This window comes from Mesorhizobium sp. LjRoot246, from assembly GCF_964254115.1.
Classification (GTDB): Bacteria; Pseudomonadota; Alphaproteobacteria; order Rhizobiales; family Rhizobiaceae; genus Mesorhizobium.
The window spans coordinates 2949619-3007289 of record NZ_CAXUSN020000001.1 but is presented as its reverse complement, the minus strand read 5'-3'; the positions used below and the strand labels follow the sequence as shown (position 1 = coordinate 3007289).

Sequence of the window (57671 nt, the reverse complement as noted above, 5' to 3'; positions counted from 1 at the left end):
CGGGCAAGGGTAGCGGTCAGTTCCCGATGCCCAGCTTCTTGCAGCCTTCCGCGTAACGATCGACGCAGAGTTCAGCCGCGGTGTTGATCTTCTTGTCGATGATCTCGGCCTTCAGGTTTTCCTGCGTCACCACCGCCGGCGTGAACAGCTGCGAGGGCGTATCGTACAGCGTCATCTCGGCCTTCGGAGTCTCGCCCGAAAGCAGCTTAATGGCGACGTTGGCAGCGGCCGCCGCCACGATCTCGCTCGGCTTGGAGATGGTGTTGTACTGGTCGCCGGCGATGATCAGCTGCAGTGCCGCGATCGTCGCGTCATTGCCGGTTACCGGCGGCACCGGATCGACGCCGGCCGCCTTGAACGCCGCGACGGCGCCGCCGCCGGTGCCGTCATTGGCGGCGACCACGCCGAGGATTTTCGGCCCGAAGCGGGTGATCTGGCCGCCGGCCCATTGCTGCGCCTTCGGCGGCGCCCATTCCGGCGTGTCGTATTCGGCCAGTATCTGGTAGCCGCTGTTGTCGAGGCCTGCATGGATGCCCTTCTTGATCAAGCCGGCCGCCGCATCGGTCGGCGAGCCGTTGATCTGCAAGACGCCGCCGGTGGCCGGATCGACTTTCAGCGCCTTCAGGTGCTCGACCAGCGAGTCCGCGATGGCCTTGCCGATGCCTTCATTGTTGAACGAGACATAGAAGTCGGCCGGTGAGGTCGGGATCGGCCGGTCGTAGGCGATCACCTTGATGCCCTGGCTCTGCGCCAGCTTGACCAGCGAGGCGGCGGCGGTCGAGTCGACGGGATCGAGCACGATCGCCTTGGCGCCCTGCGAGATCACCGAGTTGAACTGCTGCTGCTGGCGCGAGGCGTCGGCATCGGCGTTCTGGTAGAGCACCTTGCAGCCCGGGCACAGCTTCTTCATCTCGGCGGCGAAGCCGGGATAATCGTGCTGTTCGTAGCGGGTCGAGGCCTGGTCGGGCATCAGGAAAGCGACGGTCGCGTCTGTGACTTCGGCGGCCCGTGCGATCGCGGCGGTGCCGGCCAGCAGCGACAGCGCAAGCGCTGCCATGCCGGCGGACTTGATTGAAAGTTTGGTCATTCGGTCTTCTCCGTTTCTGGATATGGTTGTAAGAAGGTCGTTGACTGCTTTGGTGCGGAGACACGCGTCCGCCCTCGCCCCCAACTGCAATTGGGAACCAGGACCCGGCGCCGGCCTTTTCGAGCCGCGCCGACATCCTCCGCTAAGCGGAGGAAATTTGAGACAAGCGCTCTCCATCGCGAACCGCTCCATGGTTCACGTCGTCATGCAAAAGAAAAAATCCTCCCTTGGTTCCTCCCTGGCTCCTCCGTTAAGCGGCTTTGCCCGCGTTGATGTTGTCGGCCAGCAGGCGCCTGAAACGCGAGGGCGGCATGCCCTTCTCCGCCAGGAACTGCCGGTTGAAATTGGACAGATTGTTGAAGCCGACCTCGTAGCAGATGTCGGTGATCGAGGCCTGCTCGTCGCTCATCAGGATCTGGCAGGCGAGGTTGATGCGCAGCCGCTTGACATACTGCACCAGCGACATGCCGGTGTGGCGGCGAAACGAGCGCGAGAAGGCGCCGGTCGACTGGCCGGCGATGGCAGCCAGATCCGCCTCATCGAACAGCTGCGTCAGGTTTTCCCTGATATAGGCGAGCGCCTTGTTCATGCCGGCGGTCATGTAGCCGGATGGGTCGGGCCGGTAGCTGGCGCTCGCCAGCAGCTGGAATTCCTGGGCGCGGCTGAGCAGGCCAGCGATCATCATGAACAGCTCGATACGGCGCACACCCTGAGCCTGCATCATCTCTTCCATCAATGGCGCCAGCGCCTTGCTGGTGCGGCTGGAAAACAGCACGCCGCGCCGCGATGCCTCGAGCAGAGGCCCAAGCCCCGCCAGTTCGGGCAGCACATGCATGGCGTCGCCGATGAAGCTTTCGGAGAACTGGATGATGCGGCCGCGCAGCGGGATCGAACTGTCCCTGGGGATGTCGCTGACCCAATTGTGCGGCAGGTTCGGCCCCGTCAGCACCAGATTGCCCGGCTCGAACTCGCCGATGAAGTCGCCGACGAAATAGCGGCCGTTGGTGAAGATCACCTGATGCAGTTCATATTCGGGATGGAAGTGCCAGCGCACCGTGTGGAAGGGGTAGCCATGCGACCACGCCTTGAAGGACTCACCGCGTCGTATCTGGACAACTTCCAGGTCCGGTTCCATGTCCGCTTCCTCCCGGGCCGGTACGGATCGTTGCCGCATTCGGCCCAAATTCCCTAAACCGGCCGAATTGGTTTCGGCTCTGCATTTCGAGACCACGGTACCGGCTCATGACAACAGGCGCCACCACGATTCGGGGCAACGGATGATACTTTTTTAACCGGGAGAGCATGCTCAGAGGCGATATTCGGGCAGGATGGGGCAGCATTGCTGACGCGCCGGAGACGGTGCGGGGCGAACGAACCGCCCTGCCCATCGCCTCTCATCCAAACCTTGCAGCCGTCCACGCCCCGCCGGCCGCATTCGAATCCACTGCGGCGGCAACAAACTTCACGCCGCGCGCGCCGTCAACGACATCGGGCACCTGTGCCGCGCGTGCGGGATCGACGGTGCCGCCCGAGCGATGGGCGCGGATGATGTCGGCGGCGTCGCGGTAGAAATTGGCGAAGGCCTCGATATAGCCTTCGGGGTGCGCCGCCGGCATGCGCGACACGCGCTGGCTTTCCGCGGTCGAGCCATGGCCGCCGCGCACCAGCGTGCGGCTTTCCTCGCCATAGATGGAGAAGCGCAATTCCTCCGGCCGCGCGCCCGACCATTCGAGCCCGGCCTTGTCGCCATAGATGCGCACGGACAGATCATTGTAGTGGCCGGGCGATGTCTGGCTGGCCAGGATGGTGCCGCGCGCGCCGCCGGTCCAGCGCACCAGCACATGCGCATTGTCGTCGAGCCGGCGTCCCGGCACGGCGGTGAACAGGTCTGCCGACACAGCCTCGGCCTCGCAGCCCGATATGTAGCTCGCCAAATTGAAGGCATGCACGCCGATGTCGGCCAGAACAGCCGACTGCCCAGCGCGCGCCGGATCGGTGCGCCACTCCGCCTGCTTCTGGCCCTCGGCGTCTATCGGCTTGGTCAGCCAGTCCTGGATATACGAACCATGCACGGACACGATCCGCCCAAGCTCGCCCGCCGCCACCATCTCGCGCGCCTGGCGGACCATGGCGTAGCCGGTGTTGTTCAGCGTAACGACGAAGCGGCGCTTTTTCGCCTTCGCCAGCGTCACCAGCGCTTCGGCGTCGGCCAGCGTGGTCGACAGCGGCTTGTCGCAGATCACGTCGATGCCGGCTTCGAGGAAGGTCGTGGCGATCGGCGCGTGCAGATGGTTGGGCGTGACGATGACCACCGCCTCGATGCCGTCCGGCCGCGCGGCCTCAGCTCGCGCCATCTCACGATAGTCGGCATAGCTGCGCTCCGGCGCGATGCCGATCTCGGCGGCCGAGGCGGCGGCGTTCTCCGCATCGGAGGACAGCGCGCCGGCGACCAGCGCAATCTGGTCGTCGAGCCGCATGGCGAGGCGATGCACGGCGCCGATGAACGCATTGCGGCCGCCGCCGACCATGCCGACCCGCAAACGCTGGCGCGCCGATCCGTCCGATGTTGCATAGACCATGCGTTTTCCTCGCGCTGATTTAAGGGCTGAGGCCCGATATCAGGCCAGCACCCACCGTCGAGTTCTGTGGCGCCCCCCTCTGTCCTGCCGGACATCTCCCCCACTTGGGGGGAGATCGGCAGTGTCGACTGCGGCGCCTTTCTTGCAACGCTGGCGATTGGCGAAAGCAGAGGTGACGTCCGATCTCCCTCCTTGTGGGGGAGATGTCCGGCAGGACAGAGGGGGGCGCCGTAGAGCGCCACCTTGACCGTTAGCATCACTCTTCAAGACCGCAACTCACCATCGAACACAATTTCCAATTTCCATATTGTAAAACGATCGTGCCGCGCTAGCCTGAAATCATGAAGGGGGCAGACAAAACACCGGGACGGTCCAGCGTCGACGAGGCGGCTACCCGCAAGCGCGGTCGCTCGCTGGCCGCACTCGGCTACATCCAGCCGCAGACCTATGAGGAGCTGCGCGCTGTGCTGTCGTCCGGCACGGTGCATTTCCCCAAGCGGCTGCGCCAGGTGGCGATCTTCCTATGGCAGCATCCGAGCGACGTCGCGCTTGGCACCATCGCCCAGGTGGCGGCACAGGCCGGCGTCCAGCCGTCGACGCTGGTGCGCTTTGCCCAGATATTCGGCTATGCCGGCTTTTCCGATTTCCAGGGCCTGTTCAAGGACCACGTCAAGGGATCCTGGCCGGAAGGGCGCGGCGAGCAGCGGACCGAGACCGAGCCCAATCTGCATTTTCTGCATGGCATGGTCGGCGCCTCGCAGGCCTCGCTTGGCCGCATCGAGAGCGGCTTCGACGTCGAAAGCTTCGAAAAGATGGTGGCGCTGCTGGCGGCCGCCGACCTGATCTATGTCATCGGCTCCAAGCGCGCCTTTCCCGTCACCACCTATCTGTCGCTGACGCTCTCGCAGCAAGGCGTGCGCAACGTGCTGGTCGACAATGTCGGCTCGTCCGCGCTCGACCAGGTCGGCTGCATCGGCAGAGGAGATGCCGTGCTGGCGGTCTCCTTCAGCCCCTACAATTCGATCACGCCCGACCTCGTCGCCGTGGCGCATGAGCGCGAGGCGCGCATCGTCACCATCACCGACAGCACCTTCAGCCCGCTGATCGCGCTGTCGGACAGCTGGCTGGAAGTGGTGGAATCCGACTTCGCCGGCTTCCGCTCGCTGGCCGCGTCGCTGGCGGTCGGCATGGCGCTGGTCCAAGGCGTCGCGGCAAAGCGCGGCATATGAGACGCCGCTGGCACAATTGACTACCGGGAATTGCTGTTCCATATTTCAAAAAATAGAAACTTTGTTCCGGGAGGAGGAATGGAGCTTCAGCTCAACGGTAAGGTGGCGCTGGTCACCGGTTCGACGCAAGGCATCGGCCGCGCGATCGCCGAGACGCTGGCGCGTTCGGGCGCCGGCGGCCTGCTGGTCACCGGGCGCGAGAAGGTGCGTGGCCAGGCGGTCGCGGCGGAGCTTTCGCAATTGGGCACGCCGACACTCTTCGTCGCCGCCGACCTCGCCGACCCGGCAACCCCTGCCCTTCTGGCGCAAGCCTGCGTCGACCGTTTCGGCCGCATCGACGCGCTGGTCAACGCCGCAGGGCTGACCGACCGAGCGTCATTCCTCGATGCCGATCTCGACGACTGGGCGGCGCTGTTCGCCGTCAACGCGCGCGCCCCGTTCTTCCTCATGCAGGCGGCCATCGCCGACATGAAGCAGCGCGGCCAGGGCGGCGCTATTCTCAACATCCTGTCGATCAACGCCCATTGCGGCTCGCCGGAGCTCGCCGTCTATTCCGCCACCAAGGGCGCGCTGGCGACGCTGACCAAGAACGCCGCCAACGCCCACCGCTTCGACCGCATCCGCGTCAACGGCATCAATGTCGGCTGGACCGATACGCCGGCCGAGCGCGTCATGCAGGCCGACACGCTGGGCAACGGCCCGGGCTGGCTCGATGCCGCCAACGCGTCGCAGCCTTTCGGCCGCCTGTTCTCGACGAACGATATCGCCAACCTCGCGGTCTTCCTGCTTTCCGATGCTGCCGGGCCGATGACCGGGACGTTGATCGACCAGGAACAATGGGTGATCGGGGCGAACCGGTGAGCGCCATCGAAACGCTTGGCCCGGCCCTGCTGGAGAGGCTTCCCGCCGCTGTCCAGACACCGGCCTATGACCGCGCGGCGCTTGCCGTGGGGATGGCGCATCTCGGCGTCGGCGCTTTCCACCGCTGCCACCAGGCCGAATACACCGACGATCTCCTGTCGCTCCAGTTCGACCGCTGGGGCGTGGTCGGCATCAACATCCGTCCGCCCCAGCTTGCCGACACCCTCGGCCGGCAAAGCGGGCTCTACACAAGGCTGATCCGTGAGAACAGCCACATCGAGGCGCGCGTCATCGGCAGCATCCTGGAAGTGGTCGACAGCCAGGCAAGTGCCGCACCGGCACTCAAGGTGCTGTCGTCACCTGATATCGAGCTGGTGACGATGACGGTGACCGAGAAAGGCTATTGCCACATCCCGTCGAGCGGACAACTCGACCTTAGCCATCCCGACATCCTCCATGACCTCGCCAACCCCGAGGCGCCGCGCAGCGTGCCCGGTCTATTGGCGCGGGCGCTGGAGCGGCGCCGGGCTACGCATGGCCAGCCGCTGACGCTACTCTCCTGCGACAACGTTCCGACCAATGGCGTGATCCTCGAGACCGTCGTGCGGACTTTTGCCGAACGGCGCGGCAATGGTCTGGCCAGCTGGATCGCGGGCAATACCACCTTCCCTTCGGCCATGGTCGACCGCATCGCGCCCGCGGTGACGCAGGATGACCTCGACAGCGTCGAGCAGTGGTTCGGCTACCGCGATGCCGCAATTGCCGTCGGCGAGCCGTTCCAGCAGTGGGTGATCGAACATAAATTCGCCGGCCGCATGCCGCGCTGGGATCTGGTCGGCGCCAGTTTCGTCGATGATGTCACCCCGTACGAGCATCTCAAGATGCGGGTGCTCAACGGCGCCCAGACGACGCTTGCCACGCTCGGCGTGCTGGCCGGCCTCGAACACACATCGGATGCCATCGCCGACCCGCTGCTGGCGGCCTTCATCAAGCGCATGCTTGTCGAGGAAACGCTGCCGACACTGACGTCGGTGCCGGGCATCGAGCCGCTGGCCTATGTCGAGCAAAGCCTCGGCCGCTTGCGCAACACCGCGATCCGCCACCGCAACCACCAGATCGCCACCGACGGCTCGCAGAAGATCGTGCAGCGCCTGCTCAACCCTATCCGCGACCGCTTGCGGCAGAGCCAAGGCATCGCGCTGCTGTCGGTGCCGGTCGCCGGCTGGATGGCCTATCTGATCCAGGCTTCGGAAAAATTCGGCAAACGCTGGCCGGTGTCGGACCCCTATGCCGGCAAGGTCGCCGCGATTGCCAACGCAACCGGCCGCGACCCGCGGGCGCTGGCTTCCGGCATCCTTGCCATCGACACGATTTTCGACCCCGGCCTTGCCGCGAACGACACGTTCCGCGCGGCCGTCACATCGGCGCTCGATGGGCTGCTTTCGGACGATCCGATGGCAACCGTCAGGCGCAGTCTGAAACAAGCCGACACCACACGGTTGAAGCGGCCGGCTCGATCTGCATAGTACAAGTCGGTCGTGAAGCCACGACCAGGGGAGGCAGCATGAAACTTGGAGTGCTCACCGCACCGTTCGCGGAGACGCCACTTGGCGAGGTCGCCAATTGGGTAAGCGCGGCCGGCTTCGAGGCATTGGAAATCGCCTGCTGGCCGAAATCATCCGGCGCCAGCCGCCGCTATGCCGGCACCAGCCATATCGACGCGGCTTCGACCTCGCCCGGACAGGCGAAAGAAATTGTCGCCTCGCTGGCGGAGAAGAATCTCACCGTCTCCGGCCTCGGCTACTATCCAAATCCGCTGCACCCCGATGCCTCTCACCGCGCCGAAGTGATCGGCCATCTGAAGAAGGTGATCGTGCTGGCCGCCAATATGGGCGTGCCTGTCGTCAACACCTTCTGCGGCGGCGATGCGTCGAAGACCGTCGACGTCAACTGGCAGGCGGCGCTCAAGGTCTGGCCCGAAATCGTCGCCCATGCGCGCGGCCAGGGCGTCAAGCTCGCCTTCGAGAACTGCCCGATGATCTTCAGCTATGACGAGTGGCCGGGCGGGCACAACATCGCCTATTCGCCGCAGGTCTGGCGCCGCATCCTCGAAGCCTGGGGCGGCGAGGTCGGCATGAATTTCGACCCCTCGCACCTGGTCTGGCAGATGATCGACCAAGCCCGCTTCATCAGGGAATTCGGCCCCTACATGCTGCATGTCCACGCCAAGGACCTGATGATTGATCATGATGGTTTGTATGAGCGCGGAATTCTGTCTTCCGGCATAGGCTGGCAGGTGCCGCGCATGCCGGGACTGGGCGATGTCGACTGGAGCGGTTTCTTCTCCGGCCTCTACCGCGCCGGTTATGACGGATCGGTCATCATCGAACACGAGGACAGGCGATTTGAAGGCAGCGACGACCAGGTAAAGCGAGGTTTTCTGCTCGCCCGCGACGTGCTGCGTCCTTTCGTGAAATGAAATTAGAGCGCGCCGCATGACTCATTTTGTCAGAGGCGTGCTTTAACGACTTGAACTGGAACTGAAAAACAATGTGGAGGAAGTCTGAAATGAAGAAAATCCTGACCATGGTCCCGCTGCTTGCGGGTGCAGCCTTGCTGGCTTCGATGGGCGTCTCGTCCGCCGCCGGCAAATACACGATCGGCATCTCCAACACCGTGCAGGGCAATGGCTGGCGCGAGGAGATGGTCTGCGCCATGAAGGCGCAGGCGCTGGCCTCCGGCGAGGTCGCCAAGCTCAACATCGCCCACCGCAACACCGATGCCGCAGGCCAGCTGGAAGACATCCGCAATTTGATCAGCGCCAAGGTCGACGCTATCGTCGTCAACCCGGCCGATCCGGCCGGCATCAAGGCGGGCCTGGAAGAAGCCACCAAGGCCGGCATCGTGGTCGTCGCCGTCGACCAGGCAGTCACCGAACCGTCGGCCTACATCATCTCCAACAACCAGGAGCAGTACGCCTATCTCGGTGCTAAATGGCTGTTCCGGCAGATGGGCGGCAAGGGCGACGTGTTCTACATGCGCGGCGCGGCCGGTGCTTCGGCCGACAGCGATCGCGACAAAGGCTTCAAGAAGGCGCTGGCCGAATTCCCCGACGTGAAGGTCGCGCAGGAAGTCTTCACCGGCTGGCAGCAGGACCAGGCCAAGCAGCAGATGCTGTCCTTCCTCGCCACCGGCACGCCGATCAACGGTGTGTGGACGTCGGGCATCGACAACGTCATCGTCGACGCGCTGGTCGAGTCGCAGGCTCCGCTGGTGCCGGTGGTCGGCGCCGACAATGCCGGCTTCGTCGGCCAGTTGAGCTCGGTCAAGGACCTCGTCGGTGCCGCAGTCACCAACCCCGGCTCGATCGGCGGCGCGGGTGTGACGCTCGCGCTACAGATCCTCGACGGCAAGAAGCCTGCCCAGCAGACCGTGCTGGTCGAGCCGCAGCTGTGGGAGAACGCCACCGAGGAAGGCAAGGCCAAGCTGAAGGCCGCCGCCGACCCGTCGCTGAGCCCCGAATGGCCGGTCTCGATCTCCATCCCGGACTGGACGACGTATACGAAGGAACAGATCGTGGCCTGCAAGGGTCCGGGGGAGTAAGTCTCCGGTATCCCTGCCTAACAAGGCGGGGAAGTCACATATGGGCAAAGGCCCCCTCACCCGGATTGCCAACCGAATTGCAAAGGGCAATTCGGGGCAATCCGACCTCTCCCCGAGGGGAGAGGAGCCAGCGCTAGCGCCAGCCTCTTCTCCCCCACGGGGAAGGTGGACGCGAAGCGGCCGGATGAGGGGGCCTCTCCACATGCGATAGCCATCTAAACCGAGAACAACCCAATTTGATCACCAACCCCCTCCTCGACGCTACCGGCGTCGCCAAGAACTACGGCGCGGTTGCAGCGCTGCGCAACGCGTCGCTGTCGGTGCTGCCGGGCGAGGTGCACGCCTTGATGGGCGCCAATGGCGCCGGCAAATCGACGCTGGTGAAGATCCTGACCGGAGCTATCTCTGCCAATGCCGGCCGCATCCTGATCCGTGGCGAGGCCCGCGACATACGCTCGCCCGCCGCCGCCCGCCGCGCCGGCCTGCTGCCCGTCTATCAGGAGCCGTCGCTGATCCCCGATCTCGACGTGCTGTCCAATCTGCGGCTGACCGGCACGCCGGTCGAGCCGTTCCGCGCTTGGGTGCGTGAACTCGGCATTCCCGACCTCGATATCCGTGACACCGCGCGCGACATTCCGCTGGCCGTGCTGCGCGTGCTCGACCTGGCGCGCGCGCTGGCCGTCGAGCCCGACGTGCTGCTGCTCGACGAGATGACCGCCGCGCTCCCCGCCAACCTCGCCGAAAAGGTGCTGGAGGTGGTGCGCCGCCAGGGCGACAGCGGCCGCGCGGTGATCTTCATCTCGCACCGCTTCGTCGAAATCTCGGCACTCTGCGACCGCGCCACCGTGCTGCGCGACGGCGAGACCGTCGGCGTCGTCGACATCGTGCCTGGCATCGAGGAAAAGATCGTCGAGCTGATGCTCGGCACCCGCATCGTCAAGACCCATGTCGCCGCCCGGAGCGCTGCCCAGAAGGCAGCGCCCGCCCCTGCCCGGCCGCGGCTCTCCGTGCGCAATTTGCGCGTCGGCACCAAGCTCAACGACGTCTCCTTCGATCTCAGAGATGGCGAGGTCGCCGGCGTTGTGGCGCTCGAAGGCCAGGGCCAGGACGAGCTGTTTTCAGCCCTTGCCGGCTCGATCCGCCCCTCCGGCGGCACAATCGAAGTCGACGGGCAGCCAGCAAAGTTCTCGCATCCGATCGACGCCATCCGCACCGGCATCGCCTATGTGCCGGGCGACCGTGCCGAGGCGCTCGCGATGCAGCGCTCGGTGCGCGAGAACATCGCGCTGCCCTTCAGCGCCGCACTGCGCAACTGGGGGCCGATCAACATGCGCCGGGAGCGCGCCAAGGTGGTCAGCGCCATCGAGCGGCTGCAGATCGACACCCGCGCGCAAGGCGAGGTGCAGCGCCTGTCCGGCGGCAACCAGCAGAAGGTGACGATCGCCCGCTGGATCGCGGCGGACGCCCGCACCATCCTGTGCTTCGACCCGACGCGCGGCATCGATGTCGGCACCAAGCAGGAGATCTATCATCTGGTGCGCGAGCTTGCCGGCAACGGCAAGTCGGTGCTGTTCTACACCTCGGAACTCGAAGAGGTGCAGCGTGTCTGCGACCGCGTCATCGTCATCTTCGGCGGCCGCGTCGTCGATATCTTCCCGGTCGAGGAGGCCGACGAGCCGGCGCTGATGCGCGCCGCCTACGGCCTGCCGCGCGGTGCCAAGGCCGATGTCGGCATTTTGGCCGACCCTCACTCTTCTCCAGAAACCGCGCATGCTTCGGAGCCGGGAGCGACGCCATGACCTATTTCCTGCGCCGCCAGGGCTGGGTCGCTGGCCTGTTCGCTCTCTTCGTCGCCCTGTTCATCATCACGAAACTGATCCAGCCGGCCTATGGCAGCGGCGATTTCGGCTCGCTGGTGCGCGCCGTCCTGCCCTATGCCTTTGCCGTGGCCGCCCAGACGGTCGTTGTCATCGCCGGCGGCATCGACCTGTCGGTCGCCGCCATGATGGCACTAACCAGCGTCACGGCCGCCTCGATGATGGCCGGCGCCTCCGAAGAATACGCGCTGTTCGTGGTGCCCTTCGTGCTCGCCATGGGTTTCGTGCTCGGCGCCGTCAACGGCATGCTGATCGTCGTCACCCGCGTGCCCGACATCGTCGTCACGCTGGCCACTCTGTTCGTGCTGCAGGGTGCTGCCCTGCTGGTGCTCGACGCGCCGGGCGGTGCGGCCGCCGAATGGCTGAAGGCGCTGATCTCCGGCACCGTGCCGATACCAGGCCTGCCTGACAGCATCGATGCCTGGCTGCCCAAGGCGCTGCTGGTGCTGATCGTCTGCCTCTGCGTCATCTGGATCCCGCTCCGGCGTTCGCGCCTCGGCCTCTCCATCTACGCCATCGGCTCAAGCGAACTGGCGGCGTTCCGCAGCGGCGTGCCGGTCAAGCGCACCCGCATCATCGCCTATGCGCTGTCGGGCCTGTTTGCCGCCATGGGCGGGCTGGCGCTGACCATGAGCACCGGCATCGGCGCCCCCATCCCCGGCCCCTATCTGCTCGCCAGCGTCGCCGCGGTGGTGCTGGGCGGCGTGGCGCTCGGCGGCGGCAAGGGCGGCCTGCTCGGCCCCATCGTCGCCGTCTTCGTGCTGCGGCTGGTGCGCACAGATTTGACGCTGCTTGCCATCGACCCCAACGTCACCGCCATCATCGAAGGCGCCATCATGGTCGCCGTGGTGATGTTCGGCGCGTTTATCACGATGCGGGGGCGGCAGTGATGAGTAGGCAAAAAATGGAGCTTGGCGCTCTACGGCGCCCCCCTCTGGCCTGCCGGCCATCTCCCCCACTTGTGGGGAGATCGGCTGTCATCGCGGCCTTCGCCAATCTCCAACATTGCAGAAAAGAGAGGGGCGCCGAAGCTGCCAATCTCCCCACCCGTGGGGGAGATGGCCGGCAGGCCAGAGGGGGGCGCCGTAGAGCGCTGTCCTCCCAGAACATCGGGCAAACCCCATCGCCACCACGAGCCGCCCCATGAGCACCACCGCGATTACCCCCGTCCCCTTCGGCCGCCGGATAAAGCGCTTCATGGCCGACCGGCCACTGATCCCGCTGATCATCCTGCTCGTCATCCTGGTGGTGATCCTGCAGATCCTGCGCCCCGGCATCGTCAACGAGCGCTGGATCGCCAACACCATCAAATTCGCCATCCCGCTGGCGATCCTGGCCGGCTGCCAGACCATGACCATGCTGACTGGCGGCATCGACCTGTCTGTCGGCACGGTCGCGACGATGAGCGCCTTCATCATGGCCACGCAAGTCGTCAACCAGGACCCCGCCGTGGCCTTCATCATGGCGATGATGCCGGCGGTGCTGATCGGCCTCGTCAACGGCATCGGCGTCGGTGTCTTCCGCGTCCACCCGCTGATCATGACGCTGGGCACCAGCCTGATCGGCACCGGCTGCCTGCAGGTCTACCAGCGCACGGTGATCGCGTCCGGCGCAAAGATCCCCGACTTCCTCGCCTGGCTCGGCACCGGCCTGAGCTGGGGCATCCCCAACGCGCTGCTTTTGTTCGTGCCGCTGGCGGCGCTGATCGTCTTCACGCTCGCCCGCACCGGCTTCGGCCGCCTGCTCTACGCCGTCGGCGACAATGAGCGCGCTACGCGCCTGTCCGGCGTGCAATACTGGCAGGTCATATCAGCGCTCTATGTGATCTCCAGCCTGCTCGCAGGTATTACCGGCCTGCTCTATATCGGCCTGATCAAGGCCCCGTCGCTGTCGCTGGCCGAACCCCTGGTGCTGCCCTCTGTGGCGGCAGCCGTGATCGGCGGCACCTCGATCTTCGGCGGCCGCGGCGGCTACACCGGCACCATCATCGGCGCGCTGATCCTGACCGTGCTGACGACGCTGTTGACCATCCTGCAGATGCCGGAGGGCGCGCGGCGGATCTTGTTCGGGCTGATCGTGCTGTTCGTGACGGCGGCTTATCTAAGGATTGTCGAGGAAAGGTAAGGGCTTGTGCAGTGAACCGGAACCGTCCGCCCTCTCCGCGCATTTCAGTGGATCGTGAACAGGCGCACTCTCAACAACGCTTCGAACGGGTCATCGGCAGGCTGGACAATCAAGCTCGGTGAATCGCCTGTCATTGGCACGGCGATCCACAGCGGGTGCGATGTCGGGCGCGTTTGCCAATCGCTCCTGTCCATCTCCAGCGCCGACCGGCTGCGGGAGGAGGACCCCTTCACCGAACACTTTATCGCCGATTTCCCGACCCAGATCATCGTTCATCAATCGCGCTTTCAAGTTGATCTGAACCGCGCGCGCGAGGCTGCGATCTATCTGTCGCCGGACCAGTCCTGGGGCTTGAATGTCTGGCGAGAGCCACCGGCCGAGCGGATTATAGACGAGTCCCTCGCGTTTCATGACGCGTTCTATGCCGAGCTCAAGCGTGTCCTCGTCGATGTCGAAAAACGCTATGGCAGGTTCGTCCTTGTCGACGTCCACAGCTACAACCACCGGCGTGAAGGGCCGCAAGGAGTGCCCGCGTCTCAAGATGGCGCGCCCGATATCAATATCGGCACATTCTCGATGGACCGCGAACGCTGGGCGCCAGTCGTCGACGCTTTCATCGAGGCGCTTCGCGGCCAACGTCTCAACGGCGAACCTATCGATGTGCGCGAGAACGTATCCTTCCAGGGCAAGGGCGAACAGACCCGCTTCGTCCATGCCAATTTCCCAGAAACCGGGTGTGCCATCGCGGTCGAGTTCAAGAAGATCTTCATGGACGAATGGAGCGGCGAACCCGATTGGGGCACAATCGAGCGGCTGCGCGCCATGCTGGCATCGACCGTGCCCGTCCTGGAGTCGGCGCTGCGGGCCATGTGATGAAGCCGAAGCTCGTCGAACCCACGTCTCCGTCGGCGCTAATCGAAGCCGATTTGGACGCGCTTTTCCGGGACGGCAAGCCGATCCGCCGCGAATTCGGCAATGGCAACCGTTTGCACATGGATCGGCCGCTGCCCTTTCTGTGTGTCCATGTTGGGTCGCCCCAGGATGCGGCCTTCCACATTGTTTCTGCCAACGCCTCCTATCTCATCGCGGTCGACATCGACCTCGCCGGCGAGGTCGCACGGCTGGTGGCGCGAAGGACGCGCGATCACTGCGGCGCATTCCTCCTGCTGGACATCGGCGAGTTGGCCGAAGACCGGTTCCTGACTGAGGATGTTCCATTCCTGCCGCCTTTCGAGATTGCGCTGGCCTGCGGCAACACGGCGGCGGAGAAGGCGGCGCTCAAGCGCTTCGCCACCGCTGCGTCCGCGCGCGAGGCAAAATACCGCACGCCGCGTGTGGACGAACTCAGCCCCACGACATCAGCCGAAGCACGGCTCTGGGATGATCCCGGTGATGCGGCGTGCCTGACGGTACGCTTCGCACCGATCTACAGGGTGCCGGGCACCAGGCGCGTCTACCCCGAACTCCACGACCTCGTCGTCGCCAACATGGTCGATTCCTCGCTGCAGGCCGTCAGCGCCTTCCTGAAGGCATCAAGCCTGGAACAGCCGGCGACCCATCGTGCCCTGGGGCGCCGCGCCTATATCGACGCGGTCGTGCGCGCCGACCGGGCGATCGACAATGTCGCGTCGACCTTCGATTTTCTGCTTGCCGTCACACCGATCAACGCCGAACCAGCCTGGCGGGAATTCCAGGCAGGCGCCTTCGAACGCGTTCCCGCACTGCTTTACCGGCCGCTCGAATTCGAGGTCGCCGCCCAGAAGCGCAAGCTCTATGCGGTCTCGCTCGATCATCTGGAAGATCCGCTCCTGACCCGGCTGCTCTCCGAAAAGCAGCAGGAACTCGATCTCCAGTTGTCGATGCTCGCGGCACGCGAAACGCCGCGTTTCGTTGAACTCGGACGAGCCCTCTATGGCAGCGTCGAGCCGAGCCTGGCGGCCAGGGCACGCACCATTCTCGAAAGGGCACCGCGAGTTGCCCCAGTGGCCCGGCAAAAGCTGGATGCTGACGCTGTTGCCGCCGCCGCGCGCGACATGATCGCCGGATACCGGTCCGCCCACCCCGATTTCGATGCTTCCGTGGAGATCCGCGGCGACCTTCCGGCCGGCCTCCTGGTCACGCGAAACCAATTGCTGGTTTCGCGCGATACCAGCCTTCCACCGGAGCGTCTGACCGCGCTGCTCAGTCACGAGATCGGTGTTCACCTGCTGACCTATTTCAACGGTGATGCGCAGGGGCTGGCCATCTTCCGCAACGGGCTCGCCGGCTACGAGGGCATGCAGGAGGGACTGGCCGTGCTGGCGGAATATCTGGTCGGCGGCATGACCGCGGCGCGTTTGCGGCTGATCGCGGCCAGGGTCATCGCGTGTCAGGCGATGCTCGACGCCGCAACGTTCGAGGAGGCCTTCCACCTTCTCCGCAGGGATTTCGGTCTCGACGATCACGGCGCCTTCAACGTCGTTCTGCGCGTTTATCGAGGCGGTGGCCTCGCCAAAGACGCCATCTACCTGCGCGGCCTGCTGCAGATTCTCGATCATCTCAGGAATGGCGGCAGCCTCACTCCGTTCTGGATCGGCAAGATTTCCGCCGCGCATTTCGGTGCGATCCAGGAACTCAACGCGCGCGGCCTGCTGCGGGCGCCGCGCCTCGAACCTGCGTTCCTCTCTTCCGACGCGGCCCGTCCGCGCCTCAAGAAAGCGATGGCGGGAATCGATCCGATCGATATGGTTGAAACCTGAGCGGGGGGCTCCTGAATGCGCATTGCCTTCTTCGTCAATTCCATTGAGAGCGAGACGCCCGGCTACACGACGACAGCGTTGGCGCTCGCTGCAGTCCAGCGCGGTCATTCCGTTGTCTACGTTGAGCCGGGCGACTTCATACTTCGCGCCGATGACAGTCTGGCTATCAGCGTAGCGGTTCTGCCGGGTGCTCCCTACAAAACGTCCGACAGATTGCATGCTGCCCTGAGGCAGGCCGCAATGCAGAAGAAGACCTTGGCGATCAGCGATGTCGACATTTTGTTTCTGCGCAACGACCCGTCGCTCGACGCCACCGATCGACCATGGGCCGCCAATGCAGGTATCATGTTCGGGCGGCTGGCGGCAGAACGCGGCGTGATTGTCGTCAACGATCCGGACGGCCTGGGGCAGGCACAGAGCAAGCTCTACCTTCAGTCTTTCCCCGAGGCGGTCAGGCCAGCGACCCTGATATCGCGCAGCATTGCCGAGATCCGCGCATTCATCGACAAACACCCGAAGGGCTGCATCGTCAAACCCCTGCAAGGGTCGGGTGGCAAGAACGTCTTTCATATCGCGACGCCTGCCGATTCCAACGTCAACCAGATTTTCGAGGCCGCCAGCGGTGCCGGCTACCTCATCGCGCAGGCCTACATTCCGGAGGCCAAGGCCGGCGACGTGCGTCTCTTCCTGATGAACGGCCTGCCGCTGATGCGCGACGGCAGTTATGCCGCCTTCCGCCGCGTGCCAGCCAAGGGCGACGTCCGCTCCAACATCCACGCCGCCGGAACCGCCCGCAAGGTCAAGGTGACGGACACGATGTTGGCCATTGCCGAGATGGTGCGCCCCAAATTGATCAGCGACGGCATGTTTCTGGTTGGGCTCGACATCGTCGGCGACAAACTTCTGGAGATCAACGTCTTCACGCCAGGCGGGCTGACCCGGCTCGCCGCTATGTACACGACGGATTTTGCCGCAAGTGTCGTCGTTGCGCTGGAGGAGAAGCTGAAGCTGCGCCAAGCCTATGGAAAGACCATACCGAATTCGCAGTTGGCGACGCTTTGATCACCTTCACTGAAAAGGCGCCGCAAAGGCGGCTTCTGACCTCAAAAGCGCCCTATCCGCCCTCAGCCTCACAGCGCCAGGCTCCCCTGCTCCAACTCCGCGGCGTTGGGGTCGCCCGGGGCCGTGGCCCAGGCGAGTTCGACCAGCGTCACGGTGCGCCGGCCTGTTCCGTCGAGCTGGCAGACGATGAGGCCCTGCTCCTCGATATAGGTCAACAGGCGCCGGGCACGGCGCAGTGAATGGGAGCCATAGGCGCGGGCGATCGCGGCATCGCTTGGGCACGGCCAGCCCTCCTTCGCCGCACGCGCGATCATCATGAACACGCCCTGCATGTCGTCGGGCAGCAGCGACGCGCGGACGGAAACGTCCCGCCACGCGTCATCTTGCGTCGTCTCGGAGCCGAGGCCGGCGCGGGCGCGCGTCAGCATGCGGCGAAACTCCGGCAGGTCGGGCACCACCGAGGCCAGGCCCTCGATTCGGCAGCGGACCACGAACTCCTGGTAGAGCACGCCGATCACGCGAAAACCGGCATCGGGTTGCGCCAGGATGGCGCGCAGCACACGGTCGACGCGCTCGCGGCGCTCCGCCAGATCCTCGGCGCTGATTTGCGGCTCCGCCGGTTCGGGGCGCATTTCCAGCGCCGCGGACTTGGCCGCCATCAGCTGGTCGAGCAGGTCCGGCGACGTCGGGCGGCGCGGCGTGCGCACGGTCTCCGGTGGCGGAGCGGCCAGGATCATCGCGCGTGCATCCTCGAGTGCGGATTCCGGCATTGCCATCAGCCGCGGCGTGCCATTGCGCGGGCTTGTGTCGGTCGGCCCGATGCGCAGACCGAGCGGACGGCGCGACAACGCCGGCCCCAGCGCCATGAACTGGCCGCGCTCCAGGTCGCGAAAAGCCTCCGCCTGGCGCCGCTCCATGCCCAAGAGATCGGCGGCGCGCGCCATGTCGATATCGAGGAAAGTGCGGCCCATCAGGAAGTTGGAGGCCTCGGCGGCGACATTCTTGGCGAGCTTGGCCAGCCGCTGGGTAGCGATGATGCCGGCCAGCCCACGCTTGCGGCCACGGCACATCAGATTGGTCATGGCGCCGAGCGAAAGTTTGCGCGCCTCGTCAGACACCTCGCCGGCCACTGCCGGCGCAAACAGCTGCGCCTCGTCCACCACCACCAGCATCGGATACCAGTGGTCGCGGGCGACCTCGAACAACCCGCCGAGGAAAGCGGCAGCGCGCCGCATCTGGTTCTCGGCGTCGAGCCCTTCGAGATTGAGCACGGTGGAGACGCGATGGATGCGCGCTCGCTCGCCGGCCGCCTGCAGGCCGCGCTCGGTATGCTGCTCGGCGTCGATCACCAGATGGCCGTAGCGGTCGCCCAGTGAGACGAAGTCGCCCTCGGGGTCGATGATGGTCTGCTGCACCCAGGGCGCGCTCTGCTCCAGCAGGCGCCGCAGCAGATGCGACTTGCCGGAGCCCGAATTACCCTGCACCAGAAGCCGCGTCGCCAGCAATTCCTCGAGGTCCAGCTTCGCCGGAGCGCCTGCGGTCGTGTGTCCCATCTCGATCGCAACGGTCATCTCGACTCAGGCGCTCCTTTCGCAGACGGGCTTATCAACCGGATCACAGCCCGTCGAGCACGCATGGCCGCCGGTTCCGCGTTGCACACAGCTGTCCTGACGGTGTCTGTCGGGTGAGCCCTGTGGATAGTAACCGGTTGTTCACCATGGGCCGGTGTTCCGATTGCAGACGCCCCGCATCCACCTAGCCTGACCTTGCATCACATCCCCAATGTGGTGCGTCCCAACCCCGCCCCTGGCGACCGACGTTTCAAGTTCCCTCTCCGAGTATATGTCGGTCGCCAACTTCGCCTGATCCCGCCAAGTTCTGACATCCAACAGAGCTGCTCGGCGGTGCAAACTTTGGGTTGACCCCTTCGGACCGCGAGGCGACACTCCACCCAACGCTACAGGTGCGAGGAGGAATTGCGATGGACGAGCCCGAACGGTGGCGCCACATGTCGACGGCGCCGAGGGATGGCAGCCGCATCCTGGTCACGGTGCGCCCGTCCGAACAGGGACCGGCGGAAGTCGACCTCGCCTATTGGTCGCGCGCCGACCAGTTCGCCTCGGAAGGCTGGCGTGCATCGGACTCTTCGCCGGGACGCGTCATCGAATACGCCGAACCGGAACTGAAATGCTGGATGCCGCTGCCGACCGCCAACCTCAGCCGCGCCTCCATGCCGGCACCATGGGAAGGCGAAGACGCCCAGCAGCTCGACGGCTCGGGGATTTAGGGGCGCGCCGAGGCCCGGAGATTGGCAGCTTTGCGGTCTCTGCCTTCAAGCGAAGTCTTGCAAATTGGCTTCCTGAAGCTTGGCGCCCGTAAGCAGGGCTTCGAGCACCTGCTTCTTGAGCGTGAGGCACTGCGAGCGGGCGAGTTTGACGATGCCGGAAACTTCGCTCATCTCGCAGGCCTGAATGAGGTCCTTTTGCTGGCCGATGATCAGCTGCGTGAAATCGCGCGATCTGAAGCCGAGGTGGAGAACCCTCTCCGACTGGTCGAGTATCTGACCCAGCAGCTGCGCCAGGCGGGGATTTCCGGACAGCTCCGCCAAAGCAAGACGAAAGGCCCGATCAGCCGCCAGGAATGCAACATGGCTGTGCAGCGTCTCAGGCTTCAGCACTTTCTTCGCCGCCTGCCTGACATCTTCGAGCCCCCGTTCTGTGAGGCCCAACGCGGCAACCCGGAACACTTCCGGCTCGATCAGAGTGCGGACATCGAAGATCTCGGCGACATCGCGCAGCGTCAGGGGCGTGATGACATAGCCACGGCGCGGCTCGCTCCTGACCAGCCCTTCCTGCATCAGCCGGGTCAGCGCCGCGCGGATGGTCGCTTTCCGTATCTGGTAGCGGTCGCCGATCTGTTTTTCCGTCAGCGTTTCACCCGGGCGCAGCACGCAGGCGACAATGTCGCTCTTCATCTGCTCATAGGCCTGCTCGCTGCGCAGCAGGTCGGCGGTCGACGGCGCCGCGGCCGTGCCGGCGGACGGGACCGGTTTCGGCGATGGGGCTATGAAATCGCGAGGGCTCATGCTTGTCCCGTTCTGGCGATCCGGTTGACGGCGCCATCGACATTGATTAGCCTGAGCATCTCAGATTAATCAATTGATCATCTCAAAAGGGAGAACTGGCAATGGCTATCCCCGTTGGCTCACCTCTCTACGCGGTTGTCGATGATATCGTCAACGCCGCCGGAAGCCCCGATCCCCTCGCTCGGACAAGGGCTGTTCTGGGCGAACATACCAACCGTCTTCACACATTGGGGGTGCTCGCCCATGAGGAAGAAGATGACGAGGTGCTGCTCCATGCAAGCCGGAATTTGACGATCTACCACATAACGCTGTCGCCGGGCCTGCAGTACCCGCCCCACAACCACCTGATGGATGCGCTGATCGGCATCTACAAGGGCGGCGAGACAAATTTCATCTACCCCGACGCGGCCAGCAAGCTCGACGCTCCGCAACGGCGGGACTCCACCGCACCCACCGTGCTGCACCTGTCCCCGCACACCGTGCATTCGGTCGCCAACACCGGCAATGCGCGGTCGGGCGCGCTTCACGTCTATCTGGGCAATCTGCCAGCGACCCACCGTCAGCTCTGGGATCTGCAAAGCAATCAAGCCGAGCCCTTCGACAACGATCGCTATCTGGCCGGCGCCCAGCCTATCGAGCAGTCCTGAGGGGCGGGCGGGCCTTGCCTTCTCCCCCTTGTGGGAGAAGGTGGATCGGCGCGCAGCGCCGAGACGGATGAGGGGTGTTCCAGCGAAGTGAAACGTTGGCGTTCCCTGGAACACCCTCATCCGTCGCCTTCGGCGACACCTTCTCCCACAACAAGGGGAGAAGGGGGAACGTGCCTCTCAGAACAGAAACGCGGCCGTAGCCGGGTTCGGTCCGTTGCGGCCATCGGCCGAATCCATACCCCGGATCGCCTGCAGATCCTGCGCATCGAGTTCAAAATCGAAGACATCGAAATTGGCGGCGATGCGGTCCTGGCGGATCGATTTTGGAATGACGATCAGCCCTTCCCCGAGATGCCAGCGGATGATTATCTGGGCCACTGACTTGCCGTGCTTCCTGGCAATGCTTGCCAAGATCGGATCGCTCAGCAGCCGGCCGCTGCCCAGCGGGCTCCAGCTTTCAATGCGGATGTCATGCTTGGCGTGAAAATCCCTGAGGCCGCGCTGCTGGAGCTGGGGATGCAGCTCGATCTGGTTGACGACGGGCGTCACGCCGGTTTCGGCGATGATCCGCTCCAGATGGTCCTGGTTGAAATTCGAAACGCCGATGGACTTGATGCGGCCGGCTTGACTGAGTTCGACCAGCGTCTTCCAGGCCTCGACATATTTGTCCTGGCTGGGCACCGGCCAGTGGATCAGAAACAGGTCGATCTGTTCGACGCCGAGCTTGCCCATCGTCTCGTCGAAGGCGCGCAAAGCCGCGTCGCGCTGGTGCGCACCGTTGCGCAGTTTTGAGGTGATGAACAGCTCGCCGCGCGGCACGCCGGCGCCGCTGATCGCCTCTCCGACCCCCTCCTCGTTCTGGTAGCCTTCGGCGGTGTCGATCAGGCGATAGCCGGCCTCGATCCCCCAGCCCACCACCTCGGCGGTGATATCCTGGTCGACCTGCCACACGCCGAGGCCGAGCTGGGGAATGGCGGAGCCGTCGTTCAACACAATCTTTTCAGGCATGGTGAGCTGTTCAGACATGGTGGGGATTCCTTGCAAAGATGGTCCAGGCGGTTCGCCCGGTGCATGCCCTATCTAGGTCCGACAGGGGCGACGGCCAGTCGGCAGCGGACAAATTTGCCGCGTGCGATCTGCGGTTCGGATCTTTGGGCTTAGAGCAATTCCAGGAAAAGTGTGAGACGGTTTTCCCGGGAAAAGCGCGTAGCGCTTTCCCTTGGGAATTGCGTCAAAACAAAGAGTTAGAGCGGGTCGTCGGGCTAACGGGTTTCTTCGGAGCCTTCGCCGGCGCGTTGGCTGATGGAGTATTAGACGAAAATACCCGCCTGTGCGGCGGGTCACTGGCGCAAATCAGCACCATGGACGAATATGTACCTTAGCTGAGGTCACGGAGTCAAGAAAAAATTCCTATCGTGAAAAGCTACCGGCGCAAAAGCTACCGGCACAAAAGCTGCCGACACCGCCGAACTGGCTGCCGCCAGGTCCTTTGTTGACCTGAGTTCGGAGCCCTGCCGCTCTAACGCGGCCGGCGTACCGCCCGAACCACCCCGGTGGATGTGCTGCCGCAATAGAGGCGGTCGCCGCCATCGGATTCCAATCCCGACACGCCGATACCGGCCGGCATGTCGAGCTTCTCCAAAACCTTGCCTGACTTCGGATCGACGCGGCGCAGATCGCTCTGGTCGCCTTCCCAGGTGGCGTGCCACAACTCGCCGTCGACCCATGTCACCCCGGTAACGAAACGGTTGGATTCGATGGTGCGCAGGATTGCTCCTGTCTCCGGGTCGACCTGGTGGATCTTGCGCTCGCGGTATTGCCCCACCCAGAGCGTCCCTTCGGCCCAGGTCAGTCCGGAATCGCCGCCACCGCCGGGCGCCGGAATGGTCGCCAGCACCTGGCCGGTACCAGGGTCGATCTTTTGGATGCGGTCGTTGGCAAGCTGGAAGAAATGCTGGCCGTCATAGGCCGTGCCGGCATGCGCGGCGACATCGATCGAGCGCAGCGCCTGCCCGCTTTCCGGATCGAAGGCGTTCAGCTTCTCACCCGAGGCAAACCAGACGTTGTTGCCGTCAAAGCTCACCCCATGCACCCTCTCCACGTCCGGAAAAGGTCCGTATTCGCGCAGGATTTCGGCCGCTGAATGTTTCATATCTTGATCCTCAATCATGTGGTCCCGCCTTTCCTAGCTGTTCGGCAGCGATGACGGGAGTAACAAGGTCGTCGTGAATCCGGCCACCGGCGGCGTCATCCAGCGGCGCGCCCGGCCATGTCCGAAAAACTGCACCTTGCCGGCCACGCCAAGCTGCTCAAGCGCCCGCTGCACGCTGCGCTGGCCGGTGCCGAGCGCCAGCGCCAGCGCCGAACTCGCCCAGGATTCACCATCGGCGAGGAAGGCCAGCACCGCCGCGTGCCGCTCCTCGATCGGCCGCGCCAGCACCACCACTTCGCCGGCCTGGCGCGGTACCAGCGCGAAACCTTGGCTGGTCGCGCCGATGTCGGCCAACCCCCGCAGTTCGGCGCGCAGCCGGCCGATCTCGACCCGCAGCCGCGCCCGATGCGATTCATCGGCGTGCCTGCCGCCGAAGGCTTCAGCGATAAGCTTCGCCCTCGATACATCGCCCGGCCATGCTTCGGCGAGCGTTCGTGCCAGCGCAAACAGCACCGGGCGTGTTGCCAGTGAGATCATGGTTTCCTGCTTGCGCGCGGCATAACGGAAGCTGTCGATCACCAGCGCCGGCGACGCCAGCAATGCCTCGACCTCCTCGAGCAGCAAGGGGCGCTGCTCACCACCCGCGATCAGCCGCGCCGCCGGCGTGTCCAGCGCCAGGAATGCGCTGTCGACCTCTGCGATCAGGCCCGCAATGCCGGCCCGGCGGGCGGCGTGGCGTGCCCACTCCAACGCCCTGCGCGCTGGCCTCGTCTTGAGACGTCGCATCGCGATGCCGGCGACGGCGAGCTCGTGCGCGGCGCGCGAGGCCGGCGGAAGCGGCATCGGATCGAGCCCGGCCAGCACGTCTTCAGCCTCGTCGAGGCGGCCGATCAAAAGCAGGCGCCGCACCTTGAGGTGGCCGGCATGCGCGGCGTTCAGCCGGTCGCCATGCTTTTCCAGCGTCGTCCGTGCCGCGTCCAGAGCCTTGGCGGGCCAGCCCAGATCCCGCGAAACCAGCGCGATCTCCGCCTCGGCGACGACGCATCTGGCGCGCGCCACCGCCTCTTTCGGGCCGAAGCCACGCGCCGCGCGCCGCAGCAGCGCCTTGGCGCGATCGAGGTCGCCGAGTTGCGCCATGGCGATGCCGCGCAGCGCCAGTGCCGGCGGGTCTTCACGCAAGGCGACGCGATCCAGTGCGCCGAGCGGATCGCCCCCGGCCAGCGCCAGTGCAGCCGCCGTGATCAGCGAGTCCATTCAAATCCCGTCACACTTGTAACTCCCACCCCAGCGCTGCCCGCCCTAACTTAAGTCATGGCGGTCAACCAGCAAGCCGGTATCGACACTGGCAGCCACCGTTGACGCCAATATTCGCATTCGCCAGCCTGAGCATCTCAGATATCAATATTAAGCATCTCATAAGGAATCACCGACATGCCTGACTCCGACGACATGCCTCTCTTCGCGATGAACGACACGGCCGAGCGCAGTGACCGGATGCGCCATCCCTGCTGCGGCGGACCGGGTCCTGCAAATCCCGTCACAGTTGTAACTCCCACCCCCGCGCTTCACCGCCCTATTCTACCTCAGGGCAATCAACAACAGACAGGAAAAGGAGACGAACAATGACCAAGCAAATCGCAATGAAGACGCCACCGATCGTTTCAAGGCAGGACTGGGAAGCCGCCCGCGAACAAATGCTGGTGAAGGAGAAGGCAACGCTGCGTGCCAAGGACGCCTTGGCTGCCGAGCGCCGGCGTATGCCCTGGATGGAAGTCGACAAGGCCTATATGTTCGAAGGGCCGAATGGCAAGGCAAGCCTGCTCGATCTGTTCGAAGGCCGCCGCCAGCTGATCGTCTACCGCGCCTTCTTCGAGCCAGGCGTGTTCGGCTGGCCCGAGCATGCGTGCCGCGGCTGCTCGCTCGGCGCCGATCAGGTCGGCCACCTCGCCCACCTCAACGCCCGCAACACCACGCTTGCCTACGCTTCGCGTGCCCCGCAGCCCGATATTGTCCGGCTGAAGCAGCGGATGGGCTGGGAGATGCCGTGGTACACCATCACGGACAGCTTCGACAAAGACTTCGGCGTCGACGAATGGCACGGCCACAACGTCTTCATCCGCGATGGCGACAAGATCTTCCGCACCTATTTCATCAACAGCCGCGGCGACGAGGCGATGGGCACCGTCTGGAGCTATCTCGACGCGACGCCGCTCGGCCGCCAGGAGATCTGGGAGGACTCGCCCGAAGGCTATCCGCAGACCCCGCTCTACTCCTGGTGGAACTGGCACGACAATTACGACGCCGGGGCCGACAAGACATGGGAACAAGTGTCTGCTGCCGGCGAGGCTGCGTTCAGGGATAAGGGCGAGCAGTAACGGTTGTCCAGCTTGGGGTTCCTCTCCCCACTCTGTGGAGAGAGGAACCAGTCCTGGCTGGCATAATCATCAAGGATTAAGACCATGAGCGATACCCACACAGGTGCCAGCAGCACGATCCCTGAAGACGCCACCCTCGGCATCGCCGACTGGCTGTGCCTGGCCGCAGCCCCGACCTTTGCCGTGATGGCACTGCTCTCCTGCCTTCAGGCTGGTGATGCGGCCATGCTGTGCATGGGTCCCTCGCCGCTCACTGGCCCGTCTTTGACCGGAATGCCGGCGATGTATCTCCTGATGAGCGCCTTCCATCTGGCGCCCTGGCTGCGGGTGATCTCCGGCCGGCAGGTCCGATAGGTCCAGCGCGCCGCCCCAATTTTAGACACCTCAGACATCGGAGACAGACAATGAGACTGGTCAGGCTGAGAGCGCCGGGCGGCTTGGGCAATCTCGACCTGGTCGAGGAAGATCCGCCCCGGCCAGGACCGGGCGATGTGCTGGTCAGGGTCCGCGCCTGCGCGTTGAACATGCGCGACGACTTCGCAGTGCAAGGCAAGATGCCGCTCGCCGACGGCCGCGTTCCACTGTCCGATGGGGCCGGCGAGGTAATTGCCGTCGGTGACAGTGTCGATGCATTCAAGCCCGGAGACAGCGTCGTCAGCGTTTTCTATCCCTGGTGGCTGGACGGTGACATGACGCCTTCCACCCGGCGCGACATTCCGGGGGACAATTTCGACGGCTTCGCCAGCGAGTATGTCTGCATGCCGGCGCACGCTTTCACCAGGGCACCGGCAGGCTATACGCATGTCGAGGCGGCGTCGCTCACCTGCACGGGCGTCACCGCCTGGCGAGGCCTGGTTGTGTGCGGCAGGGTCAAGCCGGGCGACACCGTGCTGGTCCTCGGCACCGGCAGTGTGTCGCTGTTCGCACTGCAGTTCGCCAAAGCCGCCGGCGCCCGGGTCATCGCCACCTCATCCGACGAGCGCAAGCTGGAGAGGCTTAAGCGCCTCGGCGCAGACGCCGTCATCAACTACAAGTCCGTGCCGGACTGGGGCCAAAGGGCCAGGGATTTGACGGACGGACGCGGCGTCGATCATGTCATCGAGGTCGGCGGACCCGCCACGCTGGCGCAGTCGATAACGGCCTGCAGGACGGGCGGTCACATCGCCCTGATCGGCGTGCTGACCGGCTTTGCGGCCGAGGTCTCGATCCCGGCCCTGTTTTCGAACCAGATCCGCATCAGCGGCATTTCTATTGGCAGCCGGGCCGACCAGGAGGACATGATCCGCGCGATGGAGATCAACCGCCTGAAGCCCGTTGTCGATCGCCATTTCCCGCTGCAGGACATCGCCACCGCCTTCGCGCACTACGAATCCCAGAAGCATTTTGGCAAGATATGCCTCGAAGTTTGAGCACTCCCTGGCGCCGTGCGTGTCGCCAGCGCGGCTGACACCTGGCGGAATCGTCGAGCCGCTCTAACTATGGCTGCTCAACCTATGCTTGACTGACAAGCGCAACACCCACGGAAAACGCCGAGCGTGGCCCGGCGGCTCCAACGTCGGGGAGGCAGGAATGTCGGAAACCACGGTCAATGTGCGCTACATGGTCGACGATGTCGAAGCGGCCGTTGAATGGTATGGCAAACATCTCGGCTTTTCACTTCTCTCCAAGCATGCGCCCGCCTTCGCCGACGTCAAGCGCGGATCGTTGCGGCTCTTGCTCAGCGGGCCGACCAGCTCGGCGGGGCGACCGATGCCCGACGGCGAACAACCGCGGCCTGGGGGCTGGAATCGTATTCACCTTATCGTCGACGACATATCGGCCGAGTTGTCTCGCCTGCGCGCCGCCGGAGTGTCGTTCCGCAACGATATCGTGACGGGTCCCGGCGGATCGCAAATCCTGTTGGTGGACCCTTCCGGAAATCTCGTCGAGCTGTTCCAGCCAGCTGGCAGTTGAGATTCCGGTCCGATCGGGCCTGCACCTTCCTTGCGATCGTGCCTAGGTCGCGATGTCGTTGACCGGCAGCAATGGCTTGGGCAGGTCGGTCTCGCCAAGCCCGCTGCGCAGTTCGATCTCGATGTCGCGGCAGATTTGTGAGATCGGAACGTCGTTGGCATTGCCTTCGAACGGGTTGGCGCTGCTTTCACCAACCTGGTCGAGGGACATGTAGGCCCAACCCAGGAGCGTGCTGAACGGGATCGTCAGCCAGATCGCGATCGAGCCGAGCGCGCCACCCAGTTTGCCCATGTCGGCAAAGACGGGAACCACGCCGAACGGCAACAGCGTGCAGAAGATCATCACGAACATCGAACTGACGATGGCGTATTGCCGGGGATAGGGATTGTTCTTGATGCGATCGCAGCGCGCCTGCTGGTCATGGAAGTCGCGGATCAGCTTGGTCAGTTCAACATAAATCTGCGGAGCGATTTTTGCGTCCTTGAACAAGGCATTGACCTGGACCGATTGCATTTCGAGCAGGGTTTTCGCCGGCTGAAGCGATTTCAGCACGTCCTCGGCCTGTTCGCCCAGCAGCGGACGCAGCTCGACGGCGACCGAACTCGCATCCTCATGGATGCGGTAGCGCCGCCGGTATTCGACATTGGCGGCCTTCGCCATGGATTCCCACGGCATCGGCCGCCGCAGCGCGAACCGCAGCGCGGTCATCCAGGCGATGTGACGGTAGATGAGTTGCTTCGCCGTCGGCGCATCGATGAAGTCCCTGCAGAAATTGGACCACAACCGGCTGCTCGCCGTAATTTGCGTAAAAGCCTGCAGCGCGTCGCTGCTGCGGGTGAACACCTGCGAATTCTTGAATCCGGCAACCAGTGACACCGTGGTGCCGAGCACCAGCACCACCGACCATGGCACCGAAAACCCGGCGATGCCCGGAAGACGATAGGCCGCCACAGCCAGTCCGCTCACCACCACCATGTAGATGACGCTGCGCCGCGACCAGAGCGCGAAATCGATCACCTTGTAGGAACGGCCTACATACATCGGATGCCCCTCAAATCATGGACCGGTCTGGTTTACATGACCGCGATCCGGTCGCTCTCACCGTGTCTTTACAGCTCCGAATCGCAACCCGTCCATCAACAGCTTGACCAGCCGGCCCGAACGGTCGCGCCATTCCGGGGTATCGGGTGCGGAGTAGATCCCCGACAGTGCGTGCAGCACGTCCGAAGCATCGACGTCGCCGCGGATGGTGCCGTCGGCCACCGCCGCCTCGACCAATTGCCGCAAGGCTTGCGACACCCGGCCCGACGTGTCGGAAAACAGCGTCGAATTGGTGGTGAGCAGGATGCGCAGGCTGGTCGCCAGGCCGCGCTTGGTGGCGATGTAATCGACGAAGCGCTGCATCCACTGTTCCAGCGCGACATCGGACGAGTGTTTTTGGGCAAGCTCGCCGGCGGCCGCGCACAGCGCCTCCGCCTCGCGCCGGTAGACGACCTCGACCAGATGCTCGCGCGTGGGAAAATGCCGGTAGAGCGTGCCGATGCCGACCCCGGCCTGGCGGGCGATCTCCTCCAGCGAGGCATCGATGCCGCGCTCTGCAAAGACCGATGCCGCCACCTCGACCAGCCGGTCGCGGTTGCGCTGCGCATCCACGCGAAGCGGCTTTGCCCCTGCGGACTGTTCAGCGATAGCGGACGGCTCTGCGGCCAATTTTTTCTCCACTGACGAAATGTGGGGCTTGAACCCGGCCGGGTCAGCCCCCACGTAATAAACGGAGGCGCCTCCGCTTTAGTGGAGCACCTTTATCATATAATCAAGGGAACCGGTATGTCACGTGCTGAGAGCTTGCAAGCCGTATCCTCCCCCGCTCGCCGGACGGCGAAACTGCCGATCTCCCCCCTCGTGGGGGAGATGGCCGGCAGGCCAGAGGGGGGCGCTGTCCTGCCGACCTATCGGATAGCAGCAATCGCTTCCTCGAAGCGATCTCCATTCAGGGAGGGCAAAGGTCGCAAAGCTAGCGATCCTTCGCGTCCCCCTCTGCCCTGCCGGGCATCTCCCCCACGAGGGGGGAGATTGGCTGTCACCCCTGCCTTCGCCCTTCAAACCTGACTGTCGCCAACCCTTGCCCTCGCCTCTCCCAACCCCAATTCAATCCCATCCGCGTCAAGCAACTGGAGCCAGACGCCCATGACCAAGACAACAATCCCCGTCCATCTCGACATCAACCGCCAACATCACACGCTTGAACTCGAGCCGCGCGTCACGCTGCTCGATGCCTTGCGCGACCGGCTCGGCCTGACCGGCACCAAGAAGGGCTGCGACCACGGCCAGTGCGGCGCCTGCACCGTGCATGTCGACGGCGAGCGTGTGCTGGCTTGCCTGACGCTGGCAGCCCAGGCCGAAGGCCGCACCGTCACCACCATAGAGGGGCTTGCACGGGAGGGCGAACTGCATCCCGTGCAGGCTGCCTTCCTCGAACAGGACGCTTTCCAGTGCGGCTATTGCACAACAGGCCAGATCATGTCGGCGGTCGCCTGCATCCGCGAAGGCCATGCCGGCTCCGATGAAGAAATCCGAGAATACATGGCCGGCAATCTCTGCCGCTGCGGCGCCTATCCGCACATTGTCGCCGCTGTCCGCCAGGCGGCCCTGGAGGTCCAGTCATGAGGGATTTTTCCTATCTTCGCGCCAATTCACTCGATGCGGCACGCCAGGCAGCCGCCCTGCCCGGCGCCATGCTGCTCGCCGGCGGCACGACGCTGATCGATCTCGCCAAATGCGGCGTCGCCGAGCCAGAATCGCTGGTCGACATCACCCATCTCAAGGGACTGGACGGCATCGAGGTGAGCGAGCGCGGCGCCATCATCGGCGCGCTGGCCAGGATGGGCCATGTCGCCGATCATGCAGGGATCAAGAGCCGCTTCCCCGCCGTCTCGGAAGCTCTGTGGCAGGCGGCTTCCGCACAGATCCGCAACATGGCGACTATCGGCGGCAATCTGATGCAGCGCACGCGCTGCCCCTATTTTCGCGACCCCGCGAATTTCTCCGCTTGCAACAAGCGGGAACCCGGCAGCGGCTGCTCGGCCATCGGCGGTGTCGCCAGAGGCCACGCGGTGCTCGGCACCAGCGACGCCTGCATCGCCATGTATCCGGGCGACCTCGCGGTGGCGCTGGTCGCCTTCGACGCAACAGTCCATCTCGGCGAGCGCCAGGTTTCCGTCGATGACTTTTTCCTACTGCCCGGCACCACGCCGAACAGGGAACACGCGATCGAACCGGGCGAGATGATCACCGCCATCGAAATCCCAGGCAGTGCTGCTGCCCAGCGCTCGACCTATCTGAAGATCCGCGACCGGCAATCCTATGAGTTTGCCGCGGCAAGTGCCGCCGTCGGCATCGAGTTCGAGGCCGATGGGCGCACCATCCGCGACCTGCGCGTGGCGCTTGGCGGCGTCGCGACAAAGCCGTGGCGGGCGCGAGCCGTCGAGGCAGCCTTGATAGGCAAGGTGCTGGAGCCGGACGCTGTCCGCGCCGCCAGCCTGCTCGCCGTCGAAGGCGCCGTCGACCATGGCGCCAATCACTACAAGATCGAACTGGCGCCGCGCGTCGTCGCCCGCGCCATCCTCAACATGGGAGAGACGGCATGACCGTTCACATCGCAAGCACTGTTCACGTCGGAAGACATGGCGACGCCTCCGACGGCGCGCTGGCGCAAACCGTCGGCGGCCGGCTGTCGCGCGTCGACGGCCCGGCCAAGATCACCGGCGCCGCAAAGTATGCCGTCGAGCAGCAGCTCGAAGGCCTCGCCTATGCCGTACTGGTCGAAAGCACGATCGCATCGGGCAAGGTGCGCGCGATCGACACCACTGCTGCGCGGGCAGCACCCGGCGTGCTGCAAGTGCTGACGCCGGACACGATCATCAGCCTGAAAACAGCATCGGACTGGTTCGGAACGCCGCCACCGGACAAGCCGTATTGCCCGCTGGCGCGCGACATCACTTTTTCGGGCCAGCATGTCGCCGCCGTCGTCGCCGAGACCTTTGAGCAGGCGGTTGCCGCCGCGGCACTGGTCAAGGTCAGCTATGACGAGACACCTTCCATCGTCGATCTCAGCGACGGCAAGGCCGGCGACGGCATTCCGATCGACGCCATGACCAAGGAATGGGGCGATGCGCAGGCTGCCTTCGCCTCGGCCCCGGTGCGGATTTGTGCTGCCTACAACACGCCGCGCGAATACCAGGCGCCGATGGAGCCGCATGGCCTGATAGCGCGCTGGGAGGGCGACCAACTCACCGTTTGGGAGCCGAGCCAGTGGCTGGACGGCATGGCGCGCACCTATGCCGAATGGTTCGGCGTGCCGTTCGAAAATGTGCGGCTGGTCTCGCCCTATATTGGCGGCGGTTTCGGTTCCAAGGCACTGGCGCTCAGCCACGGCGCGGTAGCGGCAAGTGCCGCCAAAATGCTCGGCCGGCCGGTGCGGCTGGTGATGACGCGGCCGCAGACCTTCACCGGTTACGGAGGCCGCGCGGCGACGCGTCAGACGGTGACCATCGGCGCCGACAGGCAAGGAAAAATCCAGTCGATTGTGCATCGCGGCGTCAATGAAACGTCCATCGACGGCATGTGGGTCGAGCCGCTCGGATCGGTCACCTCGATCATGTACGCGACGCCAAACTTCTCCTCGAAGCAGAATGTCGTGCGGGTCAATTCGGTGGTGCCGGGCGCCATGCGCGCGCCGGGCGAAAACCCCTCGGCCTTCGGCATCGAAAGCGCCATCGACGAACTCGCTTACGAGGTCGGCATCGATCCGCTGGAGATCCGGCTGAGAAACTATGCCGAGCAGGATCCGCATGCCAAAAAAGCCTGGTCGACCAGGCAGTTGCGCGAGGCTTTTGCCGCAGGCGCGGAACGCTTCGGTTGGTCGAAACGGAGCCCCGAACCGCGCTCGATGCGCGACGGCAACCAGCTGATCGGCTGGGGCGTCGCCGCCGGCACCTATCCGGTGCGGCGCGCCTATGGCGAAGCGATCGTGCGCATCATGGCCGACGGTTCGGTCGAGGTCGAAAGCTCGTCGATCGACATGGGCCAGGGCACCTACACCATCCTGGCGCAGACCGCCGCCGAAACGGTCGGCGTGCCGGCCGAGAATGTCGTGGTGAAGCTCGGCGACTCGCGCTTTCCCCGCGCCGGCGTCGCCGGCGGCTCGCGGCTGGCCGGCGTCATGACCGGTGCCGTCTACAAGGCGGCAACCTCGGCGCTTGACCAATTGGTAGGCCTCGCCATCAGCGATCCGCGCTCGCCTTTCCATGCACTGCAGGCCAACACGCTGGTCGTCGCCAATGGCCGTATCGCCTCGCCGCGCGGCGACGGTCCCGATGTCTCGATCGCCGAACTGCTCAAAAGCGTCGACCGCGACCACATCGAGGCCACCGGCGACACCATGCCCGCCAACTCGACATCAGAGGATCGCTACAAGAACTACACCACCATCGCCATGGCGCTGCCGCACACCGAGGGTGACTACTCCCGCCACTCCTGGTGCGCGCATTTCATCGAAGTGCGCGTCGACGAAGATTTCGGCACGGTGCGGGTGTCACGCGTGGTGTCGGCGCTGGATTCCGGCCGGCTCTACAACCCGAAACTCGCAGAAAGCCAGTGGAAGGGCGGCATCATCATGGGCATCGGCCAGGCGCTGCTGGAAGAAGGCATCGTCGACCGCCGTCACGGCCGCATCGTCAACAACAACCTCGCCGACTATCTCGTGCCGACCAATGCCGACATCCCGGATATCGAGGTGATCTCGGTCGGCATTCCCGACCTGCACTCGTCGGTGCTCGGCGGCAAGGGTGTAGGCGAGCTGGCCATCGTCGGCGTGGCGCCAGCGATTGCCAATGCGGTGTTTCACGCCACGGGAAAGAGGATCAGGGATCTGCCGATCACGCTGGAGAAGCTGATTTAGGCAGAGGCATGGTGCCAGGCGCCCCCCCTCTGCCCTGCCGGGCATCTCCCCCTCAAGGGGGGAGATTGGCAGCTTCGGCGCTCTGCCAGCTCTCCAGCCTTGATCATTGGCGAGGACGATGAGGCGAATAATCTCCCCCCTTGAGGGCAGGGGAATCGCATTTGAGTAAGAGTGCGTCTTGCGGCGAGTTAAAAGATTGATTCTTTAGCGGCCTTCTCCTTGAAGATGAGGCCGTATGTCGTTTCTGTTTTCGATTTTGCGTGAAGTCCGGGACCCGCGTGACGTCAACGCGCGTCATGATCTGGCGGAGCTTCTGTTCTTGGCTCTGGTTGCCACGCTTTGTGGTGCCAAGAGCTGTGTTGATATTGCCGATTTCGTCGAGGGGCGGGAAGACGAGCTGAAAGAAATCGTGACGCTGGAGCATGGCTGTCCAAGCCACGATACGTTCAGCCGGGTGTTTCGACTTCTTGACGCCGAGGAGCTTTCGCGCAGCTTTGCCGCCTTCATGGCAGCGTTGCGACAAACGCTTGGGCCTTCGCCGCGCGGCGTGGTGGCGGTCGACGGCAAATCGCTGCGGCGCGGCTACACCAAGGGTCGGGTCTTTATGCCGCCTTTGATGGTGAGCGTGTGGGACGCCGAGACAAGGTTGTCGATTGCCGCTGCCCGCGCGCCCGAAGGCGACGAGGTCACAACCACACTGGATCTTCTGAAGAGCTTGGATTTGAAGGGCTGCACGGTGACGGCGGATGCGCTGCACTGTCGTCCCGACACGGCCAAGGCGCTGATCGGCAAGAAGGCGCACTATGCGCTGGGGCTGAAGGGCAATCGCCCCAAGCTGTTCGCCGCAGCAGAGCGAAGCTTCGCCGCAGCCGGCGAGATCGCCTTCTTCGAGACCAGCGAAAGCAGCCATGGCCGTACCGAAACGCGAAGAGCCTCGGTGCTGCCGCTCAAGCGGCTGCTCGACGCGCCGGACTTTCCCGGCCTCAAGGCGATCGGCCGCATCGAAGCCACCCGCAGCGTGGCAGGCGGCAAACCCACCACCTCGGTCCGCTATGTCGCACTTTCCAAAGTGCTCATGCCCAAAAGACTGGCCGAGACCGTCAGAGCACATTGGACCATCGAGAACCAGTTGCATTGGAGCCTCGATGTCGTCTTCCACGAGGACGATGCCCGAACCCGCAAGGATAACGGGCCGCAAAACCTGGCCATCATCCGACGTCTCGCTCAAAACATCTTGCAAGCCCATCCGATCGACAAATCCATCGCAGGCAAGATGCGAAGAGCCAGATGGAACAAAGACTTCCTCTTCCAGCTCTTTACTCATATGCGATAGCCCTGCCCTTGAGGGGGAGATGGCCGGCAGGCCAGAGGGGGGCGCCTCGCGCAAGCCTCACCACTCCAACCCGAACACCAATTTCCCGAAGTGCAGGCCGCCGGCGGCCATGTGGGCGTAAGCTTCGGCCGCTTCATCAGGCGAAAACGCCTTGTCGACGACCGGCTCGATCCTGGCAGCACCGATGGCGCGAGCGGCGTCGCGAAGGTCAGACACCGATCCGGTGTTGTTGCCGACCACCTTCAGCGCCTTGATGATGATCGGCAGCAGATTGACAGTGGCCTCGGCGCCAGTGACGAACCCGATGGTGAACAGCGTGCCGCCGGGTGCGGTGGCGTTGACGGCGCGGGCGAAGGTGGCGGCGCCGCCGGTCTCGACGACAAGATCGGCGCCGAGGCCGCCGGTCAGCTCCAGCACCTTGCCGTCCCAGTCTGATGTCGCGCGGTAGTTGACGAGATGATCGGCGCCGAGTGCCTTCGCCCGCTCCAGCTTCTCGTCCGACGACGAGGTGATGATGACGGTGGCGCCGGCGGCTTTCGCAAGCTGCAGGGTGAAGATCGAGACACCGCCGGTGCCGAGCAGCACCACGACCGAGCCCGGACCGACATTGGCGGCGCGGATGGCGTTCCAGGCCGTGGTGCCGGCGATCGGCAGCGTCGACGCCGCCTCGAAGGAGAGATGCACCGGCACTGGCACGACCGAATTGGCGGGCAGCGCGACATATTCGGCCAGCGACCCCGGCAGCGAGATACCGCGCATCTGCCTCATCTCGCAAGGCCGTGGCGGACCGCCGATCCAGTGCGGCTTGGCATGGGCGACGACGCGATCACCGACGGCGTATCCCGTAACGCCCTCGCCCACCGCGACGATCTCGCCGGCGCCGTCGGCGACCGGGATGAGCGGAAAGGTCGGTCCGGGATAATTGCCGCTTGCCACCGCGACATCGACGAAATTGAGGCTCGCCGCACGCTGGCGGATCAGCACCTCGCCGCGCTGCGGTTCGGGGGTGGCGACGGTGACGGCGCGGAAGGCGTCCAGCCTGGCTTGGCTCAGTTCGATGGCTTTCATGGTTTCACTCCGGTTGGGACGATTGATGGTTGAGTGAACCTATCTGCTGCGCTATTCCTAGATAATCCTTGCCATCTGCATTTGAGTACTGCGAATCATGCAGCAATCCCACGAACCAGCGGCCCTTGCGGAAATGGCCGCCTTCGCGGCCATCGCCGAGACGCGCTCCTTCACCAGGGCGGCGGCGCGTGTCGGGCGCGACGCGACCATCCTGTCGCGGCGCCTCCAATCGCTGGAGGAGCGGCTGGGCGTCAGGCTGCTCCATCGCACGACACGCAGCGTGTCGCTGACCGAAGCGGGTGCCGAATTCCTGGTGCGGGTGCGCGCCATCCTCGCCTCCGTGGACGAGGCCGAGGCTGCCGCATCGGCACATGCAGGCGGCGGCCCGCGCGGCCTGCTCAGGCTGGCGCTGCCCGGCACGTTCGGGCGCATGTGGATCGGGCCGCTGCTGCCTCAATTCCTTGCCGAATTTCCCGATGTCCGCATCGAGGCCGAATTCTCCAACCGCTTCACCGATCTGGTCGCCGAGAATTTCGACGTCGCCGTGCGGCTCGGCGCGCTGGAGGATTCGCGCCTGGTGGCGCGCAAGGTGGCGACGCGGCGGCGGCTGCTCTGCGCCGCCCCCTCCTATCTCGCCCGAAGGGGCAGGCCGCGGACACCGCAGGCGCTGCTCGAACATTCCTGTCTGGGTTTCAGCGGCTTCCAGACCTTTCCGGCCTGGGAGATGACCAACCGCGAGGGGCGGAGCGTGCGCGTCGAGGTGTCCGGGCCTTTGGTCACCGACGATGCCGAGGTGCTGGTCGAGGCCGCCGTGCAGGGCGTCGGCCTGATGATGAGCACCGACTGGCTGGTCGGCCGCGAACTCGCCGACGGACGGCTGGTGCCGATCCTGGAAGAATGGACGCTGGCCGACGAAGGCGCGATCTATGTCGTCACGCCTTCAGCCAAGGGACAAGCCGCCAAGACCCGCGCCTTCGCCGACTGGATCGGCAAGCGCTTCGCGCCGGAGCCGCCCTGGCGGCGGCTTTGAGCGAAAGTTAGCGCGAAACACCCCCCTCTGCCCTGCCGGGCATCTCCCCCTCAAGGGGGGAGATTATTCGCTTCAGCGTCCTCGCCAATCATCAACGCTGGAAAACTGGCGAGGCGCCAAAACTGCCAATCTCCCCCCTTGAGGGGGAGATGGCCGGCAGGCCAGAGGGGGGTATTTCGCGCTCCGCTCTCACTTCCCTTGTCCCTTCATGAACTGGCTGAGCAGGTCCACCGGCAGCGGGAAGACAACCGTGGACGAGCGCTCGCCGGCGATGTCGTGCAAAGCCTCGAAATAGCGCAGCTGCATGGCTTGCGGCTCCGCCGCCAGCATCTTGCCCGCCTCGACCAGCTTGGCCGCGGCCTGCTGCTCGCCATCGGCGTTGATCACCTTGGCGCGTCGCAGCCGCTCGGCCTCGGCCTGCTTGGCGATCGCGCGGATCATGCTCTCGTTCAGGTCGACATGCTTGATCTCGACATTGGAGACCTTGATGCCCCAGGCATCGGTGCGCTGGTCGAGAATCTCCTGGATGTCGCTGTTGAGCTTGTCGCGCTCGGCCAGCATCTCGTCCAACTCGTGCTTGCCGAGCACCGAGCGCAGCGTGGTCTGCGCCAGCTGGTTGGTGGCTGCCATGAAATCCTCGACCTGGATGATCGCCCGCTCGGCGTCGACGATGCGGAAATAGAGCACCGCGTTGACCTTCACCGAGACGTTGTCGCGCGAAATCACGTCCTGCGGCGGCACGTCCTGCACCACCACCCGCAAATCGACCTTCACCATTTGCTGGATGAAGGGGACGAGGATGATGAGACCGGGACCCTTGACGCCGGTGAAGCGGCCGAGCGTGAAGACCACACCGCGCTGATATTCCCTGAGGATGCGAATGGCCGCGGACAGGAACATGATCACGACCAGCGCAACGATCAGATAGGCCACATAACCAATCATCATTGTCTTGCTCCATTCCTTCCCGCATCGCGCCGCCGCACCGTCAGCACGAGGTCGCTGATGTCGGTCACCTCGACGCTGTCGCCAGGTGCGACGGGACCGTCGGCTTTCGCCCGCCAGCGCTCTCCCTGGGCCAGCACGTGGCCCTCGCCGCCCTGCCAGTCGAGGATCTCGGCCGGCAAGCCGCGCATCGCCTCGCCGCCGACGCGCGGCGGGCTCCTGCGCGCCGCCCAGAGATAGGTGCCGGTCAGCAGCGCCAGCCCAAGCGTCAGCGCGGCGGCGGGACCGATGACGGCCCACGACATGGCAAAGCCCGGACCCTCGACCCTCAGCAGCATGGCGGCGCCGAACAGAAAGGCGGCCACGCCGCTGAGCCCAAGCACGACGGTAGGATTGAAGGCCTCGACGACGAGGAAGGCGATGCCGAGCAGCATCAGAGCAAGGCCGGCATAGTTGATCGGCAGCAGATTGAGCGCATAGAGACCAAGTACCAGGCAGATGGTCCCGATGACGCCGGGCGCGACCGCGCCGGGGCTAGTGAACTCGAAGATGATGCCATAGACGCCGACCAGCATCAGGATGACGGCGGTGTTGGGGTCGGTGATGACGGCGAGCAGCCGGATGAACCAGCCGGGTTCCAGCGTCTCGACCGGCAGTCCTTTCGTCGCCAGAACCACTTTCCTGCCGGCCACGTCGACGGTGCGGCCATCGGCCAGTTGCAGCAGCTCGGTGGTGTCGTGGGCGACGAAGTCGATCACATGTTCCTGCAGCGCAGCGTTGGCCGACAGGCTCGCCGCTTCGCGCACGGCCTTCTCGCCCCAGTCGCCATTGCGCCCGCGCAGTTCGGCGAGCGAGCGGATCAGGGCTACGGCATCATTCGTCACCTTGGCCATCATCGCGTCGGCGGGCGGCGGCCCGGTGGCGTCCTTCGCGTCCTTGTCCTTGTCGCCGCCCGGAAGCGACGGCAGCCCGCCCATCTCGACCGGCGTCGCCGCCCCCAGATTGGTGCCGGGCGCCATCGCCGCGACATGGGTGGCATAGAGGATATAGGTGCCGGCGCTCGCCGCATGGCCGCCGGCCGGCGCGACATAGCCGATGACGGGCACCGGCGAAGCCAGGATGTCGGCGATCATCTCGCGCATCGAGGTGACCAGCCCGCCTGGCGTATCGAGCTGAAGGATGAGGACCGCGGCGCCCCGACTGGCGGCGACGTCAAGCGCTTCCTCGAACTGTCTGGTGCTCGCCGGTCCGATGGCGCCGTCGATGGCGACGCTCAACGCCACCCTCTCGCTCCCGGCCAAAGGGAAGGGAGAAAAGACAGTTGCGGCGACGAAGGCCGCGGCAAGAAGGGCCACCCGCGCGAAGGTCACGCTCAAAGCTCCATGGATTCAATATGGGTTGTATTTTGGCGAAGTCCATGAGGAGCCGACATCGGCTGCTGGCCAGCCGAAGGACGGGCCGGCCATTTGGTCGCGACGGAAACTGCTTCGGTTTTCTCGTATCGTCAGGATATGCGTCGACGAGGATTTCGGCGCCATCGGGGCGAGCGGCTGCTTCAGCCCTGATGCGCTGCCAGGGGCGTGCCTATGTCCGAAACGAGTTTGACGAGATCGGCCTGGCGTCTCGTGCCGGTTTTGGCGAAGATCCGATTGAGGTGGGTCTTCAACGTGTTTTCGCCGATGCCGAGCGACAACGCGCTCTTCGATGCCGACAATCCGCTGCCTATCCGCTGCAGGACCCGCGCCTCGGCGGGCGTAAGGTCGAACAGCGTGGTCAGAACGGCCTCCGGCGGAGGAGAAGCGGATGTCGTGGTCGATATGAACACGGCCGCACATGCCGGCCGGAAGGCCGCACGCGCGGTTCCTTCGGTCAACGGCAGCACATAGGCGACGGCGGGCGGCTGACCTAGGGCCGAAATCGGCAACCCGATGCCGCGGGCGCCAAGCAAGGCATCCGCGCTCGCGGAATTGGCGATCGCTTCCAGCAGGGCGCGGGCCACCGCCGGATTTTGCACCTGGAGCAAGCCGTTCCTGGCAAAGATCGGGCCTTGCGGCGAGAACATCTGTTCGGCGGCGCCGTTGGCATGGAGGATTGTCCCGTTGGCGCCGACAAGAACGACAGGCACTGCGAGATTGTCGAGTGCCTGCCGATAAAGACTGGCGGTAACGCGGGCCTGGTCGAGCAGGTCCCCAATCAGCGACGCACGGCGCAAATGCGGCGACAGCAATGCCAGGAAACGCTGATCTTCGACGGATATGATCCCCCTGTTTGCCCATGTGGTGCAACCCATGAGCCCGATCCGGTCCGACGTGTGGACGAATTTGGTGATGCAGGCTTCGCGCAAACCCTGCGGCCTGGCCCAATTCCGAAAAAATGGCGTCTGCTGAAGTTCGGCTTCGCTCATGAGCGACAGCGTCGCGACGGGCGTGTCGACGTCACCGACCACCGCCGCCTTCAGCCCGGGAATGGCGTCAAAGTCATAATCCTGGAGCGCGCGCATTTGCACGGGATCCCAAGGCGATTGGGCAGCGAAGCGGCCATGATTGTCGGCGGTGCTGGCAAGCGCGATGGTCGTATAGGCCGCGTCCATGGCCTCGGTGATCCGGGTCATGACCCCGGCCCAACCCTCCGGGTTCAGAACGCAATCATAGATATCGCCGACAATCGAACCAAGGACTTCACTGCTCAGCCTCTCCACCACGCCTCCAGGCACGCTCCGATCTCGCCTCGGAGGATTTTGTAGCGTCATACTTTTGGATGACGCCATTCACGGTCGATCTCGATTAAGGGTTCAATTCGATGGTTGAACGCCGGGCTGTAACTGTGGCTGGTTATTGCGACAATGGAAAGCGCGGCGTTCGATATTCTTAGAGCCGTGGATACTTGTCGAGGCCCTCCATTGTCGCGAAAGACGGTGTTTTCATCGGCTCAGTTGCCATCGCATCTTGGCGAACGCGAGCGATTTTCCCTGTGGCAAGACATCCACGTCGCGGAGATATGGTCGGTCGAATACGGCATTTCAGACAATCTGCCTTTCGAGGCGACGATCGAAGCCGCCGCGATCGGACCCGTGGTTCTTGGCCAGATGTCCGGAACCATCAAGCACGCGACGAGGAAGGCGAACAACATCGCCGATGACGGCAATGACAGTTACCTTCTGTTGATCAACAAGGCCGACACCGTGCTGACCGGAGCCCAGGTCGGCCGTGACTATGGTGTCGGACAGGGAGAAGCGGCCCTGGTCACCGCGGCAGAGCCTCTGAAAATGATCGGCAGCGACAAGAACGTATGGATGAACGTGGTGATCCCGCGTGCCATCCTCACACATGTCTTCCCGCGCATCGATGACAGGCTGGCGCTGAAGATCGACAGTCAAAACGAGGCCCTGGGGCTGCTCAAGCGCTACTGCCAGTTTCTCGAAGCCGGCGATCCTCTCGTCGCCCCGGAACTGATAGCCCATGCCACGGAAACGATCGTCGACCTGATCGGCCTGGCGACCGGAGCAAACGGTGAAACGGCTGAATTGGCCGGCTTGCGCGGTGTGCGCGCGGCCAGGTTGCAGGCTGTTCTGGCGAAGATTACGGACAATTTTGCCAACCCTGGCATCTCGGCGCTGCGCGTGGCGGAAGAACTCGGCCTGTCGGCCCGCTATGTCCACGATCTCCTTCAGGAAACGGGTATCGGCTTTGCCGAGCGCGTGCTCGAACTACGCTTGCACAGAGCACACAAGATGCTCTCGCAGCGACGCAACGACGGCATGCGGGTCAGCGAAATTGCGCTGATATGTGGATTCAGCGACGTATCGTATTTCAATCGCTGCTTTCGTCGTCGCTTCGGCTATACGCCAACCAGCGCCAGGTAGATCGGCCCGACCGGTTTTATTTCGACACCGCAATCGACTGTCCCGCTGCGAAGCCGATACCGCACCGCTCCCTAAAGCGTGCCGCGTCGGAAGAGGTTCATGCGACGCATTAAGCCTTTATTTTTATGTCGTTGTACCAAAACCGCTTTTTTGGTGACATGTATCAGCGATCGATGGTGCCAAATCACCACAGTGCGCGGAAAAGACACGGCAATGCACTCCAGTCCAATTCCAGTGCGGTCCTGCCCAAGACAGCAGCCGGTTCCGGTGACATGTCAGCCTCAGGGCGAAACGACAGTCATGTCAGGGGATTAGATGCCGCAGAATACAGTTGGAGGCCGCAAGGCGACAGGATTGAAATATCTGGCGCTGACTTCGACCGCGCTGGCAAGTTATCTCAACCCCTCCCGCAATCCTCGGCATATGGCTGGCGTCAGTTCGCTCGCGCTGATGCTTGGCTCGGCCGGTCTTGTGGGAACGACCCTGCCGGCAGCGGCCGCGGACACGACCTGGAACGGTGCAACGTCGACCGATTGGTTCGATCCCAGCAACTGGACCCTCAATGCGGTTCCCGACGCTACCAATTTCGTCAATGTCAACACGCTCACGCCGAACCCCACGGTGATAAGCGGCCTGGCCGCCAACGGACTCGTGGTTTTCGTCGGCCGGAATGCCGGCGATGTCGGTTCGTTGACAATCACCAATGGCGGGACTCTCAGTGATTCACAGGGCGCCGTTGGCAGATTCGTGGGCTCTACCGGCACGGTAACTGTGGATGGCCCGGGAGCAGCATGGCTGCACTCCGACGCTTTCTACGTCGGAGCGCAAGGCACGGGGACGGTCACCATCCTCAACGGCGGCCTGATCAGCAATACCAACGGTATCCTGGGGGATGGCCCCGATGCACATGCGGTACTATCCGTGGACGGCAACGGCTCGAAATGGACCAACAGCTCAACCCTCGTCATTGGTCAAAATGGTCCGGGTATTCTACTGATCACGAACGTCGGTGCCGTCAGTAACACCGATGGAACCATTGGCAGAGGCACTGATTCGAACGGTTCCGTCTCAGTCGACGGTGGCGGCTCGACCTGGACCAACAACGGGTCGTTGACCGTCGGCGATAACGGCATCGGCACGCTCGCGATCACCCACGCAGGCGCTGTCAGCAATGACAGGGCCTATGTCGGCAAGTCGGCGGGCTCGACCGGCGTGGTGTTCATCGATGGTAAGAACTCGACCTGGACAAGCAGCGGATCGCTGATCGTCGGCGATTTCGGCAAGGGCGCTGTGCAGATCACCCAAGGCGGCGCAGTCAGCAACAGTTGGGCGACTGTCGGCAAGTCGGCGGGCTCGACCGGCATCGTATTCGTCGACGGTACCGGCTCGACCTGGACCAACAGTTCCAACATGGCAATCGGCGATTTCGGTAACGGCGCTCTGTCGATCACCAACGGCGGCGCGGTCAGCAATGCCTGGGGCTATATCGGTGCCTCGGCGGGCTCGACCGGCATGGTGGCGGTCGACGGTCCGGCATCGAAGTGGACGAACAGCGGGACCCTCGACGTCGGCGGTGTCGGCACGGGCACGCTGACAGTCTCGAATGGCGGCACGGTCAGCAGTGCCGACCTGTTCGTCGGCTATAGCGGCACCGGCACGCTCGACATAGCCAAGGGCGGCCACGTCCTCAGCCAGGCCGCGACCCTTGCCAATCTCGGCACCGCTATGGCGACGGTGACGGTGGATGGAGCGGGATCCTCGTGGAGCACCGACGACCTTCTTGCGGTGGGGGGCAGCGGTCACGCCACACTTTCCATCTCCAAGGGCGGCTCAGCGGATGCTGATTCCGTCTTTGTCGGCCAGGGAGCAACAGGTGTCGGCGCGGTTGCCGTGGACGGCACGGATTCGAAATGGACCAACAAGAACGGCCTGTATCTTGGCGGCCTCGGAAGCGGCAGTCTTGCCGTGACCAATGGCGGCGTGGCCTCCGGCGGCTTCACCGCCATGGCAATCGGTGCCGATGCTACGGGCCAGGCAACGGTCGACGGCCCGACTTCGCTGTGGGAGATGCACGGCGATTTGGTGATCGGTGTCGGCGGCACGGCTTCGGTGACGCTCTCCAACGGCGGCAGCGTCGTCAACATCGACGGCTATGTGGGCTTTGATGCCGGGTCCATCGGTACGGCTAACGTCAACGGCCCTGGCTCGACGTGGGTCAGTAGCGGAGACCTCAATGTCGGCGTTAGCGGTACAGGCACACTGACGGTTGCGAATGGAGGTTCCGTCAACAGCGGAATCCTGACCATCGGCAATTCCGGAAGCGGCACGCTGACGGTCTCGAACGGCGGCAAGGTCAATAGTGCCGATGGCGTGATCGGCGATGCTGCTACCGGGGTTGGCGCGGCAACGGTCGATGGCGCGGGTTCGACATGGAGCAACGGTTTGGCCCTCTATGTCGGCAACTCCGGCACAGGCACACTGACCATCTCGAATGGCGGGAAAGTCACCAACGCCCTAGGCGTTCTTGGAGATTTCTCAGGATCCCAAGGCACGGCGACGGTGACTGGGGCCGGCTCGACCTGGACCAACGGTTCAAACCTGTTTGTCGGTCTGACTGGCTCGGCAACGTTGGCGATCGCGAACGGCGGTACGGTCACCAACAACGAGGGCCATATTGGTGACTTCGCGGGTGCCTTGGGCAAGGTAACGGTCGATGGCACGAACTCAACCTGGACCAGCCTTTCGGATCTCGTCGTTGGCAGTGCCGGTACAGGCACGCTGAACATCTTGAACGACGGCGCGGTTTCGGTCGGTGGCAAAGTCGCGATTGCCAACCAAGTGGGATCCGCCGGCACGCTCAACATTGGCGGCGCGCCCGGGACGGCCGCGGCCGCGCCGGGCACGCTCAATGCGGCGAGCGTCCAGTTCGGACTGGGCGCGGGTGCGATCAACTTCAACCACACCGGCACGAACTACGCCTTCGCGTCGGCGATCGGCGGCGCGGGCACGATCAACCAGATCGCCGGCAACACCAACCTGACCGCCGATTCGAGCGGCTTCACCGGTGCAACCAACGTGAGCGGCGGACGGCTGGCCGTAAATGGTTCGCTGGCCAACTCGCTGGTGACGATCTTGGGCGGCGTGCTGGGCGGCAACGGCACGGTGGGCGGTATTATGGCGCAGTCGGGAGGCATCGTCGCCCCGGGCAATTCGATCGGCACGCTCAATGTCGCGGGCAATATCGACCAGGCGGCGGGCTCGGTCTACCAGGTCGAGCTGACCTCGACCGGCCAATCCGATCTCATCCACGCGACAGGCACGGCGACGATCGCCGCCGGCGCGATCCTCGACATGGTCAAGACGGACGCGGCACCTTACGTGCCGGGCACGCATTACACGGTGCTGCAGGCCGATGCGGGCGTCACCGGCACTTACACGATCAGCGGACTAGGCCTTTTCACCGGCCTTTACGCCAATTACGATCCCACGCATGTCTACATCGACGCGGTGCAGGCAAAATCCTTCGCCGATGTCGGCCTGACGCCAAACCAGATCGCCACCGGCGGCGGCGCCGAAAGCCTCGGCGGCGGTAATCCGCTGTTCGATGCCATCTATGCCTTGCCGAACGAAGCAGTGGTCCGGGACGCTTTCGACCAGCTTTCCGGCGAGATCCATGCCTCGGCCAAGGGGATGCTGGTCGAAGACAGCCGCTTCGTCCGCGACGCAGCCACCAATCGTATCAGGTCCGCCTTTGGCGATATTGGCGCGACCGCATTGCCGGTGATGGCCTATGGTGAAGGCGGCCCCGAAATGGTCGCCGCCGATACCGACCGCTTCGCCGTCTGGGGCCAGGCGTTTGGCTCCTGGGGCAAGACCGACTCCGACGGCAACGCCGCTGCCTTCGATCGCTCGACCGGCGGCCTGCTGGCCGGTGCCGACACATCAGTCGGCAGCTGGCGCGTCGGGTTGCTCGGCGGCTACAGCCATTCCTCCTTCGATGCCGACGACCGCAATTCGTCGGGTAAGAGTGACAGCTATCATCTCGGTCTCTATGGCGGCACCAACTGGGGCGCCATCGCCTTCCGCAGCGGCGCCGCTTACAGCTGGAGCAGCATCTCGACCAAACGCTCCGTCGCCTTTGACGGCTTCACGGATGCGCTGTCGGCCGACTACGATGCCGGCACCGCGCAGGTGTTCGGCGAACTCGCCTACAAGGCCGATGCCGGCCACTTCAAGTTCGAACCGTTCGCCAACCTCGCCTATGTCAGCGTACATACCGACGGCTTCACCGAGACCGGCGGCACGGCGGCACTGACCAGCGCCGGATCGACCACCGACGCCACCTTCACAACGCTCGGCCTGCGCGGCTCGACCGATTTCGCGCTTGGCGGCATCAACGCCACCGCGCGCGGCATGCTCGGCTGGCGCCATGCCTTCGGCGATGTCACGCCGACCTCCAGCTTCGCCTTCGCCGGCGGCGATGTCTTCACCATCGCCGGCGTGCCGATCGGCAGGGACGCAGCCCTTGTCGAAGCTGGGCTCGACCTCAACATGTCGGCCAATGCCACGCTCGGCGTGTCCTATACCGGGCAATTCGGCAATGGCACCGTCGACCAGGGCGCCAAGGTCGATCTCGGCATCAAGTTCTGACGGCTACAGGCGGAAATGATGTTCCATGGTGCATCCATCCGCTCCCTACTCGAGCGACGGCACCGGCGGCTTCGAGGTGACCCCGGTGCCGAAAGCTGCGGCAATGACGGCGGCGATCCCGGAGCATTGCGTGCTGGCCTCACGACGCCGGCTTCGACGCCAGCCGTGGCCCGGTCTTGACGTCGATAATTTCCGGCTTCGTGCTGTCGACCGTGCCATCCCAGCCGCCGCCGAGCGCCTTGTTGAGGGCGATGTAGTTGGTCGCTAGCAGGACGCGGCTTTGCAGCAGCGAGTCCTCCGCCGAATAGAGCGAGCGCTGGGCGTCGAGTACATCGAGAAGGCTGGTCTCGCCGGCCTTGTAGAGCGTGCCTTCGAGCCGTGCCGCATCGCCATAGGATTTCGCCGAAGAGGCAAGCTTGCCGATCCGGATGCGCTCCTGCGACAACAGCACGAGCGCGTTCTCGACATCCTCGAGCGCCGTCAGCACCGAAGACCGGTACGCGATGAAATACTGGTCGCGCTGCGCCTTGGCGACCTCGACGGCCGCCTGCAACTGGCCGGCATTGAACACCGGCACGCTGAGCGTCGGCCCGAACGACCAGCCGATCGACGAATTCTTGCCGAGATCGCCGAGCTTCAGCGCCGCGGTGCTGATGTCCCCGGTCAGGCTGACCGAGGGGTAGCGGGCCGCCTCGGCCTGGCCGATCTTGGCGGTGTATTGCGCGTATTGCCGTTCCGCCATGCGCACATCAGGGCGCGACAAAAGGATGTCGGCGGGAATGCCGGTCGGGATCGGCAAGCGCGGTCTCGGGATCGGCGCGCCGCGCTTCAGCCGCTCGCCGAGTGCCGCCGGCGGCCGGCCGGTCAGCACCGAGAGACGATGCAGGGCTTGCGCATAGCTTGCCTCCAGCGTCGGCACCGCGGCTTCGGTGCTCGCCGCCTGCCCCATCGCCTTGGCGACATCGGCCGCGGTTGCAGTGCCCGCCTGAGCCATGGTGCGGGTGAATTCGGCGGTCTGCCTTTGCGATACGGCCGAGCGCCTGGCGAGCGCGATGCGGGCCTGATAGCCGCGCGCCTGGGCATAAGTGGATGCGACATCGCCGACCAGGGTCAGAAGTGTCGAGCGCAGTTCCTCCTGCGAGGCGTCCAGCCCATAGCGCGCGGCCTCGACGCCCCTGTGGTTGGCGCCGAACAGGTCGAGCTCCCAGTTGGCGTCGAAGCCGGCCTGGTATTCGTTGTAGGTGGCATCAGAGCCTGACGTGGTCTCGGCCGACTTGTTGCGGGTGGCAGAGCCAGAGCCGTCGAGCGACGGCAGCAGCGTGCCCGCACTCTGGCGATAGCTGGCGCGCGCCTCGCGGATCCTGGCCTTGGCAGTGGCGACATCGAGATTGCCGGCAACGGCTTCTTCGACAAGCGTGTTCAGCTCGGGATCGCGCAGCCGCTGCCACCATTGAGACAGTTGCGCGGGCTGGGCGGCCTTTGTCGGCTTCTGGCCGCTCCAATTCGCCGGCATCGCCAGGATGGGCGTTTGATAATCCGGACCGACGATGCATCCCGCGAGCAGGACCGTGCTGATCATAGGCGCAAGGAGCCGCCTCGCGGCCACCGAGCCACGTTCGAAACCTGTCATGGAAAGAACCCTTATTGCTGGTTGGCCGTTGCCTGCGTCTCGCCCGTACCCTGTTTTGCCATCTTGCCCTTGAAGATGCGCCGCACCGTGACGAACAGCAGCGGCACCAGGAACACGCCGATCACCGTCGCCGCGATCATGCCGCCCATGACGCCGATGCCGACGGAGTTCTGCGCGCCGGAGCCCGCGCCGCTGGCGATCGCCAGCGGCAGCACACCGAGGATGAAGGCCAGCGACGTCATCAGGATCGGTCGCAGCCGCTGTCGCGCCGCCTCCAGCGTCGCCTCGACGAGCCCCATCCCGGCCGTCTGCCGCTCGATGGCGAACTCGACGATCAGGATGGCGTTCTTGGCGGCGAGGCCGATCGTGGTCAGCAAACCGACCTTGAAATAGACGTCGTTGGACTGACCGAACAGGCTCGCCGCCAAGAGTGCGCCGAAGATGCCGATCGGCACCGACAGCATGACGGCGAACGGGATCGACCAGCTCTCATAAAGTGCTGCCAGGCACAGGAACACGACCAGTGCCGAGATCGCATAGAGCGACAGCGCCTGGTTGCCGGAAAGCTTCTCCTGGTGCGACAGGCCGGTCCATTCGTGCGAATAACCGGCGGGCAATTGCGCCACAAGCTTGTCAATCTCGTCCATGGCGGCACCCGAGCTGACGCCCGTCGCCGCCGCGCCCTGGATCTCGACCGCGGCCGAACCATTGTAGCGTTCGAGCCTGGGCGAGCCGAATGTCCAGTGGCTGGAGGCGAAGGCCGAGAACGGCACCATGGCGCCGCTGGCATTGCGGACCTGCCATTTGTCCAGGTCTTCCGGCTGCATGCGGAAGTTCGGATCCGACTGCAGATAGACCGGCTTCACCCGCCCGCGATCGATGAAATCGTTGACGTAGTCGCTGCCCCAGGCGGTGGAGAGCGTGTTGTTGATGTCGGCCAGGCTGACGCCCAGCGCGCTGGCTTTTTCCTGGTCGATGTCGACCGAGAATTGCGGCTGGTCCTCCTGGCCGTTGGGCCTTGTATTGGCGAGCACCTTGCTCTGCCCGGCCAGGGCCAGAAGCTGGTTGCGCGTCTGGATCAGCGCGTCATGGCCGGCGCCGTTGACGTCCTGCAGGTAGAAATCGAAGCCGTTGGTGTTGCCGAAGCCCTGGATGGCGGGAGGCGCAAGCGCAAAGACCTGCGCGTCTCTGATCTTCGAAAACGCGCCCATGGCGCGGCCGGCGATAGCCTGTGCGGCGGAAGCCGGTGATTTCCGCAGGTCGAAATCCTTCAGCCGCACGAAGGCGATGCCGACATTCTGTCCGGCGCCGCCGAAGCCGAAGCCGGAAGCGGTGAACACCCCCTCGACAGCGTCCTTTTCCTGGCTGAGATAGTGGTCGGTCACCTGCGCCAGCACGCGCTCGGTGCGGTCCTGCGTCGCGCCGACCGGCAGTTGCACGCTGGTGATCAGGATGCCCTGGTCCTCTTCCGGCAGGAACGAACTCGGCAGCCGGGCAAACATCCAGCCCATGGCAATGACGATGGCCAGGAAAACGGCGAGGAAGCGCCAGGACCGGTTGATGATGCCGTGCGAGCCGTCGCGATAGGCAAGCGTGCCGCGGTCGAAGACGCGGTTGAACCAACCGAACGGACCCGTCTGCGTCGCATGGTCCTTGGGCGGCCGCAGTATGGTGGCGCAAAGTGCGGGCGTCAGCACAAGCGCCACCAGCACGGACAGCACCATCGCCGACACGATGGTCACCGAGAATTGCCGGTAGATGATGCCGGTCGAGCCGCCGAAGAAAGCCATCGGCACGAACACGGCCGAAAGCACGGTGGCGATGCCGATCAGCGCGCCGGTGATTTCGTGCATCGATTTGCGCGTCGCTTCCTTCGGCGACAGGCCCTCCTCCTGCATCACGCGTTCGACGTTCTCGACGACGACGATGGCGTCGTCGACGAGCAGGCCGATGGCCAGCACCATGGCGAACATGGTCAGCGTGTTGACGGAATAGCCGAACAGCGACAGCACGCCGAACGTGCCGAGTAGTACCACCGGCACCGCGATCGTCGGGATGATGGTGGCGCGCAGATTCTGCAAGAAGATGAACATCACCAGGAACACCAGCACGATCGCCTCGGCCAGCGTCTTGACCACCTCCTCGATCGACAGCCGCACGAAGGGCGAGGTGTCGTAGGGATAGACGACCTCGACGCCTTGCGGGAAGGTTGAGCTCAGCCGGGCGATCGTCGAGCGCACCGCCTCGGCGGTGTTGATGGCGTTGGCGCCGGTCGCCAGGTTGACGGCGACGCCGGCCGCCGGCTTGCCGTTGTAGTTCGCCTGCGTGGTATAGCTTTCGGCGCCGAGCTCGACGGTGGCGACGTCGTTGAGGCGCACCAGCGAGCCGTCGGTCTGGCTCTTCAGAATGATGTTGCGGAACTGCTCGGCGGTCTGCAGCCGGCTCTTGGCCGTCACCGTGGCGTTGAGCTGCTGGCCCTTGCGCGCCGGAAGACCGCCGAGCTGACCGGCCGACACCTGCGTGTTCTGCGCCTCGATGGCGGTGGCCACGTCGCTCGGCATCAGCGCATATTTGGCGAGCTGGTCCGGATCGAGCCAGATGCGCATGGCATAGCCGGAGCCGAACAGCTGCGTCGAGCCGACACCCTCGACGCGCTTCAGCGTGTCGTTGACGGTGGCGTCGACATAGTCGGCGAGATCGGTCGAGTTCATCTTGCCGTCGGTCGAGACGAAGCCGATGACCATCAGGAAGCCGGTCGAGGATTTGGAGACGGTGATGCCGTTGCTCTGCACCACCTGCGGCAGTTGCGACTGTACCAGCTGCAGCTTGTTTTGAGTCTGCACCTGGGCGGTGTCGGGATCGGCTGATGTGGTGAAGGTCAGGGTGATCGAGGCCGAACCGGTCGAGGTCGAGGTCGCCGTCATGTAGTCGAGATTGTCGATGCCGGTCATGCCTTGCTCGATGACCTTGGTCACCGAATTCTCGACCGTCGATGCATCGGCGCCCGGATAGGTGGCGCTGATGTTGACCGTGGTCGGCGCGATCTGCGGATATTGCGAGATCGGCAGCGAGGTGAGCGCCAGCAAGCCGCCCAGCATGATCACGATGGCGATCACCCAGGCGAAGATCGGCCGGTTGATGAAGAATGCGGACATCGGTCAGTTCCCGGTCGCGGCGGCAGGCGCCGGTTTCGTGGCGTTGGGCGCGGCTGGAGCAGCGGAGGTGCCCTGCCCGCGATCCTTGATCTCGCCGGTGGTCTCGTCGATCGTCACTTCGACGCCCGTCGCATCGCCGCCGGGACGCACCAGTTGCATGCCCTCGACGATGACCCGGTCGCCGTCGCCGACACCCGAATCCACCAGCCAATTGTTGCCCACGCTGTTTCGCACAGCGAGCACACGGGTCTCGACCTTGCCCTGCGCATCGATGACCATGGCCGTCGCCTCACCCTTGGTGTTGCGGCTGACGGCACGTTGCGGCACGAGAAAACTGTTCTGGGCAACGCCCTCCTCGACAAGTGCCCGCACATACATGCCGGGCAAAAGCAGACGGTCCGGATTGGGAAACTCTGCCCTGAGCGCGAAGGTCCCGGTGGTCTGGTCGACATTGGCGCCGGCGAATTCCAGCTTGCCGGTCTGTGTGTAGATGGTGCCGTTCTCGAGCTTCAGCTTGACGCTGACATTGGGACCGCTGAATTTCAGCCGTCCTTCCGAGATCGCCTGGCGCAGATTGAGCAGATTGGTGCTCGACTGCGTGACGTCGACATTGATCGGATCGAGCGCACGGATGGTGGTCAGCACCGTTTCCTGGTTGGCGGTCACCAGCGCGCCCGGCGTCAGCGTGGACTTGTCGATGCGACCGGCGATCGGCGCGGTGATCGAGGTGCGGTCGAGGCTGATGCGCGCCGTCTCGGCGCTGGCCTTGGCCGAGGCGACATCGGCTTTCGCCTGCGCCAGCGTGGCAGCGGCATCGTCATAATCCTGTTTGGAAACAACGTTCTGCTTGAGCAAGCCGGCATAACGGTCGAACTTGGCCTGCGCGGTCGGCACCGCCGCTTCCGCCTTCTGCTGTGCCGCGACCGCGCTGTCATAGGACGCCTTGTAGCTTGCCGGATCGATCAGGTAGAGCGGTTGCCCCGCCGCCACCTCGCTGCCCTCCTTGAACAGGCGCTGCTGGATGATGCCGTTCACTTGCGGGCGCACCTCGGCAACCAGCGAGGCCGCCGTGCGCCCCGACAATTCGGCTGTTATCGCGACCGACTGCGGATGCAAGGTGACGATGCCGACTTCCGGTTTGCCGGGCGGACCCATGCCGGGAGGGGCGCTGCTCTCCTGCGAACAGGCCGCCAGCAGAAGGATGGCGGCGAGCAGTCCCGCCCAGGGCGCGAGACGGCGCACCGACAAACGAGACTGGCTAGGCTTGAAAGTCATGGCCTGGATCTTTCCTTGGAGTTGCGTGCCCGCTGGCAATGGACCGCCCGGTCGAAGGGCATGCCGGTCGATATCGTGACGAGGGGCGGCGCCCGTCCGTGGGCGGTGTCGAGCAAAGCTCGAAGCGCCTCGTGTCGCGCTCCTTCTCAGCGGCCGGAACTGCTCGAAAGTCGAGCAGCCGGCCGCGATGCCCACCGGCATCATTATGCCGATCAGCGAGGACATGCCAAGCGCCTTGCCGAAGTCTCACGCGATCTTGCGGTCATGATCCGCGTGGTTGTTTGTCGAGAGCGGGAGCGATAGCCGCCAGGCGGCGAAGCTCAGGCGGATCGCGCCCTTCAGCGTGTCGACCGGCAGGGTCGGCGACAAGCCGCGCCTGGCTGGGCCGAGCGGCAATCTCGGGCTGGCGGACGCGAACAGCCGCAGCATGATCATGGCTTCCCACATTGTCGTGCTTCCATTTCAGGATTTTGAACCGGGGATGGCTTGCCGCCATCCCCGAAGAAACCGGCCGGCCCGAGAACGGGTTGGGTACCGGGCCGGCCGGCGCAGCCGGTCAGGGTTATCAGTCGTTCCCGGGCTGGGGCGGGAGCTGCCTGCCATTGTTGGGCAGGCCTCTGGGGCCGGCTGCATCGTTCGGCGGACCGCCCCAGGGACCGGGGGGTGGTCCATGCGGAGGTTCCGCCGAAGCGAGGATTTCGAGTTGTTCGGGCGTCAGCTTGGCGCGAAGTTCAGTGATCGCGTCCTTCAGTCTGCCGGCCGAAACCGCGCGGGCGGTGACGTCGTCGGCCAGCTTTTCCTGGAAGGCGAAGGCATCGGGCTTGCCGCCCGGGCCTGCTGCATTGGCGCCTTTCGCTTCAGGACCGCCGGGGCCTTCCGGGCCATGATCAGGCCGTGGCGGCGTCAGCACGGCCTGGAGTGCGGTGGTGTAGTCGCGCCAGGCGTCGAGCTGTTCGGTGCGAATGCCGACGCGGGTCTCGAGCGCTGCCAGCCGGGCGGCCAGCATGAACTCCGGCGGCGGCCCCATGCGACGGGGTCCAAACGCTTGCGGGCCAAAGCCCTGCGGACCATGTCGCATCGGCCCATGCGGGCCAGGCCCATTCCGGCCGAACCAGGCCATCGGGCCGTGGCCCGGTTCATCCGGCAATGCCCCATCCTGCATTGCCATCACCGGGGGCGGCTCGCCGGGGCCGGGATCGGGCTGCGCCGCCAGCGCGGGATGAATTGCGGCGACGGAAAACAGGCCGAGCGCAAGAAGTCTGCTTCGCATAAAGATGTTCCTTTCTCTCATGCTTCGGACGGCCATGAGGATAGGAAGCGTCTTTGTCCGCTTCGCGTCGATCTGTTGCCGAAGGTTTCCGCAAAAGGGCAATTTGTTTCCGAATGTTTCCCGCGACCTGCCGGAAACGTTCGGTTGCAATTTTCCATGCCGCTCGGGCGCGGCTCTCCCTATAATCGCGGCCAGGCCCCTATAATCACGGGCAAAGGCACGATTGATGCAGTCACAACCCCATATCCTCGTCGTCGACGACGACCGTGAGATCAGGACGCTTCTCCAGCGCTATCTCGACAGCCAGGGCTTTCGCGTCTCGGCGGCCGCGGACCGGCGCGAATGCGAGCAGCGGCTGGGCACGGGCCAGTTCGACCTGATCGTGCTCGACGTCATGCTGCCGGACGGTTCGGGGCTCGATATCTGCCGTGCCTTGCGTGACCGCAAACCGCACATCCCTGTCATCCTGCTGACCGCGCTGAAGGAAGATGTCGACCGCATCATCGGCCTGGAGCTCGGTGCCGACGACTATCTCGGCAAGCCGTTCAACCCACGCGAGCTCATCGCCCGCATCCGCGCGGTGCTGAGGCGCTCGACGCCCGAGGAGGCGCCTGCGCCCCGCGCGCGTATCTACCGCTTTGCCGGTTACAGGCTGGAGCCGGACACCCGCAAGGTGATGGATGCGCAAGGCGTGGCCGTCGACCTCACCGGCGCTGAGTTCGACCTTTTGCAGGTGTTTCTCGACCGTCCCGGCCGGCTTTTGTCGCGCGACCAGCTTCTCGACCTGACGCAAGGCCGCGAGCGCGACCCGCTCGAACGTTCGGTCGATGTGCTGGTGAGCCGGCTGCGCCGCAAATTCACCGATACCGGCGACGGGCCATTGTTCAAGACCGTGCGCAATGGCGGCTACCAGCTGACCGCGCGCGTCGACACGGTGGAGAGCCACGCGTGAACTCGCTGCGCCGCCGTCTCATCCTGCTGCTGGTCGCCTCGATCGTCGGCGTGGTCGCGCTGGCGACGGCCGCCGTCATCAGCGTGCGCGGCGGCGGGCCGCCACCGGAGCTGACCGTGCCCTGGGTCGCCCAGCAGATGGAACTGGTGATGCGGCTCTTGCCCGGCCGGATCCCGGATGTCCTGCGGGTGCAACTGGCCGACCACCCGGCCGGCGGCAAGGTGGCTCGCCCCGAAACCGCGATGCTCAACGACATATTGCGCCGCCGGGGCTTCGATGTCCCGGCCGTCGTCAGCGACAAGGCGAACGAACCCGGCCAAGTTGCATCGCTGCGCCTGCCCGACAGTCGCTGGGCGATCATGGAGGTTCCCCACATCAATCCGCCACGGCGCGAATGGCTGATTCTGGCCGGCTGGATCTCGCTGATCGTCGCCGGTGCGACCGCCGTCTCGGTCTATTTCACCTCGGTGCTGATCCGGCCGCTCGAGATGCTGGAGGCCGCCGTCTCCAAGATCGGATCGGATGGCGTGCTGGCGGCGGTGCCGGAAGTGGGCTCGGCCGAGGTCAAGGCCACCGCGCAGGCGCTGAACCAGCTCTCGTCGCGGCTGCGCACCGCCATGGAAAGCCGCATGCGGCTGGTCGCCGCCGCCGGCCATGATCTGCGCACGCCGATGACGCGTATGCGGCTGCGCGCCGAATTCCTCGACGACGAACGCGACAAATGGCTTCACGACCTCGACGAGCTCGACCGCATCGCCGACAGCGCCATCCGGCTGGTGCGCGAAGAGGTGAACCAGGACGCCGTCGAACCGGTCGACCTGGAAAAGACGTTGCGCGACATCGAAGCCGAGATGGTGTCGCTCGGCCATCCCGTCTCTATCGGGCACCTGGACAAGGTTTCGGTGCGGGCCGGCGCGCTCGGCCTGCGCCGCGCACTGCGCAATTTGATCGTCAACGCCGCCACTCATGGCAAGGCATGCATCATCGACCTTGCCGCGGCCGACAATCGCGCCGTGCTGACCATCTCCGACCACGGCCCGGGCATTCCGCCGGAGCTGTTGAACAAGGCGTTCGAACCCTTCTTCCGCGTCGACCCCGGCCGCCTGCAATCCATTCCGGGCGCGGGTCTCGGCCTCGCCATCGCCAAGGAGATCATCGAGCGCTACGGCGGCACCGTGACGCTGCAAAACCGCAGGGGCGGCGGGCTTGAACAGACGGTGGTGTTCAAGGCGGTATGACGGGTCGGCGGCCCACAGCAGAGACCCACCAGCCGAGTGACGGGCGAGTCGCGCGGGAACCGACGGCGACCATGCTGCACTGCGCGAAGCCAATGGTTCCAACTACTTTCTCCGCGGCATCAAGATCGAATTTAGATAGCAAAATATAGATTCCGAAAGCCCTTGTGATTTAACAAAAAACTAGGCCCTCGAGCCAAGAACCAACAATCAACCGAGGCGGGAATATCGGCACAACTTAAACCATAGGGTTTAAATTTTGGGAAAATCGCCAGAAATGGCGGAAACCGGCCGATTTTGTCAATTTTTAGCGTCCGCTCACATAAGTATTTCAGCCGGGTAGATTTTTTGTGTTGCGCTGCACAATGCCGTAGCAGAACGATCTCCTGGGGGACTCGTTTGCGACTGGACATACGCCGTGGAGGATTCCCCCAGGTTGATCAGCTTGAGCTGTCCGTCCGTCGATTTCGGGTCCGGCTCGACCGGTCTCGCCTCGATTGGACGCGCAAAGCGCGGGTTTGACGATGCCGGCGCCCTGGCGGATCTCGTCCACCTTGGCCTGCCGCTCGAAACGGCTGGCTGGCGGCTTGGTCGCGGACATCACGCCGACGGAAGCCGCTGATGGGAAACGCCCGCGACATCCAACTGGATGCACTGAGGGCCATCGCCGTGACGATGGTGATGTACTCGCATTTCTTCGCGGCGGGAGGATCTTCATTCTGGGGCCATATCGGCGTGCGACTGTTCTTCGTGCTGAGCGGCTTCCTGATCACGCGCCTGCTCCTGGAAGCGCGTTCGACCACCGAATTTGAAACCGGCCCCGCGCTGCGATCCTTCTACATCAGGCGGGCGCTGCGGATATTCCCACCCTATTTTGCCGTCCTGGGTTTCGTCTGGCTGGTCGACCTGGAGCAGTCCAGGGGATCGCTGGTCTGGCATGCTCTCTATCTGTCGAATTTCTGGTATGCGCTGCGCAATGACTGGAACCCTTGGGTGTTGTGCCATTTCTGGAGCCTGAGCATCGAGGAGCAGTTCTATCTTGCCTGGCCGCTGGTCGTCCTGCTGGCCCCACGCCGGCGCTTCGAACAAATCTGCATCGGCGTCATCGCGCTGTCGCTGGCCTATCGCTTCTATTGGCCGGTCACCGCCAACCCGGCGCTGGCGCGCGACCTGCTGCCGCCGGCGTCCATGGATGCGCTGGCGTCGGGCGCGCTGCTTGCCTGCTGGCGGTCCAGGGGTGCGGCCGTGCCGCAATGGATGCGGCTGGGCTGGCCTGCCTTCGCGGCCGCATTCCTGATGATCGAGTGGTTTGTCCCAGCGCCTGCCGATCCGATGTTGGAATGGGTCCATTGGCTGCTGCGGCAAGTCCTGCCCCTGGTGCCGCTGATGGCCATCGTGGCCGTCTGTTCGAGCGGCCTTGGCGGCACAATCGGCAAGCTTCTTGACCTGCCGCCGCTGCTTGGTCTCGGCCGCATCAGCTACGGCGTTTATCTCTATCATCCGATATTGCTGTCGCTCGCCGTCAAGTCGCAGCCTTGGATTCCGCTCAACGTCTCGGAGCAAGGGCCGGGGCGGTTCCTGGTTGCGGGCGCCGCCACGATTGTCGTGGCCTCGATTTCCTGGGTGGTTTTCGAAAGGCCGCTCAACGGCCTCAAGCGCCACTTCCCCTATGTCGTGCGCGCCCGTGCCGCGCAGGCCGGCCATGCCGGCTGGCTCGCGAGGGTGCCAAGCGGATCGCCCGATGGCCGCACGCCGTCGCTCGACCTCCAGCGAACGGACGCAAGACGGTGACCGCCGCGCCGCTCGTCTCCGTCCTGCTGCCGGTCTACAATGCCGGTCCCTATCTCGCTGCCGCACTGGGAAGCATCCTGCGGCAGGATTATGGCCGCCTGGAGATCATCGCGATCGATGACGGGTCGACCGACAATTCGCTCG

48 protein-coding genes (1 of these 48 running past the window's edge) are annotated in these 57671 nt (G+C 64.6%); 29 read left to right on the top strand and 19 right to left on the bottom strand.

What is annotated here, in order from left to right:
- Positions 1-16: 16 nt before the first annotated feature.
- The 3 genes from ACSQ3L_RS14460 to ACSQ3L_RS14450 form a co-directional block, all read right to left on the bottom strand.
- Positions 17-1087, bottom strand: coding sequence for an ABC transporter substrate-binding protein (locus tag ACSQ3L_RS14460; RefSeq protein WP_436160568.1), 1071 nt, complete (start codon positions 1085-1087; stop codon positions 17-19).
- 250 nt (positions 1088-1337) lie between these two features.
- A complete protein-coding gene (locus tag ACSQ3L_RS14455; protein WP_436160567.1) occupies positions 1338-2222 on the bottom strand; it encodes a helix-turn-helix domain-containing protein in 885 nt (294 codons plus the stop codon).
- A 259-nt stretch (positions 2223-2481) separates the two neighbouring features.
- Entirely contained in the window at positions 2482-3666 is a 1185-nt protein-coding gene (locus ACSQ3L_RS14450; RefSeq protein WP_436160566.1) for a Gfo/Idh/MocA family protein, read from the bottom strand.
- Between the two features lie 341 nt (positions 3667-4007).
- On the opposite strand from ACSQ3L_RS14450, the gene ACSQ3L_RS14445 reads away from it, so the two are divergent.
- From ACSQ3L_RS14445 to ACSQ3L_RS14395, 11 genes are all read left to right on the top strand, one after another.
- Positions 4008-4895: a MurR/RpiR family transcriptional regulator gene (locus ACSQ3L_RS14445; protein ID WP_436160565.1), complete on the top strand. Its 888-nt coding sequence runs from the start codon at positions 4008-4010 to the stop codon at positions 4893-4895.
- Positions 4896-4973: 78 nt separating this feature from the next.
- Entirely contained in the window at positions 4974-5756 is a 783-nt protein-coding gene (locus ACSQ3L_RS14440) for an SDR family oxidoreductase (protein ID WP_436160564.1), read from the top strand.
- Positions 5732-7282: a mannitol dehydrogenase family protein gene (locus tag ACSQ3L_RS14435; protein ID WP_436160563.1), complete on the top strand. Its 1551-nt coding sequence runs from the start codon at positions 5732-5734 to the stop codon at positions 7280-7282. Before ACSQ3L_RS14440 ends, ACSQ3L_RS14435 begins: the two co-directional genes overlap by 25 nt.
- 38 nt (positions 7283-7320) lie before the next feature.
- On the top strand, positions 7321-8235 hold the full coding sequence (locus ACSQ3L_RS14430; protein WP_436160562.1) for a sugar phosphate isomerase/epimerase family protein: 915 nt from the start codon (positions 7321-7323) through the stop codon (positions 8233-8235).
- 89 nt (positions 8236-8324) lie between these two features.
- On the top strand, positions 8325-9359 hold the full coding sequence (locus ACSQ3L_RS14425; RefSeq protein WP_436160561.1) for an ABC transporter substrate-binding protein: 1035 nt from the start codon (positions 8325-8327) through the stop codon (positions 9357-9359).
- Between the two features lie 236 nt (positions 9360-9595).
- Positions 9596-11158: a sugar ABC transporter ATP-binding protein gene (locus tag ACSQ3L_RS14420; protein WP_436160560.1), complete on the top strand. Its 1563-nt coding sequence runs from the start codon at positions 9596-9598 to the stop codon at positions 11156-11158.
- A complete protein-coding gene (locus tag ACSQ3L_RS14415; RefSeq protein ID WP_436160559.1) occupies positions 11155-12126 on the top strand; it encodes an ABC transporter permease in 972 nt (323 codons plus the stop codon). Before ACSQ3L_RS14420 ends, ACSQ3L_RS14415 begins: the two co-directional genes overlap by 4 nt.
- 253 nt (positions 12127-12379) lie before the next feature.
- On the top strand, positions 12380-13360 hold the full coding sequence (locus ACSQ3L_RS14410) for an ABC transporter permease (RefSeq protein ID WP_436160558.1): 981 nt from the start codon (positions 12380-12382) through the stop codon (positions 13358-13360).
- A 54-nt stretch (positions 13361-13414) separates the two neighbouring features.
- Complete coding sequence (locus tag ACSQ3L_RS14405; protein WP_436160557.1) at positions 13415-14233, top strand: N-formylglutamate amidohydrolase; 819 nt, start codon at positions 13415-13417, stop codon at positions 14231-14233.
- Positions 14233-16098, top strand: a complete 1866-nt coding sequence (locus ACSQ3L_RS14400) for a flavohemoglobin expression-modulating QEGLA motif protein (RefSeq protein WP_436160556.1) — start codon at positions 14233-14235, stop codon at positions 16096-16098. The genes ACSQ3L_RS14405 and ACSQ3L_RS14400 overlap by 1 nt, the downstream gene beginning before the upstream one ends.
- Before the next feature lie 15 nt (positions 16099-16113).
- Entirely contained in the window at positions 16114-17160 is a 1047-nt protein-coding gene (locus tag ACSQ3L_RS14395) for a glutathione synthase (RefSeq protein ID WP_436160555.1), read from the top strand.
- A 68-nt stretch (positions 17161-17228) separates the two neighbouring features.
- On the opposite strand, the gene ACSQ3L_RS14390 is transcribed toward ACSQ3L_RS14395, so the two are convergent.
- Entirely contained in the window at positions 17229-18731 is a 1503-nt protein-coding gene (locus tag ACSQ3L_RS14390) for a helicase HerA domain-containing protein (RefSeq protein WP_436160554.1), read from the bottom strand.
- 410 nt (positions 18732-19141) lie between these two features.
- Here ACSQ3L_RS14390 and ACSQ3L_RS14385 point away from each other — a divergent pair, with 410 nt between their 5' ends.
- Positions 19142-19447: a hypothetical protein gene (locus ACSQ3L_RS14385; RefSeq protein ID WP_023761099.1), complete on the top strand. Its 306-nt coding sequence runs from the start codon at positions 19142-19144 to the stop codon at positions 19445-19447.
- A 45-nt stretch (positions 19448-19492) separates the two neighbouring features.
- Here the strand turns inward: ACSQ3L_RS14385 and ACSQ3L_RS14380 are convergent, their stop codons facing one another.
- On the bottom strand, positions 19493-20245 hold the full coding sequence (locus ACSQ3L_RS14380) for a GntR family transcriptional regulator (RefSeq protein WP_436160553.1): 753 nt from the start codon (positions 20243-20245) through the stop codon (positions 19493-19495).
- Between the two features lie 101 nt (positions 20246-20346).
- Here ACSQ3L_RS14380 and ACSQ3L_RS14375 point away from each other — a divergent pair, with 101 nt between their 5' ends.
- The gene (locus ACSQ3L_RS14375; RefSeq protein ID WP_436160552.1) at positions 20347-20892 is read left to right on the top strand and encodes an autotransporter; all 546 of its coding nucleotides are present in this window, start codon (positions 20347-20349) and stop codon (positions 20890-20892) included.
- Between the two features lie 177 nt (positions 20893-21069).
- Here ACSQ3L_RS14375 and ACSQ3L_RS14370 read toward each other — a convergent pair whose 3' ends face one another.
- From ACSQ3L_RS14370 to ACSQ3L_RS14360, 3 genes are all read right to left on the bottom strand, one after another.
- Entirely contained in the window at positions 21070-21918 is an 849-nt protein-coding gene (locus tag ACSQ3L_RS14370; protein ID WP_436160551.1) for an aldo/keto reductase, read from the bottom strand.
- Positions 21919-22411: 493 nt separating this feature from the next.
- A complete protein-coding gene (locus ACSQ3L_RS14365; RefSeq protein WP_436160550.1) occupies positions 22412-23044 on the bottom strand; it encodes a Vgb family protein in 633 nt (210 codons plus the stop codon).
- A 33-nt stretch (positions 23045-23077) separates the two neighbouring features.
- Positions 23078-24298, bottom strand: a complete 1221-nt coding sequence (locus ACSQ3L_RS14360) for a helix-turn-helix domain-containing protein (RefSeq protein ID WP_436160549.1) — start codon at positions 24296-24298, stop codon at positions 23078-23080.
- A gap of 368 nt (positions 24299-24666) precedes the next feature.
- Between ACSQ3L_RS14360 and ACSQ3L_RS14355 the strand changes: the two genes are divergently transcribed.
- The 4 genes from ACSQ3L_RS14355 to ACSQ3L_RS14340 all read left to right on the top strand — a co-directional run bounded on the left by ACSQ3L_RS14355 (position 24667) and on the right by ACSQ3L_RS14340 (position 27372).
- Entirely contained in the window at positions 24667-25419 is a 753-nt protein-coding gene (locus ACSQ3L_RS14355; RefSeq protein WP_436160548.1) for a DUF899 domain-containing protein, read from the top strand.
- Positions 25420-25503: 84 nt separating this feature from the next.
- Positions 25504-25773: a hypothetical protein gene (locus tag ACSQ3L_RS14350; RefSeq protein ID WP_436160547.1), complete on the top strand. Its 270-nt coding sequence runs from the start codon at positions 25504-25506 to the stop codon at positions 25771-25773.
- A 50-nt stretch (positions 25774-25823) separates the two neighbouring features.
- Entirely contained in the window at positions 25824-26828 is a 1005-nt protein-coding gene (locus ACSQ3L_RS14345) for a zinc-dependent alcohol dehydrogenase family protein (RefSeq protein ID WP_436160546.1), read from the top strand.
- Positions 26829-26988: 160 nt separating this feature from the next.
- The gene (locus ACSQ3L_RS14340; RefSeq protein WP_436160545.1) at positions 26989-27372 is read left to right on the top strand and encodes a VOC family protein; all 384 of its coding nucleotides are present in this window, start codon (positions 26989-26991) and stop codon (positions 27370-27372) included.
- Between the two features lie 42 nt (positions 27373-27414).
- Here the strand turns inward: ACSQ3L_RS14340 and ACSQ3L_RS14335 are convergent, their stop codons facing one another.
- Positions 27415-28413 carry a bestrophin family protein gene (locus ACSQ3L_RS14335; protein ID WP_436160544.1) on the bottom strand — a complete coding sequence of 333 codons (999 nt, stop codon included), beginning with the start codon at positions 28411-28413 and terminating at the stop codon, positions 27415-27417.
- 57 nt (positions 28414-28470) lie between these two features.
- Positions 28471-29082: a TetR/AcrR family transcriptional regulator gene (locus ACSQ3L_RS14330; protein WP_436160543.1), complete on the bottom strand. Its 612-nt coding sequence runs from the start codon at positions 29080-29082 to the stop codon at positions 28471-28473.
- 477 nt (positions 29083-29559) lie between these two features.
- Between ACSQ3L_RS14330 and ACSQ3L_RS14325 the strand changes: the two genes are divergently transcribed.
- The 4 genes from ACSQ3L_RS14325 to ACSQ3L_RS14310 all read left to right on the top strand — a co-directional run bounded on the left by ACSQ3L_RS14325 (position 29560) and on the right by ACSQ3L_RS14310 (position 34664).
- Positions 29560-30039 (top strand): (2Fe-2S)-binding protein, encoded by a 480-nt coding sequence (locus ACSQ3L_RS14325; RefSeq protein WP_436160542.1) that lies wholly within the window; start codon positions 29560-29562, stop codon positions 30037-30039.
- Positions 30036-31019, top strand: coding sequence for an FAD binding domain-containing protein (locus ACSQ3L_RS14320; RefSeq protein ID WP_436160541.1), 984 nt, complete (start codon positions 30036-30038; stop codon positions 31017-31019). Before ACSQ3L_RS14325 ends, ACSQ3L_RS14320 begins: the two co-directional genes overlap by 4 nt.
- On the top strand, positions 31016-33331 hold the full coding sequence (locus ACSQ3L_RS14315; RefSeq protein WP_436160540.1) for a xanthine dehydrogenase family protein molybdopterin-binding subunit: 2316 nt from the start codon (positions 31016-31018) through the stop codon (positions 33329-33331). The genes ACSQ3L_RS14320 and ACSQ3L_RS14315 overlap by 4 nt, the downstream gene beginning before the upstream one ends.
- A gap of 235 nt (positions 33332-33566) precedes the next feature.
- The gene (locus tag ACSQ3L_RS14310) at positions 33567-34664 is read left to right on the top strand and encodes an ISAs1 family transposase (RefSeq protein ID WP_436158456.1); all 1098 of its coding nucleotides are present in this window, start codon (positions 33567-33569) and stop codon (positions 34662-34664) included.
- A 57-nt stretch (positions 34665-34721) separates the two neighbouring features.
- Here the strand turns inward: ACSQ3L_RS14310 and ACSQ3L_RS14305 are convergent, their stop codons facing one another.
- Positions 34722-35732 carry a zinc-dependent alcohol dehydrogenase family protein gene (locus tag ACSQ3L_RS14305; RefSeq protein WP_436160539.1) on the bottom strand — a complete coding sequence of 337 codons (1011 nt, stop codon included), beginning with the start codon at positions 35730-35732 and terminating at the stop codon, positions 34722-34724.
- A gap of 97 nt (positions 35733-35829) precedes the next feature.
- Between ACSQ3L_RS14305 and ACSQ3L_RS14300 the strand changes: the two genes are divergently transcribed.
- A complete protein-coding gene (locus tag ACSQ3L_RS14300) occupies positions 35830-36762 on the top strand; it encodes a LysR family transcriptional regulator (RefSeq protein WP_436160538.1) in 933 nt (310 codons plus the stop codon).
- Between the two features lie 189 nt (positions 36763-36951).
- On the opposite strand, the gene ACSQ3L_RS14295 is transcribed toward ACSQ3L_RS14300, so the two are convergent.
- From ACSQ3L_RS14295 to ACSQ3L_RS14285, 3 genes are all read right to left on the bottom strand, one after another.
- On the bottom strand, positions 36952-37710 hold the full coding sequence (locus ACSQ3L_RS14295) for a slipin family protein (RefSeq protein ID WP_436160537.1): 759 nt from the start codon (positions 37708-37710) through the stop codon (positions 36952-36954).
- Positions 37707-39077, bottom strand: a complete 1371-nt coding sequence (locus tag ACSQ3L_RS14290) for an NfeD family protein (RefSeq protein WP_436160536.1) — start codon at positions 39075-39077, stop codon at positions 37707-37709. Before ACSQ3L_RS14290 ends, ACSQ3L_RS14295 begins: the two co-directional genes overlap by 4 nt.
- A gap of 185 nt (positions 39078-39262) precedes the next feature.
- Positions 39263-40318, bottom strand: coding sequence for a LuxR C-terminal-related transcriptional regulator (locus tag ACSQ3L_RS14285; RefSeq protein ID WP_436160535.1), 1056 nt, complete (start codon positions 40316-40318; stop codon positions 39263-39265).
- 288 nt (positions 40319-40606) lie between these two features.
- On the opposite strand from ACSQ3L_RS14285, the gene ACSQ3L_RS14280 reads away from it, so the two are divergent.
- Positions 40607-41569, top strand: coding sequence for an AraC family transcriptional regulator (locus ACSQ3L_RS14280; protein ID WP_436160534.1), 963 nt, complete (start codon positions 40607-40609; stop codon positions 41567-41569).
- Between the two features lie 315 nt (positions 41570-41884).
- Complete coding sequence (locus ACSQ3L_RS14275) at positions 41885-46219, top strand: autotransporter domain-containing protein (protein WP_436160533.1); 4335 nt, start codon at positions 41885-41887, stop codon at positions 46217-46219.
- A gap of 139 nt (positions 46220-46358) precedes the next feature.
- Here the strand turns inward: ACSQ3L_RS14275 and ACSQ3L_RS14270 are convergent, their stop codons facing one another.
- The 5 genes from ACSQ3L_RS14270 to ACSQ3L_RS14250 form a co-directional block, all read right to left on the bottom strand.
- Positions 46359-47849, bottom strand: a complete 1491-nt coding sequence (locus ACSQ3L_RS14270) for an efflux transporter outer membrane subunit (protein WP_436160532.1) — start codon at positions 47847-47849, stop codon at positions 46359-46361.
- An 11-nt stretch (positions 47850-47860) separates the two neighbouring features.
- Entirely contained in the window at positions 47861-51004 is a 3144-nt protein-coding gene (locus ACSQ3L_RS14265) for an efflux RND transporter permease subunit (RefSeq protein ID WP_436160531.1), read from the bottom strand.
- Between the two features lie 3 nt (positions 51005-51007).
- Positions 51008-52279: an efflux RND transporter periplasmic adaptor subunit gene (locus tag ACSQ3L_RS14260; RefSeq protein ID WP_436160530.1), complete on the bottom strand. Its 1272-nt coding sequence runs from the start codon at positions 52277-52279 to the stop codon at positions 51008-51010.
- A gap of 246 nt (positions 52280-52525) precedes the next feature.
- Positions 52526-52726, bottom strand: a complete 201-nt coding sequence (locus tag ACSQ3L_RS14255; RefSeq protein ID WP_436160529.1) for a hypothetical protein — start codon at positions 52724-52726, stop codon at positions 52526-52528.
- A gap of 118 nt (positions 52727-52844) precedes the next feature.
- Positions 52845-53549 (bottom strand): hypothetical protein, encoded by a 705-nt coding sequence (locus ACSQ3L_RS14250; protein ID WP_436160528.1) that lies wholly within the window; start codon positions 53547-53549, stop codon positions 52845-52847.
- Positions 53550-53775: 226 nt separating this feature from the next.
- Between ACSQ3L_RS14250 and ACSQ3L_RS14245 the strand changes: the two genes are divergently transcribed.
- From ACSQ3L_RS14245 to ACSQ3L_RS14225, 5 genes are all read left to right on the top strand, one after another.
- Positions 53776-54501 carry a response regulator gene (locus ACSQ3L_RS14245; RefSeq protein ID WP_436160527.1) on the top strand — a complete coding sequence of 242 codons (726 nt, stop codon included), beginning with the start codon at positions 53776-53778 and terminating at the stop codon, positions 54499-54501.
- A complete protein-coding gene (locus tag ACSQ3L_RS14240) occupies positions 54498-55739 on the top strand; it encodes an ATP-binding protein (RefSeq protein ID WP_436160526.1) in 1242 nt (413 codons plus the stop codon). The genes ACSQ3L_RS14245 and ACSQ3L_RS14240 overlap by 4 nt, the downstream gene beginning before the upstream one ends.
- Before the next feature lie 433 nt (positions 55740-56172).
- Positions 56173-56358 carry a hypothetical protein gene (locus ACSQ3L_RS14235; protein ID WP_436160525.1) on the top strand — a complete coding sequence of 62 codons (186 nt, stop codon included), beginning with the start codon at positions 56173-56175 and terminating at the stop codon, positions 56356-56358.
- A complete protein-coding gene (locus tag ACSQ3L_RS14230) occupies positions 56358-57527 on the top strand; it encodes an acyltransferase family protein (protein ID WP_436160524.1) in 1170 nt (389 codons plus the stop codon). Before ACSQ3L_RS14235 ends, ACSQ3L_RS14230 begins: the two co-directional genes overlap by 1 nt.
- Positions 57524-57671: the beginning of a glycosyltransferase family 2 protein gene (locus ACSQ3L_RS14225; protein ID WP_436160523.1), read on the top strand. The gene runs 959 nt beyond the window's last position; the window shows 148 of its 1107 coding nt (coding positions 1-148); its start codon is at positions 57524-57526; its stop codon lies off the right edge, out of view. The genes ACSQ3L_RS14230 and ACSQ3L_RS14225 overlap by 4 nt, the downstream gene beginning before the upstream one ends.

What these genes read in the sequence shown, in the direction of transcription:
- ACSQ3L_RS14310 (WP_436158456.1), top strand. Translation starts at nt 33,567, where the DNA reads ATGTCGTTTCTGTTTTCGATTTTGCGTGAAGTCCGGGACCCGCGTGAC.
- ACSQ3L_RS14410 (WP_436160558.1), top strand. Translation starts at nt 12,380, where the DNA reads ATGAGCACCACCGCGATTACCCCCGTCCCCTTCGGCCGCCGGATAAAG.
- ACSQ3L_RS14325 (WP_436160542.1), top strand. Translation starts at nt 29,560, where the DNA reads ATGACCAAGACAACAATCCCCGTCCATCTCGACATCAACCGCCAACAT.
- ACSQ3L_RS14335 (WP_436160544.1), bottom strand. Translation starts at nt 28,413, where the DNA reads ATGTATGTAGGCCGTTCCTACAAGGTGATCGATTTCGCGCTCTGGTCG.
- ACSQ3L_RS14230 (WP_436160524.1), top strand. Translation starts at nt 56,358, where the DNA reads ATGGGAAACGCCCGCGACATCCAACTGGATGCACTGAGGGCCATCGCC.
- ACSQ3L_RS14395 (WP_436160555.1), top strand. Translation starts at nt 16,114, where the DNA reads ATGCGCATTGCCTTCTTCGTCAATTCCATTGAGAGCGAGACGCCCGGC.
- ACSQ3L_RS14300 (WP_436160538.1), top strand. Translation starts at nt 35,830, where the DNA reads ATGCAGCAATCCCACGAACCAGCGGCCCTTGCGGAAATGGCCGCCTTC.
- ACSQ3L_RS14265 (WP_436160531.1), bottom strand. Translation starts at nt 51,004, where the DNA reads ATGTCCGCATTCTTCATCAACCGGCCGATCTTCGCCTGGGTGATCGCC.
- ACSQ3L_RS14285 (WP_436160535.1), bottom strand. Translation starts at nt 40,318, where the DNA reads ATGACCCGGATCACCGAGGCCATGGACGCGGCCTATACGACCATCGCG.
- ACSQ3L_RS14435 (WP_436160563.1), top strand. Translation starts at nt 5,732, where the DNA reads ATGGGTGATCGGGGCGAACCGGTGAGCGCCATCGAAACGCTTGGCCCG.
- ACSQ3L_RS14360 (WP_436160549.1), bottom strand. Translation starts at nt 24,298, where the DNA reads ATGGACTCGCTGATCACGGCGGCTGCACTGGCGCTGGCCGGGGGCGAT.
- ACSQ3L_RS14355 (WP_436160548.1), top strand. Translation starts at nt 24,667, where the DNA reads ATGACCAAGCAAATCGCAATGAAGACGCCACCGATCGTTTCAAGGCAG.
- ACSQ3L_RS14255 (WP_436160529.1), bottom strand. Translation starts at nt 52,726, where the DNA reads ATGTGGGAAGCCATGATCATGCTGCGGCTGTTCGCGTCCGCCAGCCCG.
- ACSQ3L_RS14320 (WP_436160541.1), top strand. Translation starts at nt 30,036, where the DNA reads ATGAGGGATTTTTCCTATCTTCGCGCCAATTCACTCGATGCGGCACGC.
- ACSQ3L_RS14270 (WP_436160532.1), bottom strand. Translation starts at nt 47,849, where the DNA reads ATGACAGGTTTCGAACGTGGCTCGGTGGCCGCGAGGCGGCTCCTTGCG.
- ACSQ3L_RS14375 (WP_436160552.1), top strand. Translation starts at nt 20,347, where the DNA reads ATGGCTATCCCCGTTGGCTCACCTCTCTACGCGGTTGTCGATGATATC.
- ACSQ3L_RS14260 (WP_436160530.1), bottom strand. Translation starts at nt 52,279, where the DNA reads ATGACTTTCAAGCCTAGCCAGTCTCGTTTGTCGGTGCGCCGTCTCGCG.
- ACSQ3L_RS14315 (WP_436160540.1), top strand. Translation starts at nt 31,016, where the DNA reads ATGACCGTTCACATCGCAAGCACTGTTCACGTCGGAAGACATGGCGAC.
- ACSQ3L_RS14295 (WP_436160537.1), bottom strand. Translation starts at nt 37,710, where the DNA reads ATGATGATTGGTTATGTGGCCTATCTGATCGTTGCGCTGGTCGTGATC.
- ACSQ3L_RS14415 (WP_436160559.1), top strand. Translation starts at nt 11,155, where the DNA reads ATGACCTATTTCCTGCGCCGCCAGGGCTGGGTCGCTGGCCTGTTCGCT.
- ACSQ3L_RS14400 (WP_436160556.1), top strand. Translation starts at nt 14,233, where the DNA reads ATGAAGCCGAAGCTCGTCGAACCCACGTCTCCGTCGGCGCTAATCGAA.
- ACSQ3L_RS14390 (WP_436160554.1), bottom strand. Translation starts at nt 18,731, where the DNA reads ATGACCGTTGCGATCGAGATGGGACACACGACCGCAGGCGCTCCGGCG.
- ACSQ3L_RS14345 (WP_436160546.1), top strand. Translation starts at nt 25,824, where the DNA reads ATGAGACTGGTCAGGCTGAGAGCGCCGGGCGGCTTGGGCAATCTCGAC.
- ACSQ3L_RS14455 (WP_436160567.1), bottom strand. Translation starts at nt 2,222, where the DNA reads ATGGAACCGGACCTGGAAGTTGTCCAGATACGACGCGGTGAGTCCTTC.
- ACSQ3L_RS14430 (WP_436160562.1), top strand. Translation starts at nt 7,321, where the DNA reads ATGAAACTTGGAGTGCTCACCGCACCGTTCGCGGAGACGCCACTTGGC.
- ACSQ3L_RS14460 (WP_436160568.1), bottom strand. Translation starts at nt 1,087, where the DNA reads ATGACCAAACTTTCAATCAAGTCCGCCGGCATGGCAGCGCTTGCGCTG.
- ACSQ3L_RS14250 (WP_436160528.1), bottom strand. Translation starts at nt 53,549, where the DNA reads ATGCGAAGCAGACTTCTTGCGCTCGGCCTGTTTTCCGTCGCCGCAATT.
- ACSQ3L_RS14450 (WP_436160566.1), bottom strand. Translation starts at nt 3,666, where the DNA reads ATGGTCTATGCAACATCGGACGGATCGGCGCGCCAGCGTTTGCGGGTC.
- ACSQ3L_RS14440 (WP_436160564.1), top strand. Translation starts at nt 4,974, where the DNA reads ATGGAGCTTCAGCTCAACGGTAAGGTGGCGCTGGTCACCGGTTCGACG.
- ACSQ3L_RS14380 (WP_436160553.1), bottom strand. Translation starts at nt 20,245, where the DNA reads ATGAGCCCTCGCGATTTCATAGCCCCATCGCCGAAACCGGTCCCGTCC.
- ACSQ3L_RS14370 (WP_436160551.1), bottom strand. Translation starts at nt 21,918, where the DNA reads ATGTCTGAACAGCTCACCATGCCTGAAAAGATTGTGTTGAACGACGGC.
- ACSQ3L_RS14245 (WP_436160527.1), top strand. Translation starts at nt 53,776, where the DNA reads ATGCAGTCACAACCCCATATCCTCGTCGTCGACGACGACCGTGAGATC.
- ACSQ3L_RS14350 (WP_436160547.1), top strand. Translation starts at nt 25,504, where the DNA reads ATGAGCGATACCCACACAGGTGCCAGCAGCACGATCCCTGAAGACGCC.
- ACSQ3L_RS14445 (WP_436160565.1), top strand. Translation starts at nt 4,008, where the DNA reads ATGAAGGGGGCAGACAAAACACCGGGACGGTCCAGCGTCGACGAGGCG.
- ACSQ3L_RS14305 (WP_436160539.1), bottom strand. Translation starts at nt 35,732, where the DNA reads ATGAAAGCCATCGAACTGAGCCAAGCCAGGCTGGACGCCTTCCGCGCC.
- ACSQ3L_RS14425 (WP_436160561.1), top strand. Translation starts at nt 8,325, where the DNA reads ATGAAGAAAATCCTGACCATGGTCCCGCTGCTTGCGGGTGCAGCCTTG.
- ACSQ3L_RS14275 (WP_436160533.1), top strand. Translation starts at nt 41,885, where the DNA reads ATGCCGCAGAATACAGTTGGAGGCCGCAAGGCGACAGGATTGAAATAT.
- ACSQ3L_RS14340 (WP_436160545.1), top strand. Translation starts at nt 26,989, where the DNA reads ATGTCGGAAACCACGGTCAATGTGCGCTACATGGTCGACGATGTCGAA.
- ACSQ3L_RS14365 (WP_436160550.1), bottom strand. Translation starts at nt 23,044, where the DNA reads ATGAAACATTCAGCGGCCGAAATCCTGCGCGAATACGGACCTTTTCCG.
- ACSQ3L_RS14385 (WP_023761099.1), top strand. Translation starts at nt 19,142, where the DNA reads ATGGACGAGCCCGAACGGTGGCGCCACATGTCGACGGCGCCGAGGGAT.